Annotated in this window: 56 protein-coding genes and 1 other RNA gene (2 of these 57 running past the window's edge); 24 read left to right on the top strand and 33 right to left on the bottom strand. The window is 60.9% G+C overall.

Annotated features, from left to right (window positions below):
* The 4 genes in view from ACR3EL_RS08510 to ACR3EL_RS08525 are tightly spaced (at most 4 nt apart) and all read right to left on the bottom strand, a layout consistent with a single transcriptional unit that may run on beyond the window.
* Nucleotides 1-319: the 5' end (the start) of a dimethylsulfoniopropionate demethylase gene (locus ACR3EL_RS08510; RefSeq protein ID WP_170442650.1), read on the bottom strand. It extends 785 nt beyond the left edge of the window; 319 of the gene's 1,104 nt are visible here — the first part of the coding sequence; its start codon is at nucleotides 317-319; its stop codon lies off the left edge, out of view.
* Entirely contained in the window at nucleotides 320-847 is a 528-nt protein-coding gene (locus tag ACR3EL_RS08515; RefSeq protein WP_260066034.1) for a DinB family protein, read from the bottom strand.
* Nucleotides 847-1,551: a DUF1326 domain-containing protein gene (locus ACR3EL_RS08520; protein ID WP_093962001.1), complete on the bottom strand. Its 705-nt coding sequence runs from the start codon at nucleotides 1,549-1,551 to the stop codon at nucleotides 847-849. The genes ACR3EL_RS08515 and ACR3EL_RS08520 overlap by 1 nt, the downstream gene beginning before the upstream one ends.
* A 4-nt stretch (nucleotides 1,552-1,555) precedes the next feature.
* Nucleotides 1,556-2,347, bottom strand: coding sequence for a DUF2182 domain-containing protein (locus ACR3EL_RS08525; RefSeq protein WP_170371111.1), 792 nt, complete (start codon nucleotides 2,345-2,347; stop codon nucleotides 1,556-1,558).
* 85 nt (nucleotides 2,348-2,432) lie between these two features.
* On the opposite strand from ACR3EL_RS08525, the gene ACR3EL_RS08530 reads away from it, so the two are divergent.
* The 8 genes from ACR3EL_RS08530 to ACR3EL_RS08565 all read left to right on the top strand — a co-directional run bounded on the left by ACR3EL_RS08530 (nucleotide 2,433) and on the right by ACR3EL_RS08565 (nucleotide 8,730).
* Nucleotides 2,433-3,164 (top strand): FadR/GntR family transcriptional regulator, encoded by a 732-nt coding sequence (locus tag ACR3EL_RS08530; RefSeq protein ID WP_170368415.1) that lies wholly within the window; start codon nucleotides 2,433-2,435, stop codon nucleotides 3,162-3,164.
* Nucleotides 3,165-3,291: 127 nt separating this feature from the next.
* Complete coding sequence (locus tag ACR3EL_RS08535; protein ID WP_170338710.1) at nucleotides 3,292-4,692, top strand: selenium-binding protein SBP56-related protein; 1,401 nt, start codon at nucleotides 3,292-3,294, stop codon at nucleotides 4,690-4,692.
* Nucleotides 4,693-4,705: 13 nt separating this feature from the next.
* Complete coding sequence (locus ACR3EL_RS08540; protein WP_170338712.1) at nucleotides 4,706-5,356, top strand: hypothetical protein; 651 nt, start codon at nucleotides 4,706-4,708, stop codon at nucleotides 5,354-5,356.
* Between the two features lie 63 nt (nucleotides 5,357-5,419).
* A complete protein-coding gene (locus tag ACR3EL_RS08545; protein WP_093961997.1) occupies nucleotides 5,420-5,782 on the top strand; it encodes a DUF4345 family protein in 363 nt (120 codons plus the stop codon).
* Nucleotides 5,783-5,816: 34 nt separating this feature from the next.
* Nucleotides 5,817-6,164: a transfer-messenger RNA gene (gene ssrA, locus ACR3EL_RS08550) on the top strand.
* Nucleotides 6,165-6,265: 101 nt separating this feature from the next.
* Entirely contained in the window at nucleotides 6,266-6,697 is a 432-nt protein-coding gene (locus ACR3EL_RS08555; RefSeq protein ID WP_093961996.1) for an ester cyclase, read from the top strand.
* Between the two features lie 217 nt (nucleotides 6,698-6,914).
* Nucleotides 6,915-8,189, top strand: coding sequence for a chromate efflux transporter (chrA, locus tag ACR3EL_RS08560; RefSeq protein WP_170339456.1), 1,275 nt, complete (start codon nucleotides 6,915-6,917; stop codon nucleotides 8,187-8,189).
* A gap of 76 nt (nucleotides 8,190-8,265) precedes the next feature.
* Entirely contained in the window at nucleotides 8,266-8,730 is a 465-nt protein-coding gene (locus ACR3EL_RS08565; RefSeq protein WP_093961995.1) for an SspB family protein, read from the top strand.
* A gap of 40 nt (nucleotides 8,731-8,770) precedes the next feature.
* Here the strand turns inward: ACR3EL_RS08565 and ACR3EL_RS08570 are convergent, their stop codons facing one another.
* A complete protein-coding gene (locus ACR3EL_RS08570) occupies nucleotides 8,771-9,334 on the bottom strand; it encodes a hypothetical protein (protein ID WP_170338713.1) in 564 nt (187 codons plus the stop codon).
* Between the two features lie 208 nt (nucleotides 9,335-9,542).
* Between ACR3EL_RS08570 and fumC the strand changes: the two genes are divergently transcribed.
* From fumC to ACR3EL_RS08590, 4 genes are read left to right on the top strand one after another with little or no spacing between them, the layout of a single operon-like run.
* Nucleotides 9,543-10,937 (top strand): class II fumarate hydratase, encoded by a 1,395-nt coding sequence (gene fumC, locus ACR3EL_RS08575; RefSeq protein WP_170338715.1) that lies wholly within the window; start codon nucleotides 9,543-9,545, stop codon nucleotides 10,935-10,937.
* Nucleotides 10,937-11,113: a DUF4169 family protein gene (locus tag ACR3EL_RS08580; RefSeq protein ID WP_170338717.1), complete on the top strand. Its 177-nt coding sequence runs from the start codon at nucleotides 10,937-10,939 to the stop codon at nucleotides 11,111-11,113. Before fumC ends, ACR3EL_RS08580 begins: the two co-directional genes overlap by 1 nt.
* Nucleotides 11,110-11,340, top strand: coding sequence for a ribbon-helix-helix domain-containing protein (locus tag ACR3EL_RS08585; RefSeq protein WP_170338719.1), 231 nt, complete (start codon nucleotides 11,110-11,112; stop codon nucleotides 11,338-11,340). Before ACR3EL_RS08580 ends, ACR3EL_RS08585 begins: the two co-directional genes overlap by 4 nt.
* 51 nt (nucleotides 11,341-11,391) lie before the next feature.
* Nucleotides 11,392-11,994, top strand: a complete 603-nt coding sequence (locus tag ACR3EL_RS08590; RefSeq protein ID WP_170338721.1) for a DNA-3-methyladenine glycosylase I — start codon at nucleotides 11,392-11,394, stop codon at nucleotides 11,992-11,994.
* Nucleotides 11,995-11,996: 2 nt separating this feature from the next.
* On the opposite strand, the gene ACR3EL_RS08595 is transcribed toward ACR3EL_RS08590, so the two are convergent.
* The 4 genes from ACR3EL_RS08595 to ACR3EL_RS08610 form a co-directional block, all read right to left on the bottom strand.
* Nucleotides 11,997-12,878 (bottom strand): fructose bisphosphate aldolase, encoded by an 882-nt coding sequence (locus ACR3EL_RS08595; RefSeq protein ID WP_170338723.1) that lies wholly within the window; start codon nucleotides 12,876-12,878, stop codon nucleotides 11,997-11,999.
* Nucleotides 12,879-12,950: 72 nt separating this feature from the next.
* Nucleotides 12,951-14,300 (bottom strand): cytochrome P450, encoded by a 1,350-nt coding sequence (locus ACR3EL_RS08600; RefSeq protein ID WP_480721193.1) that lies wholly within the window; start codon nucleotides 14,298-14,300, stop codon nucleotides 12,951-12,953.
* A complete protein-coding gene (locus tag ACR3EL_RS08605) occupies nucleotides 14,297-15,571 on the bottom strand; it encodes a hypothetical protein (protein ID WP_480721195.1) in 1,275 nt (424 codons plus the stop codon). The genes ACR3EL_RS08600 and ACR3EL_RS08605 overlap by 4 nt, the downstream gene beginning before the upstream one ends.
* A gap of 78 nt (nucleotides 15,572-15,649) precedes the next feature.
* Complete coding sequence (locus tag ACR3EL_RS08610) at nucleotides 15,650-16,402, bottom strand: cytochrome c biogenesis CcdA family protein (RefSeq protein WP_170338729.1); 753 nt, start codon at nucleotides 16,400-16,402, stop codon at nucleotides 15,650-15,652.
* Nucleotides 16,403-16,507: 105 nt separating this feature from the next.
* Between ACR3EL_RS08610 and ACR3EL_RS08615 the strand changes: the two genes are divergently transcribed.
* Complete coding sequence (locus tag ACR3EL_RS08615) at nucleotides 16,508-16,747, top strand: sulfurtransferase TusA family protein (RefSeq protein WP_170338731.1); 240 nt, start codon at nucleotides 16,508-16,510, stop codon at nucleotides 16,745-16,747.
* 38 nt (nucleotides 16,748-16,785) lie between these two features.
* On the opposite strand, the gene ACR3EL_RS08620 is transcribed toward ACR3EL_RS08615, so the two are convergent.
* The 7 genes from ACR3EL_RS08620 to purC form a co-directional block, all read right to left on the bottom strand.
* Entirely contained in the window at nucleotides 16,786-19,488 is a 2,703-nt protein-coding gene (locus tag ACR3EL_RS08620; RefSeq protein WP_170368408.1) for a ribonuclease E/G, read from the bottom strand.
* Between the two features lie 503 nt (nucleotides 19,489-19,991).
* Nucleotides 19,992-21,326: a sigma-54-dependent transcriptional regulator gene (locus ACR3EL_RS08625; RefSeq protein ID WP_093961984.1), complete on the bottom strand. Its 1,335-nt coding sequence runs from the start codon at nucleotides 21,324-21,326 to the stop codon at nucleotides 19,992-19,994.
* A gap of 13 nt (nucleotides 21,327-21,339) precedes the next feature.
* On the bottom strand, nucleotides 21,340-23,112 hold the full coding sequence (locus tag ACR3EL_RS08630; RefSeq protein WP_093961983.1) for a sensor histidine kinase: 1,773 nt from the start codon (nucleotides 23,110-23,112) through the stop codon (nucleotides 21,340-21,342).
* A 36-nt stretch (nucleotides 23,113-23,148) separates the two neighbouring features.
* Nucleotides 23,149-23,817, bottom strand: a complete 669-nt coding sequence (purQ, locus tag ACR3EL_RS08635; RefSeq protein WP_170338735.1) for a phosphoribosylformylglycinamidine synthase subunit PurQ — start codon at nucleotides 23,815-23,817, stop codon at nucleotides 23,149-23,151.
* Nucleotides 23,818-23,851: 34 nt separating this feature from the next.
* Nucleotides 23,852-24,082, bottom strand: a complete 231-nt coding sequence (purS, locus tag ACR3EL_RS08640) for a phosphoribosylformylglycinamidine synthase subunit PurS (protein ID WP_093961981.1) — start codon at nucleotides 24,080-24,082, stop codon at nucleotides 23,852-23,854.
* 127 nt (nucleotides 24,083-24,209) lie between these two features.
* The gene (locus ACR3EL_RS08645) at nucleotides 24,210-24,878 is read right to left on the bottom strand and encodes a MarC family protein (protein ID WP_170338737.1); all 669 of its coding nucleotides are present in this window, start codon (nucleotides 24,876-24,878) and stop codon (nucleotides 24,210-24,212) included.
* Nucleotides 24,879-25,025: 147 nt separating this feature from the next.
* Entirely contained in the window at nucleotides 25,026-25,781 is a 756-nt protein-coding gene (purC, locus tag ACR3EL_RS08650; protein WP_170338739.1) for a phosphoribosylaminoimidazolesuccinocarboxamide synthase, read from the bottom strand.
* Nucleotides 25,782-25,969: 188 nt separating this feature from the next.
* Between purC and ACR3EL_RS08655 the strand changes: the two genes are divergently transcribed.
* Both ACR3EL_RS08655 and bmt read left to right on the top strand, forming a co-directional pair.
* Nucleotides 25,970-26,287, top strand: a complete 318-nt coding sequence (locus ACR3EL_RS08655; RefSeq protein ID WP_170338741.1) for a DUF1476 domain-containing protein — start codon at nucleotides 25,970-25,972, stop codon at nucleotides 26,285-26,287.
* 118 nt (nucleotides 26,288-26,405) lie between these two features.
* A complete protein-coding gene (gene bmt, locus ACR3EL_RS08660; protein WP_480721200.1) occupies nucleotides 26,406-27,419 on the top strand; it encodes a betaine--homocysteine S-methyltransferase in 1,014 nt (337 codons plus the stop codon).
* 3 nt (nucleotides 27,420-27,422) lie between these two features.
* Here bmt and ACR3EL_RS08665 read toward each other — a convergent pair whose 3' ends face one another.
* The 10 genes from ACR3EL_RS08665 to ACR3EL_RS08710 all read right to left on the bottom strand — a co-directional run bounded on the left by ACR3EL_RS08665 (nucleotide 27,423) and on the right by ACR3EL_RS08710 (nucleotide 38,850).
* Nucleotides 27,423-28,199, bottom strand: a complete 777-nt coding sequence (locus ACR3EL_RS08665; protein WP_093961976.1) for an enoyl-CoA hydratase-related protein — start codon at nucleotides 28,197-28,199, stop codon at nucleotides 27,423-27,425.
* A gap of 71 nt (nucleotides 28,200-28,270) precedes the next feature.
* Nucleotides 28,271-28,726 carry a cytochrome c-type biogenesis protein gene (locus ACR3EL_RS08670; RefSeq protein WP_170338745.1) on the bottom strand — a complete coding sequence of 152 codons (456 nt, stop codon included), beginning with the start codon at nucleotides 28,724-28,726 and terminating at the stop codon, nucleotides 28,271-28,273.
* Complete coding sequence (locus ACR3EL_RS08675) at nucleotides 28,723-30,687, bottom strand: heme lyase CcmF/NrfE family subunit (RefSeq protein WP_170339458.1); 1,965 nt, start codon at nucleotides 30,685-30,687, stop codon at nucleotides 28,723-28,725. The genes ACR3EL_RS08670 and ACR3EL_RS08675 overlap by 4 nt, the downstream gene beginning before the upstream one ends.
* Before the next feature lie 75 nt (nucleotides 30,688-30,762).
* Nucleotides 30,763-31,341 carry a holin family protein gene (locus ACR3EL_RS08680; protein WP_170338747.1) on the bottom strand — a complete coding sequence of 193 codons (579 nt, stop codon included), beginning with the start codon at nucleotides 31,339-31,341 and terminating at the stop codon, nucleotides 30,763-30,765.
* Entirely contained in the window at nucleotides 31,332-31,943 is a 612-nt protein-coding gene (locus ACR3EL_RS08685) for a holin-associated N-acetylmuramidase (protein ID WP_170368402.1), read from the bottom strand. The genes ACR3EL_RS08680 and ACR3EL_RS08685 overlap by 10 nt, the downstream gene beginning before the upstream one ends.
* 138 nt (nucleotides 31,944-32,081) lie before the next feature.
* Entirely contained in the window at nucleotides 32,082-32,528 is a 447-nt protein-coding gene (gene ccmE, locus ACR3EL_RS08690; protein ID WP_170338751.1) for a cytochrome c maturation protein CcmE, read from the bottom strand.
* A gap of 7 nt (nucleotides 32,529-32,535) precedes the next feature.
* The gene (gene argC / locus ACR3EL_RS08695) at nucleotides 32,536-33,564 is read right to left on the bottom strand and encodes an N-acetyl-gamma-glutamyl-phosphate reductase (RefSeq protein WP_170338753.1); all 1,029 of its coding nucleotides are present in this window, start codon (nucleotides 33,562-33,564) and stop codon (nucleotides 32,536-32,538) included.
* A gap of 93 nt (nucleotides 33,565-33,657) precedes the next feature.
* Nucleotides 33,658-34,467 carry a glutamate racemase gene (locus ACR3EL_RS08700; RefSeq protein WP_170338755.1) on the bottom strand — a complete coding sequence of 270 codons (810 nt, stop codon included), beginning with the start codon at nucleotides 34,465-34,467 and terminating at the stop codon, nucleotides 33,658-33,660.
* A gap of 8 nt (nucleotides 34,468-34,475) precedes the next feature.
* Entirely contained in the window at nucleotides 34,476-35,354 is an 879-nt protein-coding gene (locus ACR3EL_RS08705) for a lysophospholipid acyltransferase family protein (protein WP_093961968.1), read from the bottom strand.
* 76 nt (nucleotides 35,355-35,430) lie between these two features.
* Nucleotides 35,431-38,850 carry an indolepyruvate ferredoxin oxidoreductase family protein gene (locus ACR3EL_RS08710; protein WP_480721204.1) on the bottom strand — a complete coding sequence of 1,140 codons (3,420 nt, stop codon included), beginning with the start codon at nucleotides 38,848-38,850 and terminating at the stop codon, nucleotides 35,431-35,433.
* A gap of 169 nt (nucleotides 38,851-39,019) precedes the next feature.
* Between ACR3EL_RS08710 and ACR3EL_RS08715 the strand changes: the two genes are divergently transcribed.
* The 5 genes from ACR3EL_RS08715 (at nucleotide 39,020) to grxD (ending at nucleotide 45,927) form a co-directional block, all read left to right on the top strand.
* A complete protein-coding gene (locus tag ACR3EL_RS08715) occupies nucleotides 39,020-39,928 on the top strand; it encodes a LysR family transcriptional regulator (RefSeq protein ID WP_093961966.1) in 909 nt (302 codons plus the stop codon).
* 269 nt (nucleotides 39,929-40,197) lie between these two features.
* A complete protein-coding gene (locus ACR3EL_RS08720) occupies nucleotides 40,198-42,450 on the top strand; it encodes a mechanosensitive ion channel domain-containing protein (RefSeq protein WP_480721207.1) in 2,253 nt (750 codons plus the stop codon).
* Between the two features lie 196 nt (nucleotides 42,451-42,646).
* Entirely contained in the window at nucleotides 42,647-44,806 is a 2,160-nt protein-coding gene (gene purL / locus ACR3EL_RS08725) for a phosphoribosylformylglycinamidine synthase subunit PurL (protein ID WP_480721209.1), read from the top strand.
* A gap of 139 nt (nucleotides 44,807-44,945) precedes the next feature.
* Nucleotides 44,946-45,182, top strand: a complete 237-nt coding sequence (locus ACR3EL_RS08730; RefSeq protein ID WP_093961963.1) for a BolA/IbaG family iron-sulfur metabolism protein — start codon at nucleotides 44,946-44,948, stop codon at nucleotides 45,180-45,182.
* Between the two features lie 382 nt (nucleotides 45,183-45,564).
* A complete protein-coding gene (gene grxD / locus ACR3EL_RS08735; RefSeq protein WP_170338767.1) occupies nucleotides 45,565-45,927 on the top strand; it encodes a Grx4 family monothiol glutaredoxin in 363 nt (120 codons plus the stop codon).
* 8 nt (nucleotides 45,928-45,935) lie between these two features.
* Here the strand turns inward: grxD and ACR3EL_RS08740 are convergent, their stop codons facing one another.
* Genes ACR3EL_RS08740 through ACR3EL_RS08750 form a run of 3 tightly spaced genes read right to left on the bottom strand, consistent with a single transcriptional unit; the run spans nucleotide 45,936 to nucleotide 47,361 of the window.
* Nucleotides 45,936-46,283 carry an MliC family protein gene (locus tag ACR3EL_RS08740; protein ID WP_480721213.1) on the bottom strand — a complete coding sequence of 116 codons (348 nt, stop codon included), beginning with the start codon at nucleotides 46,281-46,283 and terminating at the stop codon, nucleotides 45,936-45,938.
* Complete coding sequence (locus ACR3EL_RS08745; RefSeq protein ID WP_480721216.1) at nucleotides 46,280-46,675, bottom strand: cell division protein ZapA; 396 nt, start codon at nucleotides 46,673-46,675, stop codon at nucleotides 46,280-46,282. Before ACR3EL_RS08745 ends, ACR3EL_RS08740 begins: the two co-directional genes overlap by 4 nt.
* Nucleotides 46,675-47,361 (bottom strand): hypothetical protein, encoded by a 687-nt coding sequence (locus ACR3EL_RS08750; protein ID WP_170338773.1) that lies wholly within the window; start codon nucleotides 47,359-47,361, stop codon nucleotides 46,675-46,677. The genes ACR3EL_RS08745 and ACR3EL_RS08750 overlap by 1 nt, the downstream gene beginning before the upstream one ends.
* A 235-nt stretch (nucleotides 47,362-47,596) precedes the next feature.
* Between ACR3EL_RS08750 and tkt the strand changes: the two genes are divergently transcribed.
* Nucleotides 47,597-49,618: a transketolase gene (tkt, locus tag ACR3EL_RS08755; RefSeq protein ID WP_480721220.1), complete on the top strand. Its 2,022-nt coding sequence runs from the start codon at nucleotides 47,597-47,599 to the stop codon at nucleotides 49,616-49,618.
* 57 nt (nucleotides 49,619-49,675) lie between these two features.
* Here tkt and ACR3EL_RS08760 read toward each other — a convergent pair whose 3' ends face one another.
* Nucleotides 49,676-50,647, bottom strand: a complete 972-nt coding sequence (locus ACR3EL_RS08760) for a DUF808 domain-containing protein (RefSeq protein ID WP_170357679.1) — start codon at nucleotides 50,645-50,647, stop codon at nucleotides 49,676-49,678.
* A 182-nt stretch (nucleotides 50,648-50,829) separates the two neighbouring features.
* On the opposite strand from ACR3EL_RS08760, the gene gap (ACR3EL_RS08765) reads away from it, so the two are divergent.
* The 3 genes from gap (ACR3EL_RS08765) (at nucleotide 50,830) to gap (ACR3EL_RS08775) (ending at nucleotide 53,143) form a co-directional block, all read left to right on the top strand.
* Nucleotides 50,830-51,831 carry a type I glyceraldehyde-3-phosphate dehydrogenase gene (gap, locus tag ACR3EL_RS08765; protein WP_170339356.1) on the top strand — a complete coding sequence of 334 codons (1,002 nt, stop codon included), beginning with the start codon at nucleotides 50,830-50,832 and terminating at the stop codon, nucleotides 51,829-51,831.
* 71 nt (nucleotides 51,832-51,902) lie between these two features.
* Nucleotides 51,903-52,046 carry a hypothetical protein gene (locus ACR3EL_RS08770; RefSeq protein WP_170419019.1) on the top strand — a complete coding sequence of 48 codons (144 nt, stop codon included), beginning with the start codon at nucleotides 51,903-51,905 and terminating at the stop codon, nucleotides 52,044-52,046.
* A gap of 92 nt (nucleotides 52,047-52,138) precedes the next feature.
* Nucleotides 52,139-53,143, top strand: a complete 1,005-nt coding sequence (gene gap / locus ACR3EL_RS08775; RefSeq protein WP_480721227.1) for a type I glyceraldehyde-3-phosphate dehydrogenase — start codon at nucleotides 52,139-52,141, stop codon at nucleotides 53,141-53,143.
* Here gap (ACR3EL_RS08775) and coaD read toward each other — a convergent pair.
* The 3 genes from coaD to ACR3EL_RS08790 all read right to left on the bottom strand — a co-directional run.
* Nucleotides 53,135-53,626, bottom strand: a complete 492-nt coding sequence (gene coaD / locus ACR3EL_RS08780; RefSeq protein ID WP_093961954.1) for a pantetheine-phosphate adenylyltransferase — start codon at nucleotides 53,624-53,626, stop codon at nucleotides 53,135-53,137. The genes gap (ACR3EL_RS08775) and coaD overlap by 9 nt on opposite strands.
* Nucleotides 53,627-53,711: 85 nt before the next feature.
* Nucleotides 53,712-54,149, bottom strand: a complete 438-nt coding sequence (locus ACR3EL_RS08785) for a CBS domain-containing protein (protein WP_170338783.1) — start codon at nucleotides 54,147-54,149, stop codon at nucleotides 53,712-53,714.
* 61 nt (nucleotides 54,150-54,210) lie between these two features.
* Nucleotides 54,211-55,077, bottom strand: the 3' portion of a protein-coding gene (locus ACR3EL_RS08790; RefSeq protein WP_480721231.1) for a LysR family transcriptional regulator. It continues 36 nt past the right edge of the window; only the last 867 of its 903 coding nucleotides appear in the window; the start codon falls outside the window, past its right edge; the stop codon is at nucleotides 54,211-54,213.

Genomic DNA, 55,077 nt, shown 5'->3' on the forward strand with positions numbered 1-55,077 from the left:
GATCGTTCAGCATTCCCCCGGTTTCGTCCACGATCGGCACATAGTAGCACTGGCCCGGCAGCATGCCGCGCAGGTCGCGCGGGGTCAGCATCTGCATCAGCCGCGCCGCATCGGGACCGCGCAGTTCGACCTGCCGCTCGCATGATACGTCCCAGACCTGCACGTGGGTTTTGAGATGCCGATAGTCGGCCTCGACGCTTTCAAATACCGTGGGCAGCAACATCCGGTTGTACACGGTATAACCTTTGACACCGGCCGCCTCGACCCCGTCGGAGAACGGCGTGCGCCGCAGCCGGCGCGACAAAGAAATCTGTGGCACTTAGACCTCCTCGGGCAAGAAAACGAGATCACTGACCGGAGCCTCAGACCCGGCCTCGGTCAGCATTTTGTGGATTTGTCCCCGGTGATGCGTTTGATGATTGAAAAAATGCATCACACACACGGCGTAAGGTAATGTAATGTTTTCTTCTTTTGCTGCGGAATACCATGTGAACGGGCCCGAGATTGGCTCGTCGCCCAGAGTATCAACCCAAGCATCGATCCGGGCATCGATGGTCTCGCGCAGTGGAAGCCAGTGCGCCAGATCCGGGCACAGGTGGACGCTTTCGTGAATACCGCCGCCCTTGCGGTGCGGATTGCTTTCAGGCCCCGGACCTTTGTCGAACCGGGACATCCAGATCCAGTCGCCCCACAGCAGATGGTTGGCAGTCCCCAGGATCGACCCGAAAAACGCGCCGCGTTCCCGGGTCAACTCCTCGGGAGAAAGCTCTCGAAGAAAACCCGCCAACTGGCTGTTCTGCCAGCGGTTATAGCGGGCCATCTGCCGAGCATAGGCGCCGGTGATCATCACTTGGGTCCGTGCCAGTCGATCGGGCAGATTTCGGCAGATTTGCCGCCGAAATCCCAGACACGACCATAGTCGCGCACCTTCGACTTGGTGCCACGCGCCACGATGATGTCCGGACCCATCCAATATTTGGAATTCGAAACCATGACAGGATGTTCGGGGTCTTTGCCTGCCAGCATCTCGATCTCACCCTGGATCTTGCGGCCGATGACGATGCGGCGTTTGTTGCCGTCGCGCTCGATCTGCACCGGAGCACGCTCGGCGCCGATGATTTCACTCACCAGCATCGTGAACAGCCCAGTTGTGCCACCGGCCTGCCCGCTGAAAATCTGCAACAGGCCGTTGTACGCCTTGCCACTTGCGCGCTCATCCACGTAAGCGGCAACCTTCCACTGGCCTTCGCCCATCCGGCCGGGAATATCGACCAGCAGACCGACGTTCAGACCCGACAAGTCCTCACCTTCATAGTGTCCCTCGTCGATGATCACGCCCATCCAGGCATGACAATGCCCTTCGGTCGGAGGATGCGCCCCAAGCGAAACCACGCAGGGGCAGAACACGTCGCAGGAGCAGTTCAGGATAAGCTCACCCTTGATGGCCCAGTCCGTCGGGCTCATCTCTCGGCGCTTGGGATTGGGCATCCGGCTGTCAATTCGCTGACTGACCGGCAGCTTGTCGGCATCGGGTTTTCTGTTTTTTGCCATCGGCTTATCCTCCGTATGCAATTGGGTAGATCAGCAGCCCAAGGCCACCTGCAATCAAAGCGAAACCCAGCGGCCGTGTCAGAACATGACCGATCTGGGGCAATTTCTCCAACACCATGAACAGGGTCGCCAAGCCCATCCACAGCAGGCTCATCACGCCTCCGACAAAGCCAAGCGCCATGAACCCCCAGCAGCAGCCGACACAAAAGGCGCCAAGCCCCAGCCCCATGCGCAGACCGCCAGAGAATCCGGTGCGCCAGTGTCCAAGGAAATAGGTCATGGGTGCATGACACACCCCGTGGCACACCTCCTTGGCCCGCGTGAATTGAAAGGCGCCGACGGCGATCAGAAGGCCGGCAGCAAAGAGCGGAGATTTGGCAATGCCCAGCATGTCGATCACGCCCCCGAACAGCAAAGCCAGCTGAACTCCTGTGATCAACGCGGCGAACCCGGCCCAGACCACGAAATAACCCAACAGAACGCCGACCCACCCGAGCCTTGTTCCATTGGCGCTCTGGATCAAGTCCTCATAGCTTCTCAGTGTTGGGACCAACGTCGGAAGCATCATCGCGGCCATCATGATCGCCCACATCACGAACAGCGGGCCGAACTCGGCCATCGGCATGTACATGTCCATGCGGGGATCCATCGCACGCATCGCTTCGGCCATCGGCCCGGGTCGGCCAATCCAATCGACGCCCATGTCGCGGCTCATGGTGTACATCACCCACCAGGCCCACAGGATCAGGACGAAAAAGCCCAGCCACAAACCGCTGCGTAGAAGTGCCCGACTCATGTTCCCTCCCGACTCGGTGCTTGCTTTTCAAATGTCAGACTTTTAAATGTCAGACAAATAAATTTTTCACGGCGGCCTGCAGAATATGAAAATCGATCCTCAGAAAAGCACCGACCTGTCTGCACAGATCGCCCAGGCCATCCGCGATGCCATCGTATCAGGAGAGCTGATCGTGGACGAGCGCCTGCCCTCGGAATCCGAGCTGGCGGACCAGTTCCAGGTGTCGCGCCCCACCGTGCGCGAGGCGCTGAAACGGCTGGCGGCGCAATCGCTGATCCGCACCCAGCGCGGCGCGACGGGGGGTGCCTTCGTCAACCGGCTGAGTTTCCAGGACGCCTATTCTCAGCAGATCACGACTTCGACGCTGCTGCTGTCGATGAACGAGGTCAGTTTCGACACCGCTTGCGAGGCCCGCTATGCGTTGGAGCGGGCCTGCGCGCCCTTGTCCGCCCAACGGCGCACCGCGGATCAATTGGCCACCATGCGCGCGGAGATCTTCCGGCAGGCGCAGCCCGGCCTGACGGATGAGGCCTTCTGTGCGTCGGACGTGGCCTTTCACCGGGCGCTGGTCGATGGTGCGGGCAACCCTGTCCTGTCCTATCAACTGGCCGGCGCGGTCGAAGCGATGCAGCCCCTGATGAACATGATCACCTTCACCGCACGCTCGCGCGAAGAGATCATCCGCCTGCACAGCAAGATCGCCGACGCGCTGGAGGCGCAGGACGCCGAAACAGTCGACGCAGCTCTGGTCGACTTGGAAACCTACACACGCCGCCTGGCTCATGACGTGGCCGAACGTCGGCGGAAACCGGCCTGAAGACACTCTGAATACTTCTTGACGCATCACATCAACGGAAAGGACACTCGAGCAGGCAGACCATCATCCGGCGGGAAGACCGGCACTCTCAATAAAATTGATTTTCAATGACTTACGGGAGGACGTTATGAATAAAAGACCGGATCCAACATTCTATCCATCCGCCAAGATGGCCATGGAGGCCCCGCCCGAGACCTTGGCCTTTACGCTGATGCTCAGCCCCGATTTTTCGCAGCCCGATGGCCTGGCGGTTGTGAATGTCGACCCAACTTCGGGCGATTATGGCAAGATCGTTCACAAGGTGATGATGCCCAACAAGGGCGACGAGTTTCACCATTTCGGATGGAACGCCTGTTCCTCGGCCCTGTCTCCGCTGACCGGCCATGCTTTTCTTGAGCGCCGGTACTTGATCATCCCCGGTATCCGTTCCAGCCGGATCTACGTGATTGACGTGAAAGAGCCGCTGAAGGCCAAAATCCACAAGATCATCGAACCCGAAGAAGTCTTTGCAAAGACGGGGTATTCCCGCCCCCACACGATCCATTGCGGACCCGAAGGTATCTATGTCAGCACCTTGGGCGGCGGCGGACCAGATGGCACCGATGGGCCTCCGGGCATCTTCATCATGGATTGCGAAACCTTCGACATCATCGGACGTTACGAGATCGAGCGCGGCGTGCAGGACAAGCACTATGATTTCTGGTGGAACCTGCCGCGTGACTACATGGTCAGTTCCGAATGGGGTCTGCCCCCGCAATTCGAAAACGGGATCGTGGCCGAAGATCTGCTGTCGAACAAATATGGCCACCGGATCCATTTCTGGAACCTGCGCGACCGCACCAACATCCAGACCATCGACCTGGGCGAGAACCACCAGATGGCGCTGGAAATCCGGCCGGCGCATGACCCGGTCAAACAATACGGGTTCTGCGGCGTGGTGGTCGACACCACCAATCTTCAGGGTGCGATCTTTACCTGGTGGCGCAACAAGGATGGCAGCTTCGAGGCCAAGAAGACCATCACGATCGATCCGCAACCCGCTGATCCGAATGATCTTCCCGATCTACTCAAAGGATTCTCGGCGGTGCCGCCGCTGGTGACCGACATCGACCTGAGTCTGGACGACAAATATCTGTACGTCGCGTGCTGGGGCACCGGTGAAATGCACCAATACGATGTCTCGGACCCGATGAAGCCCAAGCTGGCCGGCAAGGTCGAGATCGGCGGAATCGTCAAGAAAACCAAGCATCCCAACGGCAAGGACTTTGGTTATGGCCCGCAGATGGTCGAGATCAGCCGCGACGGCAAACGCGTCTACTGGACCAATTCGCTCTATTCCACGTGGGATGACCAATTCTATCCCGGCGATCGCGGCGCTGCGATGGTCAAGGCGGATGTGGGCGAAAAAGGCGGCCTGACACTGGACAAGGATTTCTGGGTGGATTTCCCGAAAGGGTATCGCAGCCACCAGATCCGGCTTGAGGGAGGAGACTGCTCCACCGACAGTTTCTGCTACCCTTCGGTCTGAATTGGACGTCTTGATGACATCGACGGCCGGCCTTTGGCTGGCCGTTGTTCTGAGCGGCGCCTATCACGGGTTGAACCCCGGTATGGGCTGGCCGCTGGCCGTGTCGGCGGCATTGATGGAGCAACGCCAATCCGCCCTCTGGCGCGCGTTGGCAGCGCTGGCGGGCGGGCATTTCCTGGCGATGCTGGGCGTGCTGCTGCCCTTTGCGCTGATGACCATCCTTGTAGACTATCAGCGCGAAATCCGGATCGGAGCGGCCCTGATCGTGATCGCCATGGGCCTTTACATTGCGATCACCCGTCGTCACCCACGGTTTCTGGCGCGCGTCCCGCCCAGTCGGCTGGCGCTGTGGTCGTTTCTGGTGGCGCTGGCGCATGGTGCGGCGCTGATGCTGGTCCCGATCTATCTGGGCCTGTGCGGGCTGGACGAGTTGGATACCGGCCACAGAGCCGTGTCCGAGATCATGGGCAGCAATGGCCTGCTGGTTCTGGCTGTGGCCGCGGTCCATACCGGCGCAATGATGCTGGGCGGCGGTGCGCTGGCCTTCGCGGTCTATCGCTGGCTGGGCCTGCAGTTTCTGTCGCGCAGCTGGTTCAACCTGGAAATGGTTTGGGCGCTCAGCTTGATCCTTGTGGGCGTGCTCGGCTTCTGGGCCGCAATCTGAGGTCTTCCCCCTGCCCCGAAACAGATTAGGTTCGACGTACAGGCATTTGAAACGCGAGGCCCCATGACCGGAACACTCAACATCATCGCAGCCCTTCTGACCATCGGCTTTGGCCTGTTCGGCTTTTTGGCCCCGGCCTGGACGGCGGCCTCGCTTGACCTTGCGCCCACCAACAGCACGATGGGCCTCAGCGAGATGCGGGCCTCGGTCGGCGGGCTGTTTGTCGTGACCGGCATCGCCGTATTGTGGCTGAACCACCCGATGGCCTACGCGATGCTGGGCGTGGTCTATGCGGGCGCGGCGCTGGGTCGGTTCGTGTCCGTTTTGCTGGACAATCCCCCCTTGGCCAAGGCGTTGACCTTCGGCGGAATCGAGCTGGTGCTGGCGATCTGGCTGATCGCCGCCAACCTTTCCAAGCCCGCGTGAACGGTTGAAAAATCGCGATCGTCTCGCGCTTTGGGGGTTTGCATCCGCAAAATTCCTCACCTATATAAATGCTGTCCTTCTGGACTATGGACATAAACGCGCTCGTAATAAGCGGATCGGACCCGGGGGCGGTACCCGGCGGCTCCACCATACATCCTTCATTTGGGGATCATGGGGCCGAAACAGGATCGACGAACGTCTAAAGGGGTTAGCTTTGTCCCGGCTGTCTGCCACCGTTACCGGCGAAAACAGTACAATTGCAAATGACAATCGTGCTCCGGTTGCCGTTGCTGCGTAAGCAGTAACCAGACCGAAACTTAAGTCCTTGCGCCTAGCCGCGTAAGGCGGGGTTCGCAGGTACCTGGCAACAGAAACCTGCATTTCCCTAGATTTTGTCTGAGTTTTTGCGCCGAATTTGGCCGCCATTCAGAAACTGTTCACTCCTGTCATTCAAAGTAGCGGAAGACAGACAGGAGAGTTGGGATGACTCATTCAGAGATACTCAGGGCCTGGTATTCCGAGGTCTGGGAAAAAGGCAATATTGACGCGATCGACCAGTATTTTGCCCCGGAAACGATGGCCGAAGGGCTGATACCCGAAATGCAGGTCGGCGCGGACGACTTTCGCGACCTGGTCATGGCCTTCCGGCACGTTCTGGGCGAAATTCAGGTGGATTTGCCCAAAATTATCGAAAACGGCGATTGGGCGTCGGCCGTTCTGCATGTGCGGACCTCGCGGGCGGACAACGGCGCGCCCTTGGAGGTCACAGGCCAAGTGATGGCGCGCTTCAAAGGTGACAAGATGGTCGAAGCCTACAACCAGTTCGACTTCGTTTCCCTGTTCGAACAGCTCGGCCAGTTCCCGCAGGATACCTTGCCCGTCTGCATGACAGGGCAACGGCTGGACTGGGCCTGAACCGGTTCTTGACCGCGTGTGCTGACCCCGAGTAGCAAGAGCACACGGGGTCAGCATGTGAACGCCCTGCCCGGCGGCAGCCCGGGTTCGCATGTCTCCAAATCCAAAGGGGCACATGGCATGGCTGCGCAGTTTCAATGATCGCTGGTGGTCGGATCAGTACCTATGCTCCGGACAGCGGATGGGGACAGCACCCGTGGACCGCCACAACCGACCCATGCGTGACGGAGCCCCGGTATTGAAACCCTCACTGTCAGAGCTGGTTAGGGTTTTCGGCCGCATCGGCCTCCTCTCATTTGGTGGCCCAGCGGCACAGATCTCATTGATGCACCAAGAATTGGTCGAACGGCGGCCATGGTTGGATGAGCAGACCTTTCTGCGCGCGCTGTCGTTGTGCATGTTGCTGCCCGGCCCCGAAGCCATGCAACTGGCCACCTATGCCGGCTGGCGGCTGCGGGGCGTGCCGGGCGGGCTGATTGCCGGCGGCCTGTTCGTTTTTCCCGGAGCGCTGGTGATAGCCGTGCTGGTCGGCCTGTATGCCGCCTACGGAGACATTCCCCTGGTCCAGGCTGCATTTCTCGGGATCAAGGCCACGGTTATTGTGATCGTTCTCCAGGCCGTGCTCAATCTTTCGCGCAAAACTCTATCTGGGGCAGAGCCCGGGATTCTTGCGATACTGGCGTTCCTGGCGATCTTCGCTCTGAATCTACCTTTCCCCCTGATCATTCTGGCCGCGGCTGTCTGGGGCTTTTCACGTAAGCCTTCAGAGCAGCCTTCAGTTTCGCAGAATGTCGATACCGCATTGGCTCGGCCCGCGCGGACCGCAGCGCTCTGGCTGTTTCTTTGGTTGGCTCCGCTGGTGTTGTTGACCCTTTCCGGCCAGACGTTGCTAAGCGATCTGGGCTGGTTCTTTGCACGATTGGCAGTAGTCACTTTTGGCGGGGCCTATGCGGTGCTGGCCTACATGACCCAGACGGTCGTCGAGAACTATCAATGGATCTCTACCGATCAGATGATCGATGCGCTGGGACTGGCAGAAACCACCCCCGGCCCATTGATACTGGTCACGCAATTCGTCGCCATGCTCGCCGGGCAATTGGCGAGCGGGATGTCCCTTGCGCTGGCAGCCGGGGTCGTTGCGCTGTGGGCGACCTTCGTTCCGTGCTTCCTGTGGATATTCGTTGCCGCGCCTTACCTGGACGTCATAGCGCAAAGACCGAGACTGTCGGGAGCATTGCGCGCAATTACCGCGGCGGTCGTCGGTGTGATTCTCAACCTGTCGGTGTGGTTCGGACTGCACGTCCTGTTTGGAACCATCGGAGAAGTCGAGTTTGGTCCGATCTCACTGCCCATTCCGGTTTTTTCGACCTTGGACATCGCAGCCGTTGGATTGACGTCCCTTGCCGGATTCTTGATTTTCATAAGAAAAACCGGTCTGGCAATGACGCTGGGCATCATGATAGGAGCAGGCGCAATCCTGCATCTGGTTTAAACAATCAGACGCAACACGCTCTTTCGTTTCCGATCAAATCCCTTATGCTTGGGGTAACCACTTTCGAGGATGACACATGTCGCAAGGCATTGACTACGGCAACTTGATGCACACCGCTATGCGCGGGCTGATCAAGACTGTTCTGAAGCGCGTTTCCGAAACCGGATTGCCCGGCGCGCACCATTTCTTCATCACGTTCGATACCCGTGAGCCCGGCGTCGAAATCGCTGACTGGCTGCGCGAACGCTACCCTGATGAGATGACGATCGTGGTGCAGCACTGGTTCGAAAATCTCGAGGTTGGCGAGGACGGATTTGCCATCACGCTCAATTTTGGTGACGCTCCGGAGCCGTTGTATATCCCCTATTCGGCCATCCAGACCTTTGTCGATCCCTCGGTCGAATTCGGCCTGCGCTTCGAAAGCTCGGACGAAGAGGATGAGGACCCGGCGGAAATCGATGCCGAGTCGATCGAGGTCGAACCCGAAGACGAGCCGCATCATGATGCGGATATCGTATCGCTGGACAGCTTCCGCAAGTAATTCGCATCCATTGGACAAGGCTTCGCTTTTTTGGCGGAGCCTATTGTTTTTTCAGGAATGTTTCGACCGAGCGCGACTTCTGTCCATCTCTAAACCGAGAAAAGGATAGGTTCAGCCCACCCTCGGCCAGCGTCCGGTCATACTGCTGCAATTCGTACCCGCCGTCCTCATCTATGAACAGCGAGAAGACGGTCAGCGTTTCCCCTTCGATCCGGCCCCAGACAAAAGGCTCACCCTTCATTGGGTCCAGCGGAACCTCATGACCGAAGACATTCCGCTTCATGGCTGCGGAATAGATGTTGTTCCTATCAGAAGGTCGGAACTCGACCGAAAAGCTTTGTTCTTTCACCCGACCGTCGGCTTTGTAGGTGGTAGTCTTCCATTTGACCACGAACCCTTCGCCGGTCTCTGCGATCGAAACGCTCATGTCGCGCGGGGTCGACGATCCGTCCGCATCCACCAGGTTGGCAGATCCGACATAGTCGCCGACAAAGGGACCGATGTCCTGCGCCCATCCTGGAGACGCCAACAAAAGCCCAATCGCCAGTACCGACAGCCATCGGGCCATTAGCGCGAAAGATGAGGTCCGGTCTGAGCGATTCATGGTTCTTTCTCCGCGGTTGCCTTCTTTATCTTAGCTCAGCCGGGATCGGGCACAATGGTACGGCCCTTTGACCGACCAAGAAAAATGACGCACACCGCATGGCTATACCTTTTTTGCCCTTCGGACTAAGGTGCGCGCAACTGGCCGATTGCACCATAGCTTTGCTGCGGTTAAACGGCATGCGACTGCATACCAGACGGAGTGACAGATGTCTCAGACCCGCACCGAATCCGACAGTTTTGGCCCGCTCGAGGTTCCTGCCGACAAGTATTGGGGGGCGCAGACGCAGCGCTCGATCATGAACTTCCCCATCGGATGGGAGAAGCAGCCCGTCGCCATCGTGCGCGCGCTGGGCGTGGTCAAGAAGGCCTGCGCCATGCAGAACAAGGCCACCGGCAAGCTGGACGCACGCATCGCCGACGCCATCATCCAGGCCGCCAGCGAGGTGATCGAGGGCAAGTTCGACGACAATTTCCCTCTGGTCGTCTGGCAGACCGGATCGGGCACCCAGTCGAACATGAACGCCAACGAGGTCATCGCGAACCGCGCGATCGAGATCCTGGGCGGCGTGATCGGCTCGAAGGATCCGGTGCACCCGAACGATCACTGCAATATGGGGCAATCGTCGAACGACACCTTCCCCACCGCAATGCATATCGCCACTGCAATGAGCGTGCGTGACGTGCTGCTGCCGGGGCTGGAGAAGCTGGCCGCCGGGCTCGAGCAAAAGTCCGAGGAATTCAAGGACATCATCAAGATCGGCCGCACCCACACTCAGGACGCGACTCCGCTGACCCTGGGCCAGGAATTCAGCGGCTATGCCCATCAGATCCGTCAGGGCATCGCCCGCGTGAGCGCCGCCATGCCCGGCATCTACGAGTTGGCACAAGGCGGCACCGCCGTCGGTACCGGGCTGAACACCCAGAATGGCTGGGCCGAGGCCGTTGCCGCCAACATGGCCGAAATCACCGGCCTGCCCTTCGTCACAGCGCCCAACAAATTCGAGTCGCTGGCCGCTCATGACGCCATGGTGTTCCTGTCGGGCGCCTTGGCCACCGTTGCGGGCAGCTGCTACAAGATCGCCAACGACATCCGCTTCCTCGGCTCGGGTCCGCGCTCGGGTCTGGGTGAACTGATCCTGCCGGAGAACGAGCCCGGCTCGTCGATCATGCCGGGCAAGGTCAACCCGACCCAAGCCGAGGCGCTGACCCAGGTCGCCGCCCACGTGATGGGCAACGACGCTGCGATCAAGTTCGCTGGCAGCCAGGGCCATTTCGAGCTGAACGTCTACAACCCGATGATGGCCTACAACCTGCTGCAGTCGATCCAGCTGCTGGGCGACGCAACGGACAGCTTTACCGAGCGTATGCTGCTGGGCACCAAGGCCAACGAGGCGCGCATCGACAAGCTGATGAAAGAATCGTTGATGCTGGTGACCGCCCTGGCCCCCACCATCGGCTATGACAACGCCACCACGGTCGCCAAGACTGCGCACAAGAACGGCACCACGCTGAAGGAAGAGGCCATCAAGCTGGGCTTCGTCGACGAGGCAACCTTTGACGCCGTCGTGCGCCCCGAGCAGATGATCGGGCCCAAGGACTGATGGGCAAGCCGGTCAATCTGAACCGGTATCGCAAGGAAAAGGCGCGGGCCGAGAAAAAGGCCCGCGCCGACCGGAACGCGGCGGCGTTCGGGCGCAGCAAGGCGGACAAACAGCTGGACAAGGCCCGTGCCAACAAAGCCCGCCGCGATCTGGACAATCACGAGCTGGATGAATGAGCGGCCCGCCCGTCAAACGCTCGCTGACCCTCAAGGGGCACCGCACTTCGGTTTCGCTTGAGGACGAGTTCTGGCAGGCGTTTCGGGACATCGCCAAGGCAAAAGGTCTACCTATCAATGTTTTGGCCTCGGAAATTGATGTCGCGCGCGACCCTGAGACTGGATTGGCGTCGGCCATTCGTGTCTTTGTTCTGAACTGGTACCGGTCACCCCATCGCAGCCCTTGATCTGATCCCCGTCGGTGTCTAGGCTGGTGGTGAACAAAAGGGGTACATTCGATGCGCGAACTCGTGACCGGGCCGGATGGCCAACCGCGATGCGGCTGGTGTCAGGCCGCGCCGGAGTTTTTTGACTATCACGACAATGAATGGGGTTATCCGGTAGGTGACGACCAGCGCCTGTTCGAGAAACTCTGCCTTGAGAGTTTTCAGTCTGGCCTCAGCTGGCGCACCATTCTGGCCAAGCGCGAGAACTTCCGGAAAGCCTTTTCCGATTTTGATTTCAACGTGATGGCCGGTTTTTCTGATGCAGACGTTGAACGCCTGCTGCAAGATTCCGGCATCATCCGCCATCGCGGCAAGATCGAGGCGGTGATCAACAACGCCCGCCGCGCACAGGAGCTGGTGGCCGAAACCGGCTCTCTGGCGGCCTATGTCTGGCGGTTCGAGCCCGAGACCCCTCCTGCGCCGCAGACGGCCTCGACTTCGCCCGAGTCGGTTGCCATGTCCAAGGATCTGAAAAAGCGCGGGTGGAAATTTGTCGGCCCCACCACGGTGTTTGCCTTCATGCAGGCGATGGGGCTGGTGAATGACCACGCCACCGGCTGCGCCATGCGCGAAAAAGCGGCGCAGATGCGCCGCTCGTTCATCAAACCGGTCTGACCTCAGACCGAGGCGCGATAGATCTTGTCGATATTGCTGCCCAGGGCCGCGTTGAACTCGGCATCCGATTGCTGTTTCGACAGCCCCTCGGTCAGCGCGCGCGAGAAAGAGGCGATCATCTTGCCGTTCTGCGCCAGCAGGTCACAGGCCTCGTCGGTCGAATAGCCGCCCGACAACGCCACCACCCGCAGAACACGCGGATGATCGGCGGCCTCGTCATACAGATTGGCCTTGCTGGGCAGGGTCAGTTTCAGCATGACGTCCTGCCCCTCGCCCAACTCGTCGAGGTTCTTGAGGATTTCGGCTTTCAGGATCTCTTCGGCTTCGGCCTTGGTGTCCGACTTGATGTTCACCTCGGGCTCGATGATCGGAACCATGCTGGTGGCGATCACCTCGCGGGCCACGTCGAATTGCTGTTTCACCACGGCGGCGATGCCCTCGGCATTGGCCTCGTGGATGACCGAGCGTTCCTTGGTGCCGAACACGCCTTCGGCCTTGGCCAGCGTCTCGGCCAGGCCCGGGATGGGCTTCATCAGTTGTACGCCGTTTGCGGTGTCTTCCAGCCCCTTGTCGATCTTGAGGAACGGCACGATGCCTTTGACCGACCACAGGTAATCGGCCACCTTGCGACCGTCGATTTCCTCGCCCAAGGTGCGTTCGAACAGGATCGCGCCGATCACCTTGTCGCGGGTGAAGTCGTCGGCCAGGATGATCCGGGCGCGCATCTTCTGGATCTCGGCAAACATCTCCTCGTCCGAGCCATAGTCGGACGGCTGCACGCCATACAGCGCCAGCGCCTTGGGCGTCGAGCCGCCGCTCTGATCCAGAGCCGCGATGAAGCCTGCACCGTTGATCATCTGTTCGCGCTGTTCAGCCTTGGACATAACACTTTCCCGTTCAGTAATGATTCCGCTTTTCCAATCGCATACAGCATGGCGCGGGCCGATGATAGTTTGTTAGCGCTCAACCACGCGCAGCCAGATTCCGTGGCGCGACCGGACCGTCAGATGCGCCACCGGGACCGGCGTGCGGGCCTCGACAGGTTCGAACCGGTACCGCCGCAGCAGGGTCGACAGGATCAACGGCCCCTCGACCATCGCAAACCCCGCCCCGGTGCAGACGCGCGGCCCGGCCGAAAACGGGATGAAGGCCGCCCGCTGACAGGCCTTGCCGTTTTCGGTCGCCCAACGGGACGGGTCAAAGCCGTCGGGGTCCTCCCACAGCCGTTCATGCCGGTGCAGGTGCCATGGGCTGAGCACGATCTGAGCGCCCTTGGGCACGTCGCGGTCGCGGAAGCGTTCGGGGCATGTGGCCTCGCGCACCATCATCGGGACCGGGGGATAGAGGCGCAGCGCCTCGCGGAACACATCGCGGCTGATGCGCAGTCTGGACATGCTGGCAAAACTGATTTCATCCTGCGCGCGGGCTTCCTCGGCCACGCGGTCCTGCCAGTCAGGATAGGCGGCCATCAGGTACAGCGTCCATGCCAGGGCCGAGGCGCTGGTCTCGTGCCCGGCCAGAAAGAAGATGGCCACCTGATCGATCATCTCATCGGTATCGAAACACTGCCCGGTCAGGGGGTCGGACGTGGTCATGATCTTGGTGGCCAGATCGTCGGGCGCGGCGCCGGCGGCGATCTGCGCGGCCCGCTCGCGGGTCAGGCGGGCGATCAAGGCGCGGATTTCAGCCGCCGCACGGCGGGTCTTGCGCGGGTGGAACCGAGGCACCCAGCCGGGCAGCGGCACGAAAGCCGCAAGGTTCAGCAGAGGTTGCTGCCGCTGATAGGCGCGGAACTTCTCGAACACCTGCGCGGCGATTTCGTGCTCGATCGGCACCGAGAACAAGGTGCGAAAGATCACGTCGGCGGCGGCATGGCTGGTAACCTCTTCGATCTCGACCGGCACGCCCGTCCTGTCGCGCAGGCGATCGGCGCAAGCCTCGGCCGAGGCCAGCATCGCGGGAAAGGTCTGTTTCAGCCGCCCGCCCTCGAAGGCCGGATCGATGATGCGGCGTTGGCGCTCCCAGGTCGCGCCGTTGGTCAGGAATACCGATTGGCCTAGCAGGGGCCGCAGGCCTTCGCTGATCCGGCCGGATTTCGGGAAATCCTGAGGACGGTGTTTCAGAACCCGGTCGATCAGCTCGGGCTGGTTGATCAGGTAGGACCGGAAGAACGGGGTGCGGAACTCGGCCATCCAGGCGCGGTACAGGCGTTGTGGCTGGGCCGACAGGATGTCACGCCGGAACAGGAGCAGGTATTGCCACAGAGATACCTTGTCCGGTCTGGCGGGCGGCTTGGGCGGGGTCATGCGCGCACCGTCCGGTACTTGGACACCGCCCGCTCGATCCGCGATTTCGACGGCGCCCGCCCGGCGAACCGAGCGCCCAGTGTCAGCGGGCCGGCCGTGATGCGGAAATAGTCATAGTCGCTAGGCCGGTCGAACGCGCAAAGATACTGGAAATGCAAACGGAAGAACCGCCAGCGCAGCGCGGCCCAACGTTCGGGCGACAGGGTTTGAGTAAAAGCGGCTGACAGAACCAGCGGCCAACGCTTGCCCGGCCCGGCAACCCCGCTGACCGCAACCGGATCACATAGGGCAAAGGCGCAGCCATCCCCGGGTGCCGAGACATCGACCCATGTCAACCGCTCGGTCTGCGACAGCAATTGCAGGTCGGACCGCAACCGATCGGACCGCGGCAGGAACGACACCATCGGCACCACCTGCCCCAATGTCAGGAACGACAGGACCGGGCCATCCGGTGGCACCTCGCCCCGCCGCAGCAGGTCGGCCAGAACCGAAACCCCCAGATGGGCGCCGGAACTGTGGCCCACCACCAGAACCTCATCGACGGGCGACCGTAGCGCTGCCGCAATAGTGGCACGGAATTCGTCCAGCCGAGCCTGCAACTCGGGCGGCGTTTCTCCCCGCAGCCGCGCAGAATAGGCATAGTCGTGCATCAGGTAATAGGCGAACAGGCGGTTGTCGATCTTTCGGAACCAGCGCAAGACCCACCAGCCCGCCAACACGCCAATAGCCAGGCTGAGATACATCCGCACCGCAAAATAGGGACCGAACAGCGCGGGTCCTTCCACAGCTTCAACCAACCAATGCATCGCGGACTCGGACAACATTGCCACACCGTAGAAGACCAATCCCGCCAGCGCCAACTGCCCCAGCAACATCGCCACCGGATAGAGTGCGGCGATCACCGGTCCTTTGCGCAGCCGCATCAGCCGCCACAGCGTGCCAGTCGAGATGTAGATCGAGGCCGTGCACAGCAGTTGCCAGTAGGTCGCCGGGATCGAGCTGTCCATGCTGTCGCGCACGATGTCGGACCAGACCAGAACCTCGACATCCGTATCTACTTCGGCCCCGTCCTGCTCCGACCGGACGTGCCAGCCATAGGGGCCATCGCCCGTCTTGGCCGAGACCTCCAACCGATACCCGGAAATCGCTGACTGCGCGCGCCCCTCTTTCCGATAGAGTTCGCGATAGCGGCGGGGATGGATCGGATCATAGCCGGGGATATAGAACACCCGGCGTCGTTGTACCCCAGATTGCGGAACCTGACTGCTCATGCCTTTGCCCTTGTTGCGGGCAGGTTAGCGCAGCGATGTGGCCAAGGTAAGGCCCGATCATCGCGACCGGGCGCCGCGTCAGCCCAGAGTGGCCAATGCCGGGAACGTCTCAAGCAGCCACCAGCTGAACTCGGTGAACAGACCCGTCACCAGCATGATGCCGACGACCAGCAACAAGCCACCCATGACTTTTTCGATCGTTCCCATATGCGGTTTCAGCTTGTTCATCACCGCCATCGACCGGTTCAGGAACATCGCAGCCAGCAGGAACGGTATGCCCAGACCCGCCGCGTAGACGCCCAGCAATAGCGTGCCCCGCGCCACCGAGGCCTCGGACGCGGCCAGCGACAGAATCGCGCCAAGCTGGGGGCCGATGCAAGGGGTCCAGCCGAATGCGAAAGCCAACCCCAGGATGTAAGCCCCGAAGACCGAGCCGCCGGAGTCCCCGGTTTCGAGCCGCGCTTCGCGGTCCAGGATCGGAATTCGGAACACGTTCAGGAAATGCAGGCCGAACACGATCACCACCAGACCCGAGGCCTTGGCGAACAGTTCCTGGTTCTGCAGCACGAATGCGCCGAAGGCCGAGGCCGTGAAGCCCAGCAGCAGGAACACCGTCGACAGTCCAAGAACGAAGAACAGCGCTGACAGAGTCGCCTTGCGCCGGGCTTGCGCCTGATCTTGCATCTCGTGGATGGTCACGCCGCTCATATAGGCCAGATAGGGCGGCACGATCGGCAAAACGCAGGGCGACAGAAAGCTGATCAACCCGCCGACCAGCGCGATGAACATGGCGGGCAGCAGCCCCGCGTCGATGATATCGATTCCGAACATGCCACTGCACATATGATATCCAATGGGGCGCGTCACGGGGCCATTCGGTCACATCCTCGTGGTTGCCGGCTGGACAGCCGTGCACGGTGCAAATATCTGAGAGCCATGACACAAGAAGCCGAAACACTGGATGCATTGGGCCTGCTGTGCCCCCTGCCCGTCCTGAAAGCCCGCAAACGGCTCAAGGCCATGCCTGCGGGTTCCTTACTCCGGGTCCTTGCCGACGATCCGGCCGCAATCGTCGATGTGCCTCATTTCTGCTCGGAGTCCGGGCACGAGCTGATCGGGATGGAAGAAGCTGCGGATCACCACGTCTATCTCATTCGGAAAAACGGCGGGGCCTGAAAGAAAAAAGGCGGACAATACTGTCCGCCTTTGTTGTCTTATTGGCCCAGAGACCACCAACCGCGCCGCTTGGGCTTGGCCGGGGACGGCTCGGGTTCTTCCGCTACCGTCTCAAGCACCGGCTCTGCTGTGTCCTCGGCTTTTTCTTCTGTTGCCGCTTCCGGCGCTTCCGCCACGGGCCCGGCATCGGGCGTTTCGACTTCTGCCGCTACCTCGGGCTCACTCGCTTCGACCGGCTCCTCAGCTTGCGCTTCGGGGGCATTGTCCTCAGCAGGGGACGCCTCTTCGGCAGGCGTTTCTGCAGCAACCTGAACCGCTTCCTCGGCCACCTCGGGTTCCGGCGCGGCGGCCTCTTCAACCTCGGCCGTCTTCTTGCGGCGCGGTGCCCGACGTTTTTTGGGCTTGGCCGGTTTTTCCTCGGCCTGCTCCGCTTCACCCTCGGTCACGTTTTCAGCACCAGCTTCTGCGGCCTCAGCCGGAGCGGATTCAGGCTCAGCGGTCTTTTCCGTCCCGAGGTCCTCAGGTTGCACCTCAGTGCTCGCCTTGTCTTCCACAGCTTCGTCAGAAGTGGTTGCCTCCGATTGCTCGCCGTTACCGCCGTTCTTCTTGCGGCGACGCCGGCGGCGCTTGCGCTTCGGCTTGGCTTCCTCTTCCGCCTGTTCCGGCTCGACGGCGCTGTCCTCAACCTCGTCCTCGGAATCCACCAGATCCATCAGGGATGCCGTCGCGGACACCACCGGCGCAGACGCTTCGGGAACGATCCGGCTGGCCGTCTTGAACTTTTCCATCGAGAAATCAGGGCTGACCAGATGAATGTCACCTTCGATCCGAACCGACAGGCCATAGCGGGCCTCGATCTGCGCGATATGCTCGCGCTTCTGGTTCATCAGGAAGTTGGCAATGCTGACCGGACACCGCACCAGCACCTCGCGCGAACGGCGGCGTGTTCCTTCCTCTTCAATCTGACGCAGGATCGACAACGCCATGTTGTCATCCGAGCGGATCAGACCGGTGCCATGGCAGGACGGGCAAGGCTGTGTGGTTGCCTCAAGCATTCCTGGGCGCAGGCGCTGGCGGCTCATCTCCAGCAGGCCAAAGCCCGAGATCCGTCCGACCTGAATACGGGCCCGATCGGTCTTCAGCTTGTCCTTCAGGCGCTTTTCGACCGCCAGGTTGTTCTTGCGCTCGTCCATGTCGATGAAGTCGATGACGATCAGACCGGCCAGGTCGCGCAGGCGCAGCTGGCGTGCAACCTCCTCGGCGGCTTCCAGGTTGGTCTTCAGCGCGGTTTCCTCGATCGAGCCTTCCTTGGTGGCCCGGCCCGAGTTCACGTCGATGGCAACCAACGCCTCGGTCACACCGATCACGATATATCCGCCCGATTTCAGCTGGACCGTCGGGTTGAACATCCCCGCCAGATAGCTTTCCACCTGATAGCGCGCGAACAGCGGCAACTGATCCTCGTACCGCTTCACGTTCTTGGCGTGCGACGGCATGATCATCTTCATGAAGTCTTTGGCGATGCGGTAGCCACCTTCGCCTTCGACCAGAACCTCGTCGATGTCCCGATTGTAAAGATCACGGATCGACCGCTTGATCAGGTCGCCTTCCTCGTAGATCTTTGCAGGAGCGATCGATTTGAGCGTCAGTTCGCGGATCTGCTCCCACAGGCGCTGCAGGTATTCGTAGTCGCGCTTGATCTCGGACTTGGTACGCTTGGCACCGGCTGTACGGATGATCAGACCAGCGCCCGTAGGCACGTCGATCTCGGATGCTATTTCCTTGAGCTTCTTGCGGTCCGCGGCGTTGGTGATCTTGCGGCTGATGCCACCCCCGCGCGCGGTGTTCGGCATCAACACACAATACCGGCCGGCCAGCGACAGGTAAGTGGTCAGCGCGGCACCCTTGTTGCCACGTTCTTCCTTGACGACCTGCACCAACAGAACCTGGCGCACCTTGATGACTTCCTGAATCTTGTAGCGGCGCGGGCGTGGTTTGCGCGGAGGACGGATGTCCTCGCTGTCATCATCATCCGCAACCGACTCGATGGTGTCATCCTTGGCAGCCGCATCCGGCTTGGCCTCATCAGCTTCGGCGTCTGTGTCGTCGGCTAGATCTGCGTCGGGCTCGTCTGCTTCGACGGGTTCCGCGGGTGCGGCGTCGACTTCGGCTTCGGCCGTTTCGTCCGCCGGTTCGTCACTCGCGTCTTCACTCGGCTCTTCGACCGGAGTTTCAGCGACCGTCTCCATCGGAGACGTGCCTTCGGGCACATCCTGATCAGCGGCCTCTTCCTCAAGCAGGTCGATGGTTTCCATGCCTGTCGGCTCGGCGGATACGTCCAGCGTTTCGACCGGATCGTCCGTCTTGACCTCTGCCGCTTTCGAGCGCGACCGCGAGCGGCGCTTCTTGGGCTTGGATTCTTCGGCCTCGTCCCGCGCCTTCATTGCCTCGGCATAGGCGCGCTCTTCCTCCATCAGGGCTTCGCGGTCTGCGACCGGAATCTGATAGTAGTCCGGATGGATTTCCGAGAACGCAAGGAAGCCATGCCGGTTCCCGCCATAGTCAACAAAGGCCGCCTGCAGCGAAGGTTCGACGCGCGTTACTTTTGCCAGGTAGATGTTGCCAGCAAGCTGGCGTTTGTTTTCGGATTCAAAATCGAACTCCTCGACCTTGTTTCCGTCCACCACCACGACGCGGGTCTCCTCCGCGTGGGTGGCATCGATAAGCATTTTCTTTGCCATGTGTCCTTGGTGCACCGCGCCAAACGCGTTGTCCTGACCTGTCCAGGCGGACAGGCGCATCTGGGGTGGTGTCTTGTCTGGGCGATTACGGACGGCGCACGGCAGGGATCGGCGCTGTGGCCCCCTGCCCGTATACTCAATCGTAGCGCGCGCGTCATCGCGGTTCTTCTCCGACAGGCGCGAACACGCCGCTGCCTGCCCATTATTCCTTTCGCCCGAAGTTCGGGCTCAGGTACTCTACTGCCCCGTAACGGGGCACAATCGGTCTGCTTGGCCGGGCGGGAAAGGTCACCACCTGCAGCAAAGCAGCGAAACTCAATGATTCGGGACATTCAGGCACAAAAATGCGCCTGACCCGTCCCGGTACAATAAAAGCAGTCCTGTGGAAAACACAATGGGCAAACTGCAAAGGAGCCCGATCTACAGACAGGTCGGGCATCCTCTGGCTTCAAATTTCCCGGGTGTACTTTGGCCAGAAGGCCAACAGGGATTGCCCCCCTCGCCTACAGATAGTCCGCCCGTTGCAACCCGTACTTGGCCATTTTTTCATTCAAAGTTCGGCGCGGCAGGCAAAGTTCCTCCATCACCGAGGCGATAGATCCCTTGTGGCGCCGCATTGTGTTGTCGATCAGCATCCGTTCGAACGCCTCAACGTATTCCTTCAGCGGCTTACCCTCGGTGGTCATCACCGGCTGCATCTCTTCGTGATCGGACATCAACAGTGACGCGATGGTGCCCGAACCGCGCCGCGACTGCAGAACCGCGCGTTCGGCGATGTTGATCAACTGGCGCACGTTGCCCGGCCACGGGGCCTGCAGCAGCTGCGCGGCCTCCTGGGCACTGACTTGCGGCGCCTCACAACCATATTCCTCGGCAAACTGCTCGCTCAGCCGGGTGAACAGCGTCAAGATATCCTCGCCTCTCTGCCGCAGCGGCGGCATGGTGATCCGCAGCGCCGCCAGCCGGTAAAACAGATCGGGCCGCAGCACGTCCTCGCTGGTCTTGCCAGCTTCCTGCAGGTTCGAGATCGCAACGATCCGGGTTTCTGCCGGCGTTCCCTGCTCGTTCATCACGCTCAGCAACCGCGCCTGCAGCGTGTCGCTCAGCGCCTCGATGTCCTCCAGCACCAGAGTGCCACCGCGGGCTTCCTCGATGGCGGGCAACTGCGTGTCCTCGGGCATCATGGGCCCGAACAGCCGCTTGGCCAGCGCCTCTTCTTCCAGCGCGGCACAGGAGACCAGAACGAATTTCTTGCCCGCCCGGCTGCCCACTGCATGCAGCGCGTGCGCCACCAGGGTCTTGCCGGTGCCGGTTTCGCCGTCGATCAGCACATGCCCGTCGGCCTGGCCCAGGTCCAGAATATCCTCACGCAGGCGCTCCATCACCGGGCTGGCGCCGATCAGCTTGTTCATGATCTGCGTGCCGCCCGACAGCTCGCGCCGCAGCGCACGGTTGTCCAGCGTCAGCCGCCGCGCGTTGCTGGCGCGTTTGGCCAATTCCGACATCCGATCGGGGTTGAATGGCTTTTCAAGAAAGTCGAACGCCCCCACCCGCATCGCCTCGACCGCCATCGGCACGTCTCCGTGACCGGTAATCATGATCACCGGCAAGGTGCTGTCGGCGCCCATCAGCTTCTTCAACAGCTGAATACCATCCATGCCGGGCATCTTGATGTCCGAGATCACGATCCCCGGGTAATCCGGCCCCAGAACCTTCAGCGCATCCTCGGCGCTGGCGAAGGTTTCGGTGTCATAGCCGGACAGCGCCAACCATTGGCTGATCGACTGGCGCATGTCCTGTTCATCATCCACGATGGCAATTTTCATGGCCTGTGCCATAGGTACGTCCTCGTTATTCTGCGGCCTCAAGGCCGTCATGTCCCAAAATGGGCAGTTGCATCTCGAATACCGCGCCGCCGTTCTGGCCGTTGCGCGCAGTCAGCCGTCCGCCATGGTCGTTCACGATCCCGGACGAGATGGCAAGACCCAAGCCGACCCCGTCTCCGGGCCGCTTGGTGGTGTAGAACGGCTCGAACAGGTTCTCGATATCCTCGATCCCGTGGCCATTGTCGCGCACCGCCAGCACGGCGGTCTCACCTGCGGCCAGAATGATCTCGACCTCTGGCTCTGCAACAGATTTGGTGGCGTCTAGCGCGTTTCGCAACAGGTTGACCATAACCTGTTCGATCCTCATCCGATCTCCCATCACGATCACCGGCTCTTCGGGCAGAATCTGGGTGATCTTGACCTGCCTCTGACGCAGCTGCGGTTCCATCATTGACAGGGATGAGGCCAACGCCTCCCCAAGATTTACGGGCGAAAACGCGTCCGCACCCTTCCGGGCATAAGACTTGAGCTGCCGCGTGATCGCGCCCATCCGCTCGATCAGACCGTCGATCCGACCAAAGCTGGCCAGCGCCTCTTCGGGGCGGTTTCGGCGCAGCAACAGCCGCGCGCCCGCCAGATAGGTCTTCATCGCCGCCAACGGCTGGTTCAACTCGTGACTGACGGCCGCCGACATCTCGCCCAGGGCTGCCAACTTCGAGCTTTGCGCCAGCGTCTGTTCCGCCACTTCCAGCGTCTTTTCAACCCGTTCGCGTTCGGCGATTTCGCGCTGCAGCCTTGCGTTCAATGCGCGAAGCTCCGCCGACTCGCGTTGGAACAGCGCCATGCGGAACGTGGCCCTGCGGCTCAGTGCATAGAAGGTCAGCGCCAGGAGAATCGCAAACCCCATGATCTCGAGCGCCAGCACGCTGTTCACCTTTTCGCGGATCGAGGAATAGGTCGTGAACGAGGTCATCTTCCAGCCGCGGAACGGGATGCGGGTCTCCATCCGCATCACGGCCTCGCCCGCAACATAGGCGTCCGGTGGCAAGGCCGTCCAATCGGTAGTCGCCCGAATTGCGCGCTGGATGGCACCCTGCGGATGCTGCCGCAACAACGCCTCTGTCTCGTTCAGGCCGCGCCACTGGGGTTCGGTGGACAGAATGATCGTTCCGGTGCTGTCAGTCACCATGACCGCGTCCGAGATCCCGGCCCATGCGTTCTCGAACTTGCGCAGATCAACCTCGACCACGATCACGCCCAGAATTTCCGACCCGGCCTCGATCCTGCGGGAATAGAGAAAGCCATAACTGCCGGTCTCGCGCGCAATCTCCGAAAAGATCGTTGCGTTCGACCTGACGGCATTCACGAAATACGGGTCACTTCGATGGGACTCGCCCAGTCGATTGCGGTCTGTTGCGGCAACGACCCGACCATCCCGATCCAGCAGCATCAGCGACGCGGCCCCGATTTCCTCAACAAAGGACAAAAGCCGCTGCGTCGACAGGGAAAAATCGGCTGACTGCAAGGCCGAGATCAAGGTCGGGTCCCGGGCCAGCAATTGTGGAACGATGGCGTTTCGACGCAATTCGCTCAGCAGGTTGCCGGAATAAAGGGCCAGACGCAGTTCAGCCCTGTTACGGGTCGATTCCGTGAACCGATTTGTCAGCAGGCTGTTGGTGACCCAGACCGTTGCCGCAGCAGCAACCAGCAACACGAACACGGCCAGCCGCAGGCGCCACCCCAAAGGGGCACCGCGGCCAAATAGATTTGTCCAGCCAGATTGCGCGTCGGAACTCATGCTCCGAAGCTACGCTTCCGCGCCCACGACCTCAAGTCACGCAGGTGTAAGCACACCCGACAATGCGCGGAAGAGCGCCACTCCGTCGGTGCCGCCATGCGCCTCGTCCGCCGCCCGCTCGGGGTGGGGCATCATGCCCAGCACGCGCCGGTTGAGCGACAAGATCCCTGCAATATCCCCGCGCGAGCCGTTGGGGTTGTCGGTATAGTTGAAGGCGATCCGATCCTCGTCCCGCAGGCGGGCAATGGTTTCGTCATCAGCGAAGTAGTTGCCATCGTGATGCGCGATCGGAATCTGAATCACGTCTCCGGCGTTGTAGCCCTGAGTAAAGGCGCTTTCGCTGGTCGCAACCTTCAGCCCGACGGTTCGACAGATGTATTTCAAGCCGGCATTGCGCAGCAGCGCGCCCGGCAGAATGCCGGTCTCGGTCAGGATCTGGAACCCGTTACAGATGCCGATGGCATAGCCGCCCCGTTCGGTGTGTTCGACCACCGCCTTGCAGATTGGGGACTGCGCAGCAATCGCACCGCAGCGCAGGTAATCGCCGTAGGAAAACCCGCCCGGCACGCCCACGATGTCCACGCTCTGCGGCAGTTGGGCATCCTTGTGCCAGACCATGTCGACCTGAAAACCGGCCTGCTCAAAGGCGACGGCAAGATCCCGGTCACAGTTGGACCCCGGAAAAACGACAACCGCTGCGCGCATGGGAAACCCTCCTTGGGGATGACGGTCAGAGAACTCAGACCAGTTCGATCTCGTAACGCTCGATGACCGTGTTGGCCAACAGCTTCTCGCACATTTCGGCCACATCGGCCTCGGTTGCGCCATCGGCCAGTTCCAGGTCAATCACCTTGCCCTGCCGCACGCCCTGCACCTTGTCGAACCCCAGTGCGCCCAATGCGTGGCGCACAGCCTCGCCTTGAGGGTCCAGAACCCCGTTCTTGAGCATTACGTGCACCCGTGCCTTCATCGTCGCAACTCCACCTGTGGCCCGCCGCGCCGGGCCTGTTCCGTTGCGCGGGGGATAGCGCGACTGACCGCGCAGAACAAGCCTTGTGATGCGGTCGAATGACCGCAGGCGGTTCATCTTGAGGAAATCAATTGACCACGCTGCCGGTCAGACCGGGATAATGTGCATCAACCGCGTTGAAGATGCCGGTTAGAACCATTTCGACAGCCACGGCAACCAGCAGGATCGCCATGATCCGGGTCAGCACATTGATCATCGTCTCACCCACAAGACGCGAGATGCTGTCGGCAAACAACAGGCCGAGCCCGACGATGAAACAGGCGATCAGGATCGCCGAACCAAGGGTCACCAGTTCGGCCCCATCGGACAGTTGATGCGAGAACACGATCGTTACGGCAATCGTCCCCGGGCCGATTGTCAACGGGATCGCCAGCGGAACAACGGCAAAGTTCAATTTGCGCGCGTGACCATCGACCACCGCGGCCTGATCGCCCGGCGCCCTGTCTTGCGCGTTCAGCATCGACATGCCGATCCCGAAAATAATCAGCCCGCCAGCCACGCGAAACGATGGAACGTCGATCCCGAAGACAGCCAACACCTCTTCGCCGATTGCAACTGAGATCAGCGCGATCACCGTCACCGAGGCCATCACGATCATGGCTACCCTGCGCCGTTCGGCAGGTGTGCAGTCGCGCGTCATGCTCAGGAAGATCGGGATGTTGTAGAGCGGGTTGAATATGGCCAGCACGGCCGCCAGAAATTTCAGGAAAACCGCTTGATCGAACAACGCGCTCATTCAGTGTGCCACCTTGGTTAGCGGACCGGGTTGGTCGGTCAACCCGAAGATGCGTGACGGGGGCCTGACGTGTCAAACCCGCAATGAAAAATGCGCCGCTCCGAATAGGAGCAGCGCATCCTTGTTAGGCCCTGCCAGTCGGCGCGATCAGTTGATCAGGGTGGGCTTGCTCACGTTGCTTTTCGGCAGAACGCCCAGGCGGCGGGCGACCTCGGAATAGGCATCGGTCAAGCTGCCCAGATCGCGACGGAATACGTCCTTGTCCAGTTTCTGACCGGTCTCGATATCCCACAGTCGGCAGCTGTCCGGGCTGATCTCATCAGCGATGATCAGGCGCTGGAAGTCACCTTCGTAGACGCGCCCGATCTCGATCTTGAAGTCGACCAGACGAATACCCACGGCCAGCATCACGCCGCTCATGAAGTCGTTCACCCGCAGCGCCAGGCTGAGGACGTCGTCCATATCCTGCTGGCTGGCCCAGCCAAAGGCGGCGATGTGCTCTTCGGTCACAAGCGGATCACCCAGCGAGTCGTCCTTGTAGCAGTATTCCACGATCGGACGCGGCAGCTGCGTACCTTCGGCGATGCCCAGCCGTTTCGACAGCGACCCGGCGGCATAGTTGCGGACGATCACCTCCAGCGGGATGATCTCGCAGCTGCGGACCAGCTGTTCGCGCATATTCAGGCGGCGGATGAAATGGGTCGGCACGCCAATCTGATTCAGACCGGTCATGAAGAATTCGCTCAGGCGGTTGTTCAGAACACCCTTGCCGTCGATCACGTCTTTCTTTTCCGCATTGAACGCGGTGGCGTCATCTTTGAAATACTGCACGATCGTGCCCGGTTCCGGGCCTTCGTACAGGATCTTGGCCTTGCCTTCGTAAATCTTCTTGCGACGCGCCATGTGCGACCTTTCCAGGCTGGGGCGAGGGAATGAGTCCCATCGCGTTGGCGCTCTCATAGTGCAAGCCCCCCTTTCCCGCAAGTTCATGCATCCGAGAGGCTTTGACGCAGCGCAAATACCTTGCACCCAGCATCGCGTATGGTCATATCATCAGGAAACACACTTTTACTTGAAGAGGCCCAAAACCCATGACCACGTTCGACGAACGCGAAAACGCCTTTGAAGCAAAATTCGCCCATGACGAAGAAATGCAGTTCAAGGCACAAGCCCGTTGCAACAAGCTGCTGGGCCTGTGGGCTGCGGAAAAGATGGGCAAAAGCGGCGACGATGCCGCCGAATATGCAAAATCCGTCGTGATCGCCGATTTCGAAGAGGCCGGCCACGAGGACGTGGTGCGCAAGGTCGCCGCCGATCTGGGCGATCTGTCCAGCCCCGAGGAAATCCGCGCCAAGATGGCGGAACTGCTGCCCGAGGCCAAAGCTCAGGTGATGAGCGAAGCCAACTGAGGCATGCCGCCCACCTCATGATCTTCATGAGTATTATGAATTTGATTTGACGTCCCGGTCATGCGACACGGGGCGTCTAAATTTTTGGCCTTTGGGGCCACAACTCCGGACATCTCCAATGACCAACGCGCTGACCAGATTGCTGGAAACGAAGGACGCCATTCTTGCCGATGGCGCCACCGGAACGAACCTGTTCAACATGGGGCTACAATCGGGTGACGCGCCCGAGCTGTGGAACACCGACCAGCCCGACAAGATCCGCGCCCTGTATCAGGGGTCGGTGGATGCAGGCAGCGACCTGTTCCTGACCAATACGTTCGGCGGAACGGCTGCACGTCTGAAGCTGCACGACGCCCACACCCGCGTGGCCGAGTTGAACCGCATCGGCGCCGAACTGGCGCGCGAGGTGGCGGATGCCGCCGGACGCCCGGTGGTGGTTGCGGGCTCGGTCGGTCCGACCGGTGAAATCCTGGAACCTGTGGGCAGCCTGACCCATGCCGAGGCGGTCGAGATGTTCCACGAACAGGCCGAGGCGCTGAAAGCCGGCGGCGTCGACGTGCTGTGGGTAGAAACGATCAGCGCGCCGGAGGAATTCCGCGCCGCGGCCGAGGCTTTTGCCCTGGCCGACATGCCTTGGTGCGGTACCATGAGCTTTGACACCGCCGGGCGCACCATGATGGGCGTGACCTCGGCAGATCTGGCGCAACTGGTCGAAACCCTGCCCAACCCGCCGATCGCCTTTGGCGCCAACTGCGGCACCGGCGCGTCTGACATCCTGCGCACGGTTCTGGGTTTTGTGGCTCAGGGAACCGAACGCCCCCTGATCTCCAAGGGCAATGCGGGCATTCCGAAATATGTTGATGGCCACATCCACTATGACGGCACGCCCGAACTGATGGGCCGTTACGCAGCCATGGCGCGGGATTCAGGTGCGACCATTATTGGTGGTTGCTGCGGAACGATGCCAGCGCACCTGCGTGAGATGCGCAAGGCACTGGACACTGAACTTCGTGGCGCCCGTCCGTCGCTCGAGCAAATTACTGCAGTCCTTGGGCCTTTCTCGTCGGCCAGTGACGGAACCGGGGACGAGGCGATGCCCGAACGGCGCGCGCGTCGCCGCCGCCGGGCCTGATGGTCAGCGCCCCTCGAACCGGGGGGCGCGTTTTTCGAGAAATGCCACCACGCCTTCGGCGAAGTCACGGGTGCGCCCACATTCTCCCTGCAGGTGCGCCTCGGTCGCCAGTTGTTGCGGCAAGGTGTTTTCGTAGGTGCCTCTCATCGCCTTTTTGATCGCGGCAAAGCCCGCAGTCGGCCCTTTGGCCAGGTACTCGGCGCGCTTGCGCCAGTGCGCGGCGAATTCATCGTCGGCAACCGCCTCGTAGATCATGCCCCATTGGTCGGCCTGACGCGCAGAAATCTTGTCGGCGAACAGGGCCGCACCCATGGCTTTGGCCAGACCCATTTGGCGCGGCATGAACCACGTCCCGCCGGCGTCCGGCAAAAGACCGATCCGGGCAAAGGCTTGCAGGAAATAGGCGCTTTCGGTCGCAATGACCACATCGGCACACAGGGCTAGGTTGGCCCCTGCCCCCGCCGCGGGACCGTTCACGGCCGCGATCGTCGGCACCGGACAATCATGAACAGCTTCCAGCATCGGTTCGTATTCGTCGCGCAGCGCGCGTTCCAAATCGATCTTGCCAGTGCTGGACGCATCGCCCAGATCCTGGCCGGAGCAAAACGCCGGACCCGCGCCCGTCAGAACGATTGCACGCGCGTCATGAGCGGCTTTTTTCATCGCATGGGTAATCTCGGCGCGCATTTTCGTCGTAAGCGCGTTCATCTTGTCCGGCCGGTTCAGCGTGACCACAGCCAGACCGTCCGTGATGTCCAAAAGCACCGTTTCGTATTCCATGAAGTCCTCACATGCGCAGAATTTCCCGAACCCTGACGCAAATGCCGCGCAAGGGAAAGGCAAACCGCACGTCAGTCTTCAAGAATCCGGCGCAGGCGCTCTTTCTCGTCGTCACTCAATCCGTCTACGGCGGAGGTCTCGTCAACCCGCGCACGACCGCGCAGGAAGTTCCACCCCAGACCCGCCGCAATCAACAGCATGGCTGGCCCTGCCAGCCACAACAGAAGGTTCGCCCCCGTGGTCGTGGGTTTGAGCAGCACGTATTCTCCGTAGCGGTCGACGATATAGGCAACCGCTTCTTCATCGGTGTCGCCCGCGACCAGCCGTTCGCGCAGCAAAATGCGCAGGTCACGGGCCAGTTCCGCGTTGCTTTCGTCGATGCTTTCGTTTCGACAGACCAGACAACGCAGGCCCGTACTGATGTCTCGTGCTCGGGCTTCGAGCGCCGGATCCTCCAGGACTTCATCCGGCTGGACCGCCATCAGCGGCGATGCCAGCAACAACAACAAAACGATCAGACGTTTCATTCCGCAGGTACCCCGCTTACCGGGGCCTTGCGCGCGCCTGCGGCCACCCGGAAGCGGCGGTCGGACAAGCTGAACAATCCGCCCAGAGCCATCAGAATGCAGCCTCCCCAAATCCAATTCGCAAGAGGTTTGATGTAAGTACGCATGACCCAGCCGCCATCGTCCTGCTGATCCCCGATGACCACGTAGACATCACGCAGAAAACGGTAGTCAATCGCAGCCTCGGTCGTGGGCATGGCGGCCACCGGATAGGTCCGTTTTTCCGGGTTCAACGTAGCTATCTCTCGACCATCTTTTTGAACCTGCACATCGGCCATGGTGGAGAAATAGTTCGGTCCCTCAACTTCGCGCACGCCGTCCAAAGTGAACGAGAAACCGCCCACGTCGAAGGTTTCCCCGATACGCGCAACACGGATGTCTTCGACCTCCCAGGCGGTCAGGCCGGCAATCGCAAAGATCGTGACCCCCAGACCGGTATGGGCGATCGCCTTGCCCCAATCCGCACCCGGCAGACGCATCAGACGCCGGAAGCCGCCGGTGCGGCCTGTACGGCTCCACAGATCGACCGCGGCGCCGAAGGTGATCCATGCGCCAAGGAACAAACCAACCGGCCCGAGCGCGCTGCGGCCCGTCTGCAGCACCCAAACCAGTACGGCCAGCGAAACGGCCAGAACAAACGCATAGCGCAGTTGCCATGCGACGCGGCCCAGCCTGCCGCGCTTCCACGGCAGCATCGAGCCCAGCGGCAATGCGATGCCCAGCACCACCATGAACGGCGTAAAGGCCGCATTGAAGAACGGTGCCCCGACCGAGAGCTTTCGGTCGAACATCATCTCGGCAACCATCGGCCACAGGGTCCCGAAGAACACGACAAAACTGCTGACAGCCAGCAGGATATTGTTCAGCACCAATGCGCTTTCACGGCTGACCATTCCGAACAGCCCCTTGGCCTCCATCGCCTGCGCCCTGGCGGCGAACAGGATCAGCGCTCCGCCGATGAACGCCACCAGAATGAACAGGATGAACACACCACGCTCAGGATCGTTTGCGAAGGCGTGAACCGACGTCAGAAGGCCCGAGCGCACGATGAAGGTGCCGATCAGAGAAAAGCCAAACGCAATGATCGCCAACAGAATGGTCCAGCTTTTCAAGGCTTCGCGCTTTTCGACCACGATGGCCGAGTGCAACAGGGCGGCGGCCAGGAGCCACGGCATGAAAGACGCGTTTTCCACAGGATCCCAGAACCAGAACCCGCCCCAACCCAGTTCGTAATAGGCCCACCAGGATCCCAACGCGATGCCGATGGTCAGGAATATCCACGCTGCCAGGGTCCACGGTCGAACCCAACGACCCCACGCCGCGTCCACCCGCCCCTCGATCAGGGCAGCGACGGCAAAGCTGAATGCCATGCTCAGGCCCACATATCCAAGGTACAGAAACGGCGGATGGAAAGCCAAACCGGGATCCTGCAGCAAGGGGTTTAGATCGCGGCCGTCAAACGGCGCCACGGGAAGCCTGTCAAACGGGTTCGACGTAAACAGGATGAAGGCGTAGAACGCCACCCCGATTGCGGCCTGCATCGCCAAGACACGGGCCTTGAGCGTGGGTGGCAAACCCTGGCCGAAAAGCGCGGCCGTTGCGCCAAAAAGCGCCACGATCAGCACCCACAACAGCATCGAGCCTTCGTGGTTTCCCCAGGTTCCGCTGATCTTATACAGCATCGGCTTCAGGGAGTGGCTGTTTTCCACCACGATCCGCAGCGAGAAATCCGAGGTCGCAAAGGCCCACACCAGCGCAGTGAAGGCAAATCCTGTCAGCAGACACTGCGCAATAGCCGCGGGCTCGGAGAACAGCATCCATGACGGCCAGCGTTTTGCGGCGCCGATCAATGGCACGACTGTCTGAACTATGGCCACCATGAAGGCCAGGATAAGGGCGAAATGTCCAAGCTCGGTAATCATGGGCACGGGTATAATCCCGCGCCCGGGCAAGCGCCAATCACTTTCGCCGCAATCAGGCGCACATAGTGTCGCGGGTCAGGCGCGCTGCAGACGCCGCCAGTCCTCCAGCGCCGGGTTGTGATCGGGGATGATCACCTGGGCCGTCAGTTCCGCATCCGGCCCCGGATCGGCGGCTCCCGGACTTTCCGCTCGCATCTCGTGAAGAGCTTGCAAGTTGGCCATGACCTGTGGCGCCCGCATCATCGTGACTGAGATATCACGCTGAAGGTCCTGAACCTTCGCTTGGTGCCGCGCTCCGAAATAGAACGACACGATGACGCCCAGTAGCCACCACAGCGGCTCGGGCACCAGCGCAATTCCCTGCATCCGCGCCGCAAACCACAGTGGATCGACCATCGCGGCCACGAACAAACCCAATGTCCCCAGCGCCAATGCAGGCCTTGGCAACCGATTCAAACCGTCCATGAAACGGTCAAACCCGCCTTTGCGAGGAACCTCGAATTCCGCGCCGAACTGGTTCATCGCTTGTCCACGCAGCGCAACAGCGCGTTCCGCACCGGCCTCCGAGTTCTCGCGAAACACCTCTGCAGTTTCGCGCACCACGTTGCGCCCACCCCCGAACAGAAGATCAAGAACACCTGCGATCAGTCCCATGCGGCTATCCTTTGCTGAAACTCGGCCATGCTCAGGTGATAGGGCGGAGATAGAAACTTCTCGGCCCGGCGGATCCAACCCCCTTTCCCACCGTTGCGGCTGCGCACGTATTTGCGCAAGGCCGGACGTCGGTCAGCCAGCCGGAAATAGTAGTTCCTTCGTGCCACCCCATACGCGTCGCGCAACACCACCGGATCGGGTTTTGCGGCCAGATCGCACGCCCCAGCCGTTCGCGGCCCCAAAACGCCATCCACGGCGAGCGAAAATCCCATCTGCACCAAAAGACGCTGCAGGATGCGCACCGCCTGTCCGCCCGCATTCACGTACATGTCGAAAAGCGTTGGCTGCAGCGCGTCGGGCACCCGTGCCAAACCAGGCTTTTGAAAGTAATGCGTGATGAAAATCGCGACAGCCTGATCCCGGCCAAGCGCCATCACGTCACGACGATCGACCGTGCCGTCACGCGTCAGGTCAAGGCCCAACCGTCGCATTGTGTGGATTGTGACACCGTATTTCGTGGCCCCTCCGGGGTCGTCCGGATCATCGACGAAGCCGCCCTCGCGGGCTACGATCTCGTTGGCAATCTGCTGAACCGACTGCATGCTGCACCTCTGTGTTCCATTGCGGCATACGGTCCGGTGAAATCCTTAAATCCATGAAATGAAGAAGGGCGCTGCACGACCAGATCACGCAACGCCCTTCAATACTCATTCAGCCAGCCTATTGATGACTGTACTGCCTCAGCTGTCTGCCGGCTCTTCGTAGACGCCCTGCTCCTTCAAGGCATCTATGACCTCTTTCGGCATATAGGTCTCATCGTGTTTTGCCAGAATTTCAGTGGCTTGGAACACACCATCAACGTAGCTTCCGGTGCCGACCATCCCCTGACCCTCGGAGAACAGATCAGGCAAGACACCGGTGAAGGCCACCTTCACGCTCTCACCTCCGTCGGTGACGGTGAACCGTACGGTTTCACCCTGCCCGCGTACGATCGAGCCTTCTTCGACCAAGCCACCGATGCGAAACACCTCGTTCGGCGCCGGCGGTTCGGCGATCACCTGGCTGGGCGAGCGGAAATAGTTGATCCCGTCTCGCATGGCATAGCCGATCAGGCCCGTCGCCAGGGCCAAAGCCACAAAAGCCAACAGAATGATCTGTACACGACGACGTTTCTTCAGCGTCTTCATCTCGCCCTCATGGGAACAGTGGGGCCATCATAAGCCCCGTCGTTTCGGGTTCACCTAACATCAGGTTTGCGTTCTGCAAGGCCTGCCCACTGCTACCTTTTGTCAGGTTATCCAGCGCCGCTATCACGATGGCACGCCGTTCGATCCTGTCAGCAACGACGCCGATATGGCAGAAGTTCGACCCGCGTACATGGTGGGTCGAAGGCGTCTCGCCGAAAGGCAGCATGTGGATGAAGGGCTCGTCTGCATAGGCTGCACACAGCGTTTCATAAACGCTCTGCGGATCACCCTTCACATACGAGGTCGCCAGAATGCCTCGGTTCGCGGGGATCAGGTGCGGCGTAAACTGGATGTGAACCGCGCGGCCCGCCAGTTTCGAGAACTCCTGATCGAACTCGCCCAGATGCCTGTGGGTACCACCGACGGCATAGGCGTTGGTGCCCTCGCTCAGTTCGGCGTGCAGAAGGTTCTCCTTCAGCGCACGCCCCGCCCCGGAGACGGCGCATTTCAGGTCAAGAATGATGTCATCCAGGTCGATAACACCGGCCGCAATCAACGGCCGCAGCACATACTGCCCCGTGGCAGCATTGCACCCGGTGCCAGCCACCAACCGCGCAGCGCGGATGCCCTCACGGTAGAACTCGGTCAGGCCGTAGACGGCCTCATCCTGATGCGGGAGTGCGGCATGCGGATTGCCATACCATTTCTCGTATTCGTCGGGGTCGGCCAGCCGGAAATCCGCCGACAAATCAACGATTTTGAGGTCGGAGGGCAAATCCCGGATGACCTCCTGACTGGTCTTGTGCGGCAGCGCGCAAAAGCACAGATCGATCTGGCCAAAGTCGATCTGCTCGATCTTGCACAGACGCGGCAAATCCAGATGGCGCAGATGCGGAAACACCTCGGCCATGGTCTGCCCGGCCTTACGCTCGGCCGCCAGGGCAGTGATTTCCATGTTCGGGTGCTCGGCAATCAGCCGCACCAGTTCGGCACCGGTATAGCCCGAAGCGCCCAGGATTGCGATTTTGTGGGTCATGTCAGACCTCGTAGATTTATGTGACACGTCTGGCACCCGCCGACATGACAGGTACCGAATAAATTCATGACAGGGGCCGGTCCTTGACCTAAGTCAGGCGGCCTTGAAGGTGATCTGTCGTCGGAGAAATTGCGTTGCCCGGTCACTGACCTTCTGCGGATTGCCTGTTGTCAGGTAACCCGCCTCACCCCCGCCAAGCATATCCGGATGCCGCTGGAGATAATCCGCAAGGCTTTCGGCCACCAGGTCGCCCTGGCTGAAGACTTGGACGTCTGGGCCCAACGCCGCCTGAAAGGCTTCGGCCATCAAGGGGTAATGGGTGCAGCCCAAGATCGCAGCCTGCGGGTGCGGCATCTTGCGCTTCAACGCGTCCACATGGCTCCGCACAAGGGCTTCGGCCAGGATCATATCACCATCCTCGATAGCATCGACCACGCCGCCGCAGGCCTGTGCCTCAACATCCACGCCGATGGCGCGGAACGCCAGTTCACGCTGGAACGCGCGGCTGGCCACCGTCGCCGGCGTGGCAAACAGGGCCACATGCTTGACCGCCACTTCGCGCGGGGGGCTGTTGTCGCCCCACTGGCGCTCGGTCAGTGCTTCGATCAGCGGGACGAACACACCCAGCACGCGCTTGCCCTGGGGCACGCCCTCTTCCTGCATCCGCCGCAGCGCAGCAGCGCTGGCCGTGTTGCAGGCCAGAATCACCAGATCGCAGCCGCGCGACCACAGGTCCTGCACCGCGTTTCGGGTCAGGTTGTAGATATCCTCAGCGTCGCGCACGCCATACGGCGCGTGCGCGCTGTCCGCGTAATACAGGAAATCCACCTCCGGCAGACGTGTCTGCGCGGCGTTCAGGACGGTCAGCCCGCCCAATCCGGAATCAAAGATGCCTACTGCCATTTGCCCCTTCAGGCGCGATGCCGTTCCTCGAATTCATAGCCATAGTCATACGACTTCAGCGGCTTCGGAGACAGCTCATACGTGGCTTTGCGCAAGAAATCCATCATCTTGCGCGTATCGCCGGCCAATGGGTCCAGAACGTCGCGGCCGATGGGCTGCCCCACGACCACATCAACCGGGGTATCGACGCGCTTTTTGAACTCTTTGATCAGCAAACCCATGCGCAGCGTCACATGCAGATGGCTGGCGATCTGAAACAGCCGCGAGGTGTGACCATCAAAGAACAATGGCACCACGGTGGCGTTCGACTTGGCTACCATCCGCGCGGTGAAACCGCGCCAGCCCGGGTCCATCGGGTGCGCGAACGGCCGGGCCGCCGTGCTGACCGTGCCACCGGGAAAAATCCCGATTGCCCCACCCTGCCCCAGATAATCCAAGGCGGTTTTTCGGGTCTGCAGGTTCAGCCGCATCGCTTCTTTGGTCTGATCGAAGGAGATCGGCAGGATGATCCGGTTCAGATCCTCGGCCTTGTGGAACACATGATTGGCCAGAATCCGGAAATCTCCACGGGTCTGGGACAGCACATGCCCCATCATCAGCCCATCAAGAATTCCGTAGGGGTGGTTGGCGATCAGGATCAGCGGGCCGTCCTTGGGGATGTTTGACAGCGCCCCACCCACCACATTCAGGCTCAGCCCGTAACGTTCGACCATGACCGACCAGAAATCGCGGCCATTGGCGACCTCGCGCTCGTAGCCTTCGGCACGCCGGATCAAGCGCAGCCGACCGGTCGTGTTCTCCATAAGTTTGATAACCATGCGCCCACCCCGCGTCTCAGCAGAATGGGCGTAGGAAATGTCCCGAGCGACTTGGCGACGTGATTTCATCACGGGTCTCCGGCGTGGCCGTCATCGGACGGCGCGGACGGGAACACTACCGCGCCTCCATGACACCGATATGACGTTACTCGGCCGCGGCCCGCGTCTCGGTCCCTCCTTGCCGAATTACGGCCAGAAGTTCCTCGCGCCGCTTGGCGGCCTTGGCTTCGTTGGCGGCCAATACCGGACCGAAGCCGCGGATGTCCAGCGGCAACCGCGCCAGCGCGACAATCGCATCGCGGGTGTTGTCATCCAGCTTGGGCAGGACCTCTTTCATGTCCTTCTCGTATTGACGGATCAAGGCCCGCTCCATCCGGCGCTCGGCGGTATAGCCGAAGATGTCCAGCGGAGTGCCACGCAGCCCCTTCAGCTTGGCCAGAACCTTCATCGGCCCCAGCAGCCATTCGCCGAACTGCCGCTTGCGCGGACGCCCGTCCGGCCCTTTGCCCCCCAGGATCGGCGGAGCCAAGTGGAAGGTCATCTTGATGTCGCCGTCAAATTCGGCGGCGGCCTTGTCGCGGCTGTCCAATAACAAGCGGGCCACTTCGTATTCATCCTTGTAGGACAACAGCTTGTGATACCCGCGCGCGACGGCATCCCGGACCTTCGGGTCTTCGATCGACTCGACCAGCTTGAGATAGCGTTTTGACAATCGTTTACCCTGATAGGCCACCAGATGATCGGCACGGAAGGCGATGGCCTGCTCGGGCGTCTTGGGCAACTCGGTTACCGTGGGGGTCACGATGCGCGCCACTTCCTCGGGATGAAGAACCGCCCAGCGGCCGACCTCGAAGGCGCGCTTGTTGCGCTCGACCGCGGCGCCGTTCAGCTCGATCGCGGTCATGATCGCCTCGTGGCTGACCGGCAGCAGTCCCCGCTGCCATGCCGCCCCGAACACCATCATGTTGGAATAGATCGAATCGCCCATCACCGCGCGTGCCAGCTCGGTCGCGTCGAACAGGGCAAGACCGTCCTTCAGTCGCGCTTCCAGCGCCAATTCCAGCCGGTCGACCGGAATGTGGAATTCGGTGTTGCGGGTGAAATCGCCGGTTATGATCTCGTGGCTGTTGACCACCGCGCCGGTCTGACCAGTGCGCGTCAGGCCCAGCGTCTTGGCCCCGGCCGACACCACGAGGTCGCCGCCGATCAGCGCATGCGCTTCGCCGGTGGCCACGCGGATGGCGCTGATGTCTTCGGGCTTGTTGGCCAGGCGACAGTGGATATGCACCGCGCCCCCTTTTTGCGCCAGCCCGGCCATTTCCATCATGCCCGCGCCCTTGCCGTCGATCTGCGCGGCCTGCGCCAGAACCGCCCCGATCGTCACGACCCCGGTGCCGCCGACGCCCGTGATGACCACGTTGTGCGTGCCTTCGATCTGCGGCAGAACCGGCTGCGGCAGATGGGGGATATCGATCTCGGTGGTGGCTTCCTTGCGGATCTTGGCGCCTTCCAGCGTGACGAAGGACGGGCAGAACCCGTTGAGGCACGAGAAATCCTTGTTGCAGCTGGACTGGTCGATCGCCCGCTTGCGGCCCAGTTCGGTTTCCTTGGGCACGATCGAGACACAGTTCGATTGCACACCGCAATCGCCGCAGCCTTCGCAGATGTCCGAGTTGATGAAGACGCGCTTGTCCGGGTCCGGGAAGGTGCCGCGCTTGCGGCGGCGGCGCTTCTCGGCGGCACAGGTCTGGACGTAGACGATGACCGACACGCCTTCGATCTCGCGGAACTTGTTCTGAACCGCCATCAGCTCGGCCCGTTCGTGGGTTTCAACGTCGCCGGGCAGCGCCTTGAAGTTCACGTCTTCCTTCTCGTCATAGACGACGGCCACATGCTGGACGCCCATGGCCTTGACCTCGCGCACGATGCGCTCGGCGGTCAGATGGCCCTCGTTCTCCTGCCCGCCGGTCATGGCGACCGCGTCGTTGAACAGGATCTTGAAGGTGATGTTGGTTCCGGCCGCCAGCGCCGCCCGGATCGCCTGCACGCCCGAGTGGTTGTAGGTGCCGTCGCCCAGGTTCTGGAACACGTGTTTCGTGGTCGAGAACGGCGCCTCACCGATCCAGTTGGCGCCTTCGCCGCCCATCTGGGTAAAGCCGGTAGTCTCGCGATCCATCCACTGCACCATGTAGTGACAGCCGATCCCGGCATAGGCCCGGCTGCCCTCCGGCACTTTGGTCGAGCTATTGTGCGGACAGCCCGAGCAGAAATACGGCAGCCGCGTCGCGATCTCCTGCGCGTTGTCGTTGCGGCGCGCCTCTTGCAGGCTGGCCAGCCCTGCGCGGATTCCGTCGGTTTCGCGGCCTTCTTCGATGAAGATCCCGCCCAGCTTTTCGGCGATCATGATCGGATCAAGCGCGCCGCGGGTCGGGAACAGCTCTTCGCGGTGCAGCGTGCCTGCCCCGCCCTTGTACCAGCCGTACACGCGACGTCCGCGACGGTCGTCAAAGATCGCTTCTTTGACCTGCACTTCGATCAGCTTGCGCTTTTCTTCGACGATGATGATCAGGTCCAGCCCCTCGGCCCAATCATGGAACCCCTTCATGTCCAACGGGAAGGTCTGGCCGATCTTGTAGGTGGTGATCCCAAGCCGTTCGGCCTCGGCCTCGTCGATGTTCAGTAGCGATATGGCGTGGACCAGGTCCAGCCAGTTCTTGCCCGCCGCGGCAATGCCGATCTTGGCGCCCGGCTTGCCCCAGACCCGCCGGTCCATCCGGTTGGCGTGTGAAAACACTTCGGCTGCGAACCGCTTGTAGTCGATGATCCGCGCCTCTTGCAGGTGCGGCGTGTCGCCCAGCCGGATGTTCAGCCCGCCCTCGGGCATGTCGAATTCCGGCGTCACCAGTTGCATCCGGTCGGGCCGGCCATCCACGACCGAGGTCACCTCGATCGTGTCCTTCATCGTCTTGAGGCCAACCCAGACCCCGGCAAACCGGCTGAGCGCAAAGCCGTAGATTCCATAATCAAGGATTTCCTGCACCCCGGCCGGACTGACGACGGGCATGTACATGTCGACCATCGACCATTCCGACTGGTGCAGCACGGTCGAGCTTTCGCCGGTGTGGTCGTCGCCCATCGCCATCAGGACGCCACCATGCTTGGCGGTTCCGGCCATGTTGGCGTGACGCATCACATCGCCGGACCGGTCCACACCCGGCCCCTTGCCGTACCACAGGCCGTACACGCCGTCATACTTTCCATCGCCGCGCAGACCCGCCTGCTGGCTGCCCCACAGGGCTGTGGCGGCCAGGTCCTCGTTCAGACCGTATTGAAAGGTCACATCGCACTCGGCCAATTGCTTTTCGGCGCGCGACATTTGAAGATCGACCGCACCCAGCGGAGACCCCCGGTATCCGGTGACCAGACCGGCAGTGTTTAGACCGGCGGCGGTATCGCGTGCCTTCTGCATCATCATCAGACGAACAAGCGCCTGCGTACCATTCAAAAGCACCGGGCTTTTGGTCAGATCGAAACGGTCATTGAGCGAAATCTTTGGCTGACTCATCAGACGCCTCCCCACGTCGGAATAGTGTGCTGCATTTGACGTCATTTTAGGTCATAATTTCTGACCTGTATACAAAATTCCCCCTGTTCTGTAACGATTTCCCCGTTTGAATATGGAATTTGTTACCTCTTTCATATAGGGCTGCCAAAGGATAACGAAAGTTGCGACGATGAATTGGGACAAGCTCAGAATATTTCACGCGGTAGCTGACGCCGGCAGCCTGACGCATGCCGGAGACAAGCTGAATCTGTCCCAATCCGCCGTCAGCCGTCAGGTTCGCGCACTTGAGGAATCGTTGGGTGCCACACTGTTCCATCGCCACGCCCGCGGTCTGATTCTAACAGAACAGGGCGAGCTTCTGTTCGATGCAACAACGGCCATGTCCAAGCGTCTGGACGCTGCTGCGGCGCGAATCCGCGACAGCGAGGATGAGGTCTTTGGAGTCCTGCGGGTCACCACGACTTTTGGCTTCGGGACCCTGTGGCTGGCGCCGCGCCTGCCCAAGCTGTACGAGCAGTATCCGGACCTGAACATTGACCTGATGCTCGAAGAACGCGTGCTGGATCTTCCGATGCGGGAAGCAGATGTCGCGATCCGGATGAAAGAACCCAGTCAGGCCGATCTTGTCCGCAAGCGTCTGATGACCGTTCGAATGATGTTGTACGCGACCAAGACCTATTTGGATTCGCACGGTGGCGCGCCCCAGACGCTGGAGGACATTTCGAAACACCGCCTGATCTGTCAGACCCCCGCCGCACCCCAGGTTGGCGTTGGCGCGTCGATGGTCAGTCACCTTATGACCTACGAACCCAGCTCACTGCTGACGGTGAACAATTACTTTGGTGTTCTGCAGGGTGTCCTCAATGACCTCGGAATTGGCGTCCTGCCCGACTACGTGACCGAGGATTTCCCTGACCTGGTCCCGATCCTGTCCGACATCGAGACGGCGAATGTGCCGGTATATTTGGCCTATCCTGAAGAACTGAGGCACTCAAAACGGGTCGCAGCGTTCCGAGATTTTGTTCAGGATGAAATCATTGCGCATCGCAAGCAGCTGAAACATCTGGGAAAACTGTAGCTATGCACTCGCAGCATAGCGGACATGCCCTCAATGCGCCCAAAAAACCTTGATCGTTCACAGAGTGATCCCTAAATGAGCACTCGAAGGCGATGATGCTGAAACGCTCATCATCTTCATACCTCCCTGTTGGACTACGGCCGAGCTTAGTGCTCGGCCTTTTTTTTGGCCTGCACCCGCGCGTGCGGTGCCAAATCGTTTGGAATTATTTTGCCAACGGGCCTATGATCGCGAAAAACCATAATATTTCGTGTTCGAGGACAAAATTTATGACCAGCCTACTCCGCCTGTTTTTGATGGCGTTGGTATCCGTCACGTTCCTGGCCCGGCCAAGCATGGCCCAGAGCACCAGCGAACCCACTACCACCCATGTCACTATCCCCGAAGATCTGACCCCCGAACAGGTCGACGATCTGGTGGCGAGAATGTCTGACGATCAGGTCCGGGCCATTCTGCTGGAACGGCTTGATGCGGTCGCGGCGAAACAGGCCGAAACGCAGACATCCCGTAAGGGGCTGCTGCAAACGATCTCATCCTCGGCGGGCGACATGGCTGCGTCTTGGCTGGATGTGATCCGCAAGGTTCCGCTACTGGTTTCGGCTCAGGTCGAAGCCTTCAGCAATTTCGGAAACAAGTTTGGCGCAAGCGGTCTGGCAACCCTGTTCGGGTTCACCTTCCTGGCGCTTGCAATCGGGTATGCCGCAGAAACCGCGGTTGGCCTTTGGACACGCCGTTGGATCAAAGTCGTCGATGGGGATGCTTCGACCAACCTAAAAGGCGCGGTTGTCTTTTTGTTCAAGCGCTTCTGCGTCGAGTTTCTGGGCCTGCTTGTCTTTTATTACACGCTGGTTTTCGTCGGGCGTCGATTGCTGGACGAACAGCAAATTGCCCAGGCGGCACCGTTCGTATTCTTCCTGATCTGGTTCCCCCGCCTGGGAGCCGCGATTTCCCGTTTCATTCTGGCCCCGAAGCAGAGCAACTTGCGCCTGGTCAACGTGAATGACAAATGGGCAAAATACCTGCATCGGAACCTGATCGGCCTGTTCCTGCTGATCGGGTTCACCCTGTTCATCCTGGATTTCAATGCGATGAATGGCGTGATGCCGGGTGAATCGCGCCTTGGTTTCTGGCTGAACACCGCCATCCACATCTATGTCGGTGTCATTGCTTGGACGGCCCGCAACGGTCTGACCGACATGATGCGTGGTTCCGATCCGGATCGTACGCATTTCGACGAAGAAGTCGCCCGCTACTACCCGTATTTTGCGATCGCCGTGTCGGCGGGTACCTGGCTTTTGGTCGAGTTCCTCGCTGCTCAGCGTAATCCGGCCGTGTTTGCCCTTCTGGCCGAAGGCGCGCATTTCGTCACGATGTTCTGGCTGTTGATCGCACCGGCGCTCGACACGCTGATCCGAGGGCTGACCCGGCACCTGCTGCCGCCGATGATTGGCGATGGCCCGATCGCGGAACGTGCCTACAAATCGACCAAACGCAGCTACATCCGCATCGGACGCGTTCTGGCCGGCATTCTGGTCATTCTGATGATTGCGGATGCCTGGAACCTGGACCTGCAGGATATCGCGGGCGGGGACTCGGAAACCGGCAGCAAACTGGTTCAGTTCTTCATCATCATCGCAATCGGCTACATCCTGAACGAGGTGGTCTCGCTCTGGATCAACCGCCGGCTTGCCAAAGAGCAGACCGCTTCGGAGCAGAGCCCCGATGAGGAAGCCGGCGAAGGCGGCGGTGCAGGCGGCTCGCGCCTTGCCACGGTTCTGCCGTTGCTGCGCGTGACCGCGCAGGTGGCCATCGCGGTCATCTTTGCCCTACTGGCGCTGGGCGCTCTGGGCTTGGACATCACACCGCTTCTGGCTGGTGCCGGCATCCTGGGTCTGGCCATCGGCTTTGGTGCGCAGAAACTGGTCTCGGACATCGTGGGCGGGATTTTCTTCCTGATCGACGATGCTTTTCGCGTGGGCGAATACGTCGATGTCGGCGGCACCACAGGCACGGTGGAAAAGATCTCGATCCGCTCAATGCAACTGCGCCACCATCGCGGCCCGGTGCACACCATTCCCTATGGCGAGATCCAGAAGCTGACCAACTACAGCCGCGACTGGGTCATCATGAAGCTGAAATTCACCGTGCCCTTCGACACTGATCCGAACAAGGTCAAGAAGATCTTCAAGAAGATCGGCGCTGAGATGATGGAGGACCCGCTCCACAAGGATGGCTTCCTGCAGCCATTCAAATCGCAGGGCGTGTTCGACTTTGACGATGTCGGCATGATCATCCGCGGCAAGTTCATGGCCAAGCCCGGCAAGCAGTTCACCCTGCGCAAGGAGATCTTCAACCGGGTCAAGGCCGCGTTCAAGGAGAACGGGATCGACTTTGCCCGCCGCGAGGTACGCGTTGCCATCCCCGGATTGGAAGAGGCCGAAAACCTGAGCGAACAACAAAAAGCGGCGATCGGCGCGGCCGCGGCCGACGCCGTGAACAAGAAGGAAGAGCCGCCTCAATAACGGCGGCGGGACAGCGGCGCACGCGCTGCTGTCCCCATCAATGCGGTGGTGCGACCTGCATTTCCCGGTCGCAGGCCGCCGCATTCTGCCAGCAAATAGCCGGTTCCTGTTCGCTGCGCGCTCTTGACCCTTTCCCAAATCGCCCGGTTGCCCTAAAAGGCCCGCAATCCCGGCCACCTTGGAAACAGGACACACGATGCAAGAGCCCGCCATCACACCGGATCTGATTGCCGCACATGGGTTGAAACCCGAAGAATACGACATGATCCTCGAGATTATCGGGCGCGAGCCGACCTTTACCGAGCTGGGGATTTTCTCGGCCATGTGGAACGAGCACTGTTCTTACAAATCCTCGAAGAAATGGTTGCGCACCCTGCCCACCTCGGGCCCTCAGGTGATCTGCGGACCCGGTGAAAACGCCGGTGTGGTCGATATCGGCGACGGGCAGGCCGTGGTCTTCAAAATGGAAAGCCACAACCACCCGTCGTACATCGAACCCTATCAAGGGGCGGCAACCGGCGTGGGCGGCATCCTGCGCGACGTGTTCACCATGGGCGCGCGGCCCATCGCGGCAATGAACGCGCTGTCCTTCGGCGAACCCAACCACCCCAAGACCCGCCAGCTGGTCAATGGCGTGGTCGAAGGCATCGGAGGCTACGGAAACTGCTTCGGCGTACCGACCGTGGGCGGTGAAGTTCGGTTCCACCCGGCCTACAATGGCAACTGCCTCGTGAACGCCTTTGCCGCCGGGCTGGCCGATGCCGACAAGATCTTCTACTCGGCCGCGTCGGGCGTGGGCATGCCCGTTGTCTATCTGGGCGCCAAGACGGGCCGCGACGGCGTGGGCGGCGCCACCATGGCCTCGGCCGAATTCGACGACACCATCGAAGAAAAGCGCCCCACCGTGCAGGTCGGTGACCCCTTTACCGAAAAACGTCTGATGGAGGCGACGCTGGAACTGATGCAGACCGGCGCCGTGATCTCGATTCAGGACATGGGCGCGGCAGGGCTGACCTGCTCGGCCGTCGAGATGGGCGACAAGGGCGGGCTGGGTGTCCGGCTGGACCTGGAAAACGTGCCCCAGCGCGAAGAGAACATGACGGCCTATGAGATGATGCTGTCCGAGTCCCAGGAACGTATGCTGATGGTGCTGAAGCCCGAGCTTGAGGCCGAAGCCCGCGCCGTGTTCGAGAAATGGGATCTGGATTTCGCCATCGTCGGTGAGACCATCGCCGAAGACCGGTTCCTGATCATGCACAACGGCGAAATCAAGGCCGACCTGCCGCTGTCGAAACTGGCCTCGACGGCACCGGAATACGACCGCCCCTGGGTCCCCACCCCGGCGGCCGAAGATCTGGGCGAGGTACCGCAGATCGACCCGATCGACGGGCTGCGGGCGCTGATCTCGTCGCCCAACTATGCCAGCAAGCATTGGGTCTATGAGCAATACGACACGATGGTGATGGCTGACACGGCTCGTACGCCTGGCGTTGGTGCAGGCATGGTGCGCGTGCATGGCACCGACAAGGTGCTGGCCTTCACTTCGGACGTGACCCCGCGATACGTGCGCGCCAACCCCAAGGAAGGCGGCAAGCAGGCCGTGGCCGAAGCCTATCGCAACCTGACCGCCGTTGGGGCCAAACCGCTGGCCACCACTGACAACCTGAATTTCGGCAACCCCGAAAAGCCCGAGATCATGGGCCAGTTCGTCGGTGCCATCCAAGGCATCGGCGCCGCCGTGGCCGCGCTGGATATGCCGATCGTCTCGGGCAACGTGTCGCTGTACAACGAAACCGACGGTCAGGCGATCCTGCCCACACCGACCATCGGTGCGGTCGGCCTTTTGGAGCACGCCGACGAAATCATCGGCAGCGAAGTTCGCGAAGGGCATGTGGCGCTGGTGATCGGCGAAACCAAGGGGCATCTGGGCCAATCCGCCCTGCTGGCCGAGGTCTTCAACCGCGAAGACGGCGACGCCCCGCATGTGGATCTGGATGCGGAAAGGCGCAACGGCGACTTTATCCGGGCCAATCGCGAGATGATCAAGGCCTGTACTGACCTGAGCGATGGCGGCCTTGCACTGGCTGCCTTCGAACTGGCCGAAGCCGCGGGCGTGGGTGTGCATCTTGATGACGCCCCGACCGAGTTCCTGTTCGGTGAGGATCAGGGCCGTTACCTGGTGGCCTGCAACTTCGATCAGGCCGAAGCGCTGATGATTGCGGCGGGCCAGGCGGGCGTGCCGCTGGTTTCGGTCGGGCGCTTTACCGGAGAAACCGTGCGGATCGGAGCGTCCGAAACTCCTCTGAGTGAACTCTCAGCGATGTATCGCAGCAGTTTTGCCGAAGCTGTCGCCTGAGCACGACGACGCTGAACCATACTCGGATCCTGCGCTGTTCGATCAGCGCGGGATCTGACTTTTTCAAGGGCGCTGCGCACCCTTGCGCGGGCTTCGGCATCGCTCTACATCTTTGAAAAGACCTTCAGGAGTATCTTAAATGCCAATGAGCGCCCACGAAATCGAACATCTGCTGCGCGAAGCCTTTCCGAATGCGGAAATCCAGGTCGGCGGCACCGATGGCGTACACATGTCCGCCATGGTCGTGGACGAAAGCTTTCGCGGGAAGAACCGGGTCCAGCAGCAGCGCGCGGTCTATGCTGCACTGAAGGGCAAGATGGACGGCCCGGATGGCGAGTTGCACGCGCTGGCGTTGACCACGAAAGTACCCGAGTGATGAGGCTGGCGGCGGTCAGTGCCATGCTCACTCTGGTGATGGCACGCGCTGCCTTGTGCATTCCGATGGCATCCGACAATTCGGTCGCGTGATATGATCGGTTGGGTTGTCTGGATCGGAAAATGTGTCGGCGGGCTGGTAGTTGCCGCGGCTCTGCTTGAAGCCTATCTGAAACGGAACAGAACAAGATGATTGTCGGATATACGCCCCGACCCCAACGCTTTGAAACGCAGACCGTGGGAAGCCGACGGCGTGACAAAAGTCAATGTAATCGACGCGGTTCATGCGATGAACCAGCGTACTGAACCAAGAAACTGGTGGCGCAGCCGCCGATCGAAATGACCGCCCGACAGACGGACGAACGCAAACAAGGAAACGCGAAATGACCGACGTTAAGACCCAGATCGACGAGACCGTCAAAAGCAACGATGTGGTGCTGTACATGAAAGGCACCAAAGAAATGCCGCAGTGCGGATTTTCATCTCGGGTGGCCGGTGTTCTGAACTATATGGGTGTCGAATACACCGACGTGAACGTACTGGCGGACGAGGAAATCCGCCAGGGCATCAAGGACTATTCGGACTGGCCGACCGTGCCTCAACTCTACGTCAAAGGCGAATTTGTGGGTGGTTGTGATATCATCACGGAAATGACCCTGTCAGGAGAGCTGGACACGCTGTTCGATGAAAACGGTGTCGCCTACAACAAGGAAGCCGCCGACAAAATCCGCGAGGCAAACGCCTGATCAGCCGCTCAGCGGCTGACACAGTCTTTCAAAATATCGGTTTCGTCGGTGGCTCCGGCCGCCGCGAAACTGACCATCGCGTTCCAGCCTTTCGACCGCAGGGTATACATCCCCTGCCCGTTCACCGACTCGTAGCGGATACCCGAGCCGCTCTGGACCTGGCGCAACGCAATCAACTGACCATCGACGATCATCGCCGCAGCCCCTTCGCCGTCGGAGGGGTTGAAGTATGTCACGGGCAGCTCAACGCCATTTTCGCAGGTGAAGGTCACAGATAGGATGTCAATCTGTGCCAATGCCGGACCCGAGACCGCCCCGACCAACGCCGCCAGGCACAAACTCCGCAAATGTGTCATCTCGCGTTCTTCTCTTCGATCACCGAGGCCAGCGCCTCGGCTCGTGCCGCCATCTCTGCAAGTGTGTCGGTAACCGAGGGCGGGACAACGGCCACTTCGATCCGTTCCGGCTCGGGCGCGGGCGCACTGCGCATACGCTCCAATTCGCCTTCAACTTCGGCCAGCTTCGCCTCGAGTGTCTTGATGCAATCCTCGGTGGCCGCCGCTTTGTCGGCCAGCATAAGCCCCGCCATCAACAGCATCCGCGACTCGGGCATACGGCCAATCTGGTCGGCCATCACCTGGGCCTCATCATCCAGCATCTTCGCGGCTGCGTGCAGAAACGGTTCCTCGCCGTCCTGGCAGGAAACCTCAAATCCGCGCCCGCCGATATGAATGGTAACCTCGGGCATTACTCTACCTCTCCTTCTGCCAGGTTGGCATGGGTCAGCAAAGGCTCAAGCCGTGCCAGAACCGCGTGAGCTTCGGCCGCGTCGGTGGCGCGGGCGGCCCGGGTGGCCTCCAGTTCGGCCACGGTTGCCTTGTTTAGAAGCTCGGCATCGGGAACGCCGTCCTCGGCAGCCTTTCGCAGCTCGTCGACCGCTTCGCGCAATTGGTCATTTGCCTTGCGCAAGCGCTGCAGGTCGTCATCCAGCCGCGACATGGCGGCGCCGTGGCTGGCGCGTTCGGCCCGCAGCATTTCCAGTTCGGCATTCAATTCGGGGATACGCTCGGAATCCTCCAACTGCCGCCGCAGCTCGGAGATCTCGGCCTTCAGCGCTGCACCTTCGTCCTGGTTCTCAAGCGCGGCCTTGGCTTCGGCCAGATCCGCACGCGCGGCCTCGACGGTGGCCAGTTTGGCATTGGACTCGCCCAGTTGGGCGCGCAAAGCGTCGATTTCCTGGTCATGCCGCTCTTTCAGAGACTTCAGGCGCTCTTCCAATTGCGCATTGGCCAACTTTTCCTCGTCCAGAGCGGCGCGCAATTGTCCATCTTCGCTGCTCGAGACCGGACCCGCCGATTGCAACGCCTCGATCCCGGTGCCAATCCGATCCATCGCGGCCATGATGCGTCGCTGTAAGTCTTCGATCTGACTCATTGCCCCTGTCACCTCTTTACCAAGGTTCGTTCTGTTTTTCCGATGGCCGAATCAATACGGCTCGTACCGATACTTAGTCTAACGGAATGTTCGCCAAAATACCCACTCTTTGCTTTCAAAGACTTGAGCAACACTCTTGAAGCGATGGCAATGCGCCGCGCCGGGTTCCGCTTGCACTTTGGGGGGTGGATGGTATTCAGCCCGCAATCTGCCGTAATCCAAAGGAACAACACCCGTGGACCTGACTGCGCTGCGCAATGCCAACCCTGAACACTGGGCGAAGGCTGCGGCCATTCGCACCCTGACCCTTGATGCTGTCGCCGCCGCCAATTCCGGCCATTCCGGAATGCCGATGGGCATGGCCGACGTCGCGACCGTGTTGTTTGAAAAACACCTGAAATTCGACGCCTCGGCCCCAAACTGGCCTGACCGCGACCGGTTCATCCTGTCGGCTGGCCATGGCTCGATGCTGATTTATTCCCTGCTCTACCTGACGGGCAACAGCGCAGTTACTCTGGACGAGATCAAGAACTTCCGCCAACTGGGCGCGAAAACCGCCGGCCACCCGGAAAACTTCCTGATTGACGGTGTCGAAACCACCACTGGTCCTCTTGGGCAAGGAATTGCCAATGCCGTCGGTTTTGCGATGGCCGAAGAAATCCAGCGGGCCCATTACGGCAAAAAGGTTGTCGACCACTACACCTATGTAATCGCCGGTGACGGCTGCCTGATGGAAGGTGTCAGCCAGGAGGCCATCACCCTGGCCGGTCGGCACGAGCTCAGCAAGCTGATCGTGTTCTGGGACAACAACAACATCACCATCGACGGCACCGTGGACATCGCCGACCGCACTGATCAGGTGCGCCGGTTCGCCGCTTCGGGCTGGCATGTGATCGAGATTGACGGCCATGACCCCAAGGCCATCGATGCGGCGATTGTGCAAGCAAAGGCGTCGAAGAAACCGACCATGATCGCCTGCGAAAGCCATATCGCGCTGGGTCATGCCGCGCAGGATACCTCGAAAGGTCACGGCGCTCTTACCGATGCCGAACAGCTGAAAGCCGCGAAAGAAGCCTATGGCTGGCCTTATGGCCCGTTCGAAATCCCCGCCGAGGTGAAATCGGCCTGGGAAGCGATCGGCGCGCGTGGCGCAATGGAACGGAAGGCATGGGAAGAGCGGTTTGCCCAACTGTCCGAGCGCAAGCAGGCCGAGTTCAACCGCGCTTATGCTTTCGAGGCGCCGAAAAAGCTGGCCGGCGCAATCCGTACCTTCAAAAAGCAGGTCTCCGAGGATCAACCCAAGCTGGCCACCCGCGCCTCGTCGGAAAAGGTGCTGAACGTCGTGAACCCGATCATGACCGAGACGGTCGGCGGTTCGGCGGACCTGACCGGGTCGAACAACACCAAATCAGCCGATATGGGCGTGTTCCTGCCGGAAAACCGCAAGGGCCGCTATATCCACTATGGCATCCGTGAACACGGCATGGCCGCGGCGATGAATGGCATGGCGCTGCATGGTGGCATCCGTCCCTATGGCGGCACCTTCATGGCCTTCACCGACTATGCGCGTCCGTCGATGCGCCTGGCCGCGCTGATGAAGATACCCAGCGTTTTCGTGATGACCCATGACTCGATCGGACTGGGCGAGGACGGCCCGACGCACCAGCCGGTAGAACACCTGGCGATCTCGCGCGCAACGCCGAACACCTATGTGTTCCGCCCCGCCGACACCGTCGAGACCGCCGAGGCCTGGGAACTGGCGCTGACCTTCAAGGACAGCCCCTCGGTTCTGTCGCTGACCCGCCAGGGCGTTCCGACCTTGCGCACTCAGCACAAGGCCAAGAACCTGACCGCCCAGGGCGCCTATGTTCTGGCCGAGGCCGAGGGCAAGCGTCAGGCGATCCTGATCGCCACCGGGTCCGAGGTGTCGCTGGCCATGGAGGCCAAGGCGATGCTCGAGGCCAAAGGGATCGGCACCCGCGTTGTTTCGATGCCCTGCATGGAGCTGTTCGCCGAGCAGGACGAAGCCTATCGCAAGAAGGTCCTGCCCGCCGGCCCCGTCCGCGTCGGTATCGAGGCCGCCGTCCGTGCCGGCGGCTGGGACCGCTGGCTGCTGGGCGAGCGTGGCCGCGAGGCCAAGGCCGGTTTCATCGGCATGTCGAGCTTTGGCGCGTCCGCTCCCGCAGGCGAACTGTACAAGCATTTCGGCATCACCGCCGAGGCGACGGTTACCAAGGTCAAGGAATTGCTGGGCTGATCCAGCCGATCTGAGCAATCAAAGGGCGGCCATCGTGCCGCCCTTTTCTTTTGGACCTCAATGGTCGGCTGTCTGCTCTGCCTTTTTGGGCCACAGCGGTGCGATGACCTTGGTCGCCAACGGGATCAGAACGAACCCCCAGGCCAGCCCGAACACGCCGTCCATCGCAGCCTTGCTGATCCACTCCACCGCGCCGACCCATTGATCGGACACGGCATGACCGGCCGCATAGGCCCAATCGTGGATGTGGTGCCCCAGCCAGCCAAAGCCCAGCACCTCGAGCCCATGGATCATGATCGAGCCGCCGACCCACAGCATCGCCGCCGTACCCACGACTGACAGGGTCTTCATGACCTTTGGCATCGCCTTGACCAGCCCGCGACCCAGCCCGCGGCCAATCGGCGTTGGCGCGTTCTTTGCCAGATAAAGACCGACATCATCCATTTTGACGATCAACGCGACCGAGCCATAGACGGCAACCGTGACACCGATCCCCACCACGGCCAGCGTTGCGGCCTGCATCCAGACATTCGGGGCCTCGATTGCAGAAAGAGCGATGGTCATGATCTCGGCCGACAGGATGAAATCGGTCTTGATCGCCCCTTTGATCTTCTGCTCCTCCAGATGACCCGGATCACGGACGTTCATGTCCTCTTCGATCACGTGGCTGCCATGCGGGAACAGCACGTGAAAAATCTTCTCGGCGCCCTCGAAACACAGGTATGAGCCGCCGATCATCAGCAAGGGCGTTATCAGCCACGGCGCGAAGTTCGCCAGCAACAGCGCCACAGGCAGCAGCAGAATGACCTTGTTGAACATCGACCCGCGCGCGATGCGCCAGATGATCGGCAACTCGCGCGCTGGAGCAAACCCTTGGACGTATTTCGGCGTAACGGCCGCGTCATCGATGATCACACCGGCGGTCTTGGCCCCCGCCTTGCCGGCAGCCGCCGCAACATCGTCGACCGAGGCCGCCGCCACCTTGGCGATTCCCGCCACATCGTCCAACAGGGCCAGCAAACCGCTCATGCCGCATCCTTTCCGTTCATCTGTCGCACTTTGGACCCTAACCGATCCGACAGCTAGCGCAAGCGTTAGCGCAACCACGCCAAGTTTGCGCTAACACATTGCAAATATGGTATTTTCCATCTTTTTAGATGGACCGATCATCGCTATATCGCCCGGAACACAAGCGGATTTGGAGACGTCACATGACCATCAAGGTCGGCATCAATGGTTTTGGCCGCATCGGCCGCTGTACCCTGTCGCACATCGCCGCGTCAGGCCGCAACGACATCGAAGTGATCAAGGTCAACGCCACCGGACCGCTTGAAACCTCGGCGCATCTGCTGAAATACGACAGCATCCACGGCCGCTTTCCACGCGATGTCTCGATCAGCGGCAACACGATGGACCTGGGTCGCGGGCCTATGCAGATGTTTTCGACCTACGACATGAACGAGCTGGACTGGGAAGGCTGTGACGTCGTTCTGGAATGCACCGGCAAGTTCAACGACGGGCTGAAGGCGAAAACACACCTTGAACGTGGCGCTCAAAAGGTTCTGCTGTCGGCTCCGGGCAAGAACGTGGACAAAACGATCGTGTTCGGCGTCAACCACAACAGCCTGACCGCCAACGACAGGATGGTGTCGAATGGCTCGTGCACCACGAATTGCCTTGCCCCGCTTGCCAAGGTTCTGGACGAAGGCATCGGCATCGAAAACGGCATCATGACCACGATCCACGCCTATACCGGCGACCAGCCCACGCTGGATCGCCGCCACAGCGACCTGTACCGCGCCCGCGCCGCCGCCATGTCGATGATCCCCACCAGCACCGGTGCCGCCAAGGCGCTGGGTGAGGTTCTGCCGAACCTCAAGGGGCGCCTGGACGGTTCGGCCATTCGCGTGCCCACGCCGAACGTGTCCGCCGTCGACCTGACCTTCCGCGCCGCGCGCGAAGTGACCGTCGACGAAGTCAACGCCATCGTCGCCGAGGCCGCCAAGGGGCCGATGCAGCGCGTTCTGGGCTATGAACCCGCCCCCCTGGTGTCGACCGATTTCAACCACACCGAAGAAAGCTCGATCTTCGCGCCCGACCAGACCCGCGTCGTGGACGGACGTATGGTTCGTGTGCTGGCGTGGTATGACAACGAATGGGGCTTCTCGGTACGCATGGCCGATGTGGCCGTCGCCATGGGACGGCTTAACTGATCTCATCAAGACCGCTTGAACCGCGTCGCCCGCTCAGGTTATCTGAGCGGGCTTTTTTGTTCGGAGCAGCAATGACAAACCAAATCGCGATCTGGCTGGGAGTCCTCATCCTTGGTGGTCTGATGCTGGATTTCGCGCTGTTTGGAACCGAGCATCTCCTGTTCCTCGGCAAGAAGTTTTACGAGTTTCTCGACTGGGTCGCGTTCTGGCGCTGACAGAGGTTTTGCTTGACATTTTCGCCTGACTGCCTTTGTTAGCGCTAACTGATTTCAATCGCGGCTTAGCGGCCATTCAGACGGAGCGCGACATGACACTCAAACTTGCTATCAACGGATTTGGACGGATCGGACGCGGCGTCCTGCGCGGCCTGATGGAAAGCGGTCGTACGGATGTGCAGATCGTCGCGATCAACGACCTCGCCAAGCCGGAAATGAATGCGCATCTGTTCGAGTTCGACAGCGTGCATGGCCGCTACGCCAAGCCGGTCACCCTGACCGAGGCCGGACTGGACGTAGGCGCGGGCCCGATCCGGCTGACCAGCGAGCGCGACCCCGAGGCGCTGGATTGGTCGGACGTGGATGTGGTTCTGGAATGCACCGGCGTGTTCCGCACGCGCGAAGCTGCATCTCGCCATTTCAAGAACGGCGCGAAAAAGGTTCTGATCTCGGCGCCGGCGCGCGGGGATGGCGAGGTTAAAACCGTGGTGTTCGGCGTGAACGACCACGAGCTGACCGCCGCCGACACCGTGGTTTCCAACGCATCCTGCACCACCAACTGCCTGTCGCCGGTCGCTGCCGCGCTGGATGCTGGCCTGGGTATCGTGCACGGCAACATGACCACGGTGCACGCCTATACCGCCAGCCAGCCGGTGCATGACGCCGCCGGCAAGGACCCGTACCTGTCGCGCGCGGCTGCCCTGTCAATGATCCCGACCACCACTGGCGCCGCCTCGGCTGTGGGGCTGGTTCTGCCGCAACTGCAGGGCAAGCTGACCGGTCAAGCGATCCGGGTTCCCACCCCCAACGTCTCGGTCGTCGATCTCGTGGTCGAGGTATCGCGCCCCACCACCGAAGACGAGGTCAACGCCCTGTTCACCGAGGCAGCGGCCAAGATCCCGACCGTTCTGGCCGCGGAAACCCGCCCGTTGATCTCGATCGATTTCAACCACGATTCCCACAGCTCGACCGTGTCGCTGGCCGAAACCAAAGTGACCGACGGCACGCTGGTTCGCGTTCTGGCCTGGTACGACAATGAGTGGGGTTTCTCGAACCGGATGCTGGACACCGCTGCCGCGATGGGCGCCCTAGCCTAACCGCTCTTTCAGCGCGATATTGACCTGGGGCGTGACGAATTTCGACACGTCCCCACCCAGCCGGGCGATTTCCTTGACCAGCTTCGAGGCGATCGCCTGGTGTCGAGCTTCGGCCATCAGGAACACGGTCTCGATAGAATCGTCGAGCGCCCGGTTCATCCCAACCATCTGAAATTCATATTCGAAATCGGCAACAGCACGCAGGCCGCGTACGATGATCTGCGCCCCTACGTCCCGGGCGCAGTCTATCAGCAGGTTTTCGAACGGATGCGCAACAATTTCAGTGCCGGTCTGTTCGGTCAGGTAGGCGCATTCCGCCTCAATCATGGCCACCCGCTCTTCGAGCGAGAACAACGGACCCTTGTCGCGGTTGATCGCGACGCCAATCACCAGCTTGTCGACCAGCATGGCTGCCCGGCGGATGATATCGATATGACCCATGGTGATGGGGTCAAAGGTTCCCGGATATAATCCAACCCGCATCGCGCCCTCCTGAGCAAGAAAATTTCTGCGCAAGCAAACACAAGTTTTCCGCAGCTGCAAGAGGCCGCAATGTCGTCAGATGGGGCTAGTGCCCCATGATCATGCCCTGCAGGGCATCTTTTTCCATGGCCAGTTCGGACAATTGCGCTTTTACGACGTCGCCCAGAGTGACGATCCCAATCAGTTTGCCATCTTCGACAATCGGCATGTGGCGGAACCGACCTTCGGTCATGCGAGCAAGAACGTCCTGCACCTTGTCCTGTTGGGTGGCGGTCACCAGTTTCTTGGTCATGTAGGCGCTTACCGGCTGTGTCAGGCACCCGCTGCCACTGGCGGCCAATTCCCGCACGATATCGCGTTCCGAGAGGATGCCGGCTGCGGTTTCGCCCTCGTCCTCCGATACGATCACAGTACCAATGCGCTTATCGGCCAGAATCTTTGCCGCGTCGGACACGGTCATCGAAGGCGCCACCGTCACAACCCCGTCCGTCGACTTGGACTTCAGAATGGCCTGTACAAGCATGGGCAATACCTCCGAAATAATTTTCCCGTTTTCCAAAGCGTTGCCCGATTAGATCAGCCTGTCAAGCTTGGGCTTCGGCTTCCAGCCGCGCAACTTCGTCGCGAATTCCCCGGCTGAGCGCATCTGCAAATCGGTTCAACCGTTCGTTGCGTTGATCACCCTGATGGCGAACCAGGTGAAAGCTGCGCGTCAGACTGACTTGATCCGTCAGAATTTTTTTCAGCTGAGGATGGAATGGCAACGTGAAGTCATGCGCGATACACACCCCGGTACCCAGCGAGGCTTGCCGCAGTTGCACCGAGACCGAGTTCGATGCAAGTGGGACACGATCAATACCCAGATCGTTGAGGTAATCGAGCTCGCGGTCGAAGATCATGTCCGGGATATAACCGATCATGCGGTGACCCTTCAGGTCACCGACCGAGCGAATGGGACCATGCCGCGAAAGATAGTCGGCGCTTGCCACCAGATGCAGCTTGTAGTCGCTGATCCTTTGCACCAGCAGCTTGCCGGCCGTCGGGGCGCTGACGGTTATGGCCATATCCGCCTCGCGGCGCGACAGGTTGATGATCCGCGGCAAGGCCAGGATCTGTATGTCCAGGTCCGGATTCGAGTCGCTGATTTTGGCGCAGACTTGCGGCAGCAGATAGTTGGCGCTTCCGTCCGGAGCACCAATCCGGATTTGACCGCTCAGCGACTTGGTCGCGCCTTCCATCGCGCCAGCCGCTGCGCGCATCGCCTCTTCAGCGCCTTGAGCGTGCTCGAACAGTCGCTCTCCGGCCGAGGTCAGTACGTAGCCCTGCGGTGACTTCGTGAAAAGCGGCGCTTTCAGTGCCGACTCCAACCGGGAAACCCGCCGCCCAACTGTCGCCGGGTCGATCTTGAGCAACCGCCCGGCCGAAGACAGGCTTTCCTCGCGCGCGACCGC

This window comes from Ruegeria sp. BJ3 (genome assembly GCF_056535665.1).

Excerpts from the sequence above, each read along its gene's own strand:
- ACR3EL_RS08515 (WP_260066034.1), bottom strand. The coding sequence starts at position 847 with ATGATCACCGGCGCCTATGCTCGGCAGATGGCCCGCTATAACCGCTGG.
- ACR3EL_RS08520 (WP_093962001.1), bottom strand. The coding sequence starts at position 1,551 with ATGGCAAAAAACAGAAAACCCGATGCCGACAAGCTGCCGGTCAGTCAG.
- ACR3EL_RS08525 (WP_170371111.1), bottom strand. The coding sequence starts at position 2,347 with ATGAGTCGGGCACTTCTACGCAGCGGTTTGTGGCTGGGCTTTTTCGTC.
- ACR3EL_RS08530 (WP_170368415.1), top strand. The coding sequence starts at position 2,433 with ATGAAAATCGATCCTCAGAAAAGCACCGACCTGTCTGCACAGATCGCC.
- ACR3EL_RS08535 (WP_170338710.1), top strand. The coding sequence starts at position 3,292 with ATGAATAAAAGACCGGATCCAACATTCTATCCATCCGCCAAGATGGCC.
- ACR3EL_RS08540 (WP_170338712.1), top strand. The coding sequence starts at position 4,706 with ATGACATCGACGGCCGGCCTTTGGCTGGCCGTTGTTCTGAGCGGCGCC.
- ACR3EL_RS08545 (WP_093961997.1), top strand. The coding sequence starts at position 5,420 with ATGACCGGAACACTCAACATCATCGCAGCCCTTCTGACCATCGGCTTT.
- ACR3EL_RS08555 (WP_093961996.1), top strand. The coding sequence starts at position 6,266 with ATGACTCATTCAGAGATACTCAGGGCCTGGTATTCCGAGGTCTGGGAA.
- chrA (WP_170339456.1), top strand. The coding sequence starts at position 6,915 with ATGCGTGACGGAGCCCCGGTATTGAAACCCTCACTGTCAGAGCTGGTT.
- ACR3EL_RS08565 (WP_093961995.1), top strand. The coding sequence starts at position 8,266 with ATGTCGCAAGGCATTGACTACGGCAACTTGATGCACACCGCTATGCGC.
- ACR3EL_RS08570 (WP_170338713.1), bottom strand. The coding sequence starts at position 9,334 with ATGAATCGCTCAGACCGGACCTCATCTTTCGCGCTAATGGCCCGATGG.
- fumC (WP_170338715.1), top strand. The coding sequence starts at position 9,543 with ATGTCTCAGACCCGCACCGAATCCGACAGTTTTGGCCCGCTCGAGGTT.
- ACR3EL_RS08580 (WP_170338717.1), top strand. The coding sequence starts at position 10,937 with ATGGGCAAGCCGGTCAATCTGAACCGGTATCGCAAGGAAAAGGCGCGG.
- ACR3EL_RS08585 (WP_170338719.1), top strand. The coding sequence starts at position 11,110 with ATGAGCGGCCCGCCCGTCAAACGCTCGCTGACCCTCAAGGGGCACCGC.
- ACR3EL_RS08590 (WP_170338721.1), top strand. The coding sequence starts at position 11,392 with ATGCGCGAACTCGTGACCGGGCCGGATGGCCAACCGCGATGCGGCTGG.
- ACR3EL_RS08595 (WP_170338723.1), bottom strand. The coding sequence starts at position 12,878 with ATGTCCAAGGCTGAACAGCGCGAACAGATGATCAACGGTGCAGGCTTC.
- ACR3EL_RS08600 (WP_480721193.1), bottom strand. The coding sequence starts at position 14,300 with ATGACCCCGCCCAAGCCGCCCGCCAGACCGGACAAGGTATCTCTGTGG.
- ACR3EL_RS08605 (WP_480721195.1), bottom strand. The coding sequence starts at position 15,571 with ATGAGCAGTCAGGTTCCGCAATCTGGGGTACAACGACGCCGGGTGTTC.
- ACR3EL_RS08610 (WP_170338729.1), bottom strand. The coding sequence starts at position 16,402 with ATGTTCGGAATCGATATCATCGACGCGGGGCTGCTGCCCGCCATGTTC.
- ACR3EL_RS08615 (WP_170338731.1), top strand. The coding sequence starts at position 16,508 with ATGACACAAGAAGCCGAAACACTGGATGCATTGGGCCTGCTGTGCCCC.
- ACR3EL_RS08620 (WP_170368408.1), bottom strand. The coding sequence starts at position 19,488 with ATGGCAAAGAAAATGCTTATCGATGCCACCCACGCGGAGGAGACCCGC.
- ACR3EL_RS08625 (WP_093961984.1), bottom strand. The coding sequence starts at position 21,326 with ATGGCACAGGCCATGAAAATTGCCATCGTGGATGATGAACAGGACATG.
- ACR3EL_RS08630 (WP_093961983.1), bottom strand. The coding sequence starts at position 23,112 with ATGAGTTCCGACGCGCAATCTGGCTGGACAAATCTATTTGGCCGCGGT.
- purQ (WP_170338735.1), bottom strand. The coding sequence starts at position 23,817 with ATGCGCGCAGCGGTTGTCGTTTTTCCGGGGTCCAACTGTGACCGGGAT.
- purS (WP_093961981.1), bottom strand. The coding sequence starts at position 24,082 with ATGAAGGCACGGGTGCACGTAATGCTCAAGAACGGGGTTCTGGACCCT.
- ACR3EL_RS08645 (WP_170338737.1), bottom strand. The coding sequence starts at position 24,878 with ATGAGCGCGTTGTTCGATCAAGCGGTTTTCCTGAAATTTCTGGCGGCC.
- purC (WP_170338739.1), bottom strand. The coding sequence starts at position 25,781 with ATGGCGCGTCGCAAGAAGATTTACGAAGGCAAGGCCAAGATCCTGTAC.
- ACR3EL_RS08655 (WP_170338741.1), top strand. The coding sequence starts at position 25,970 with ATGACCACGTTCGACGAACGCGAAAACGCCTTTGAAGCAAAATTCGCC.
- bmt (WP_480721200.1), top strand. The coding sequence starts at position 26,406 with ATGACCAACGCGCTGACCAGATTGCTGGAAACGAAGGACGCCATTCTT.
- ACR3EL_RS08665 (WP_093961976.1), bottom strand. The coding sequence starts at position 28,199 with ATGGAATACGAAACGGTGCTTTTGGACATCACGGACGGTCTGGCTGTG.
- ACR3EL_RS08670 (WP_170338745.1), bottom strand. The coding sequence starts at position 28,726 with ATGAAACGTCTGATCGTTTTGTTGTTGTTGCTGGCATCGCCGCTGATG.
- ACR3EL_RS08675 (WP_170339458.1), bottom strand. The coding sequence starts at position 30,687 with ATGATTACCGAGCTTGGACATTTCGCCCTTATCCTGGCCTTCATGGTG.
- ACR3EL_RS08680 (WP_170338747.1), bottom strand. The coding sequence starts at position 31,341 with ATGGGACTGATCGCAGGTGTTCTTGATCTTCTGTTCGGGGGTGGGCGC.
- ACR3EL_RS08685 (WP_170368402.1), bottom strand. The coding sequence starts at position 31,943 with ATGCAGTCGGTTCAGCAGATTGCCAACGAGATCGTAGCCCGCGAGGGC.
- ccmE (WP_170338751.1), bottom strand. The coding sequence starts at position 32,528 with ATGAAGACGCTGAAGAAACGTCGTCGTGTACAGATCATTCTGTTGGCT.
- argC (WP_170338753.1), bottom strand. The coding sequence starts at position 33,564 with ATGACCCACAAAATCGCAATCCTGGGCGCTTCGGGCTATACCGGTGCC.
- ACR3EL_RS08700 (WP_170338755.1), bottom strand. The coding sequence starts at position 34,467 with ATGGCAGTAGGCATCTTTGATTCCGGATTGGGCGGGCTGACCGTCCTG.
- ACR3EL_RS08705 (WP_093961968.1), bottom strand. The coding sequence starts at position 35,354 with ATGAAATCACGTCGCCAAGTCGCTCGGGACATTTCCTACGCCCATTCT.
- ACR3EL_RS08710 (WP_480721204.1), bottom strand. The coding sequence starts at position 38,850 with ATGAGTCAGCCAAAGATTTCGCTCAATGACCGTTTCGATCTGACCAAA.
- ACR3EL_RS08715 (WP_093961966.1), top strand. The coding sequence starts at position 39,020 with ATGAATTGGGACAAGCTCAGAATATTTCACGCGGTAGCTGACGCCGGC.
- ACR3EL_RS08720 (WP_480721207.1), top strand. The coding sequence starts at position 40,198 with ATGACCAGCCTACTCCGCCTGTTTTTGATGGCGTTGGTATCCGTCACG.
- purL (WP_480721209.1), top strand. The coding sequence starts at position 42,647 with ATGCAAGAGCCCGCCATCACACCGGATCTGATTGCCGCACATGGGTTG.
- ACR3EL_RS08730 (WP_093961963.1), top strand. The coding sequence starts at position 44,946 with ATGCCAATGAGCGCCCACGAAATCGAACATCTGCTGCGCGAAGCCTTT.
- grxD (WP_170338767.1), top strand. The coding sequence starts at position 45,565 with ATGACCGACGTTAAGACCCAGATCGACGAGACCGTCAAAAGCAACGAT.
- ACR3EL_RS08740 (WP_480721213.1), bottom strand. The coding sequence starts at position 46,283 with ATGACACATTTGCGGAGTTTGTGCCTGGCGGCGTTGGTCGGGGCGGTC.
- ACR3EL_RS08745 (WP_480721216.1), bottom strand. The coding sequence starts at position 46,675 with ATGCCCGAGGTTACCATTCATATCGGCGGGCGCGGATTTGAGGTTTCC.
- ACR3EL_RS08750 (WP_170338773.1), bottom strand. The coding sequence starts at position 47,361 with ATGAGTCAGATCGAAGACTTACAGCGACGCATCATGGCCGCGATGGAT.
- ACR3EL_RS08760 (WP_170357679.1), bottom strand. The coding sequence starts at position 50,647 with ATGAGCGGTTTGCTGGCCCTGTTGGACGATGTGGCGGGAATCGCCAAG.
- gap (WP_170339356.1), top strand. The coding sequence starts at position 50,830 with ATGACCATCAAGGTCGGCATCAATGGTTTTGGCCGCATCGGCCGCTGT.
- ACR3EL_RS08770 (WP_170419019.1), top strand. The coding sequence starts at position 51,903 with ATGACAAACCAAATCGCGATCTGGCTGGGAGTCCTCATCCTTGGTGGT.
- gap (WP_480721227.1), top strand. The coding sequence starts at position 52,139 with ATGACACTCAAACTTGCTATCAACGGATTTGGACGGATCGGACGCGGC.
- coaD (WP_093961954.1), bottom strand. The coding sequence starts at position 53,626 with ATGCGGGTTGGATTATATCCGGGAACCTTTGACCCCATCACCATGGGT.
- ACR3EL_RS08785 (WP_170338783.1), bottom strand. The coding sequence starts at position 54,149 with ATGCTTGTACAGGCCATTCTGAAGTCCAAGTCGACGGACGGGGTTGTG.